Annotated in this window: 56 protein-coding genes (1 of these 56 cut by a window edge); 27 read left to right on the top strand and 29 right to left on the bottom strand. The window is 71.9% G+C overall.

The features are described 5' to 3' along the window. The 3 genes from AB0M82_RS26310 to AB0M82_RS26300 all read right to left on the bottom strand — a co-directional run. On the bottom strand, positions 1-33 hold the start of the coding sequence (locus AB0M82_RS26310; RefSeq protein ID WP_364726970.1) for a DUF4097 family beta strand repeat-containing protein. Its footprint begins 810 nt before the window's first position; the window shows 33 of its 843 coding nt (coding positions 1-33); the start codon lies at positions 31-33; its stop codon lies off the left edge, out of view. A gap of 66 nt (positions 34-99) precedes the next feature. After that, positions 100-591: a hypothetical protein gene (locus tag AB0M82_RS26305; protein ID WP_364726968.1), complete on the bottom strand. Its 492-nt coding sequence runs from the start codon at positions 589-591 to the stop codon at positions 100-102. Between the two features lie 205 nt (positions 592-796). Beyond that, a complete protein-coding gene (locus AB0M82_RS26300) occupies positions 797-1,480 on the bottom strand; it encodes a FadR/GntR family transcriptional regulator (protein ID WP_364726965.1) in 684 nt (227 codons plus the stop codon). A 49-nt stretch (positions 1,481-1,529) separates the two neighbouring features. Here AB0M82_RS26300 and AB0M82_RS26295 point away from each other — a divergent pair, with 49 nt between their 5' ends. Beyond that, positions 1,530-2,738, top strand: coding sequence for an MFS transporter (locus AB0M82_RS26295; protein WP_364726962.1), 1,209 nt, complete (start codon positions 1,530-1,532; stop codon positions 2,736-2,738). A 12-nt stretch (positions 2,739-2,750) separates the two neighbouring features. Here the strand turns inward: AB0M82_RS26295 and AB0M82_RS26290 are convergent, their stop codons facing one another. Both AB0M82_RS26290 and AB0M82_RS26285 read right to left on the bottom strand, forming a co-directional pair. Then, positions 2,751-4,145 (bottom strand): mycothione reductase, encoded by a 1,395-nt coding sequence (locus AB0M82_RS26290; RefSeq protein WP_364726959.1) that lies wholly within the window; start codon positions 4,143-4,145, stop codon positions 2,751-2,753. Between the two features lie 95 nt (positions 4,146-4,240). After that, positions 4,241-5,080 (bottom strand): M15 family metallopeptidase, encoded by an 840-nt coding sequence (locus AB0M82_RS26285; RefSeq protein ID WP_364726956.1) that lies wholly within the window; start codon positions 5,078-5,080, stop codon positions 4,241-4,243. A gap of 158 nt (positions 5,081-5,238) precedes the next feature. Between AB0M82_RS26285 and AB0M82_RS26280 the strand changes: the two genes are divergently transcribed. Both AB0M82_RS26280 and AB0M82_RS26275 read left to right on the top strand, forming a co-directional pair. Further along, positions 5,239-6,054 carry a serine protease gene (locus tag AB0M82_RS26280; protein WP_364726953.1) on the top strand — a complete coding sequence of 272 codons (816 nt, stop codon included), beginning with the start codon at positions 5,239-5,241 and terminating at the stop codon, positions 6,052-6,054. A gap of 17 nt (positions 6,055-6,071) precedes the next feature. Beyond that, positions 6,072-6,503 (top strand): GNAT family N-acetyltransferase, encoded by a 432-nt coding sequence (locus AB0M82_RS26275; protein ID WP_364726950.1) that lies wholly within the window; start codon positions 6,072-6,074, stop codon positions 6,501-6,503. Positions 6,504-6,605: 102 nt separating this feature from the next. Here the strand turns inward: AB0M82_RS26275 and AB0M82_RS26270 are convergent, their stop codons facing one another. From AB0M82_RS26270 to AB0M82_RS26260, 3 genes are all read right to left on the bottom strand, one after another. After that, a complete protein-coding gene (locus AB0M82_RS26270) occupies positions 6,606-7,781 on the bottom strand; it encodes an 8-amino-7-oxononanoate synthase (RefSeq protein ID WP_364726947.1) in 1,176 nt (391 codons plus the stop codon). A gap of 104 nt (positions 7,782-7,885) precedes the next feature. Then, positions 7,886-9,472, bottom strand: a complete 1,587-nt coding sequence (locus AB0M82_RS26265) for a DEAD/DEAH box helicase (RefSeq protein ID WP_364726944.1) — start codon at positions 9,470-9,472, stop codon at positions 7,886-7,888. Between the two features lie 325 nt (positions 9,473-9,797). Further along, a complete protein-coding gene (locus AB0M82_RS26260; RefSeq protein ID WP_364726941.1) occupies positions 9,798-10,778 on the bottom strand; it encodes an RIO1 family regulatory kinase/ATPase in 981 nt (326 codons plus the stop codon). A gap of 273 nt (positions 10,779-11,051) precedes the next feature. Between AB0M82_RS26260 and AB0M82_RS26255 the strand changes: the two genes are divergently transcribed. Beyond that, positions 11,052-12,581 carry an NAD(P)/FAD-dependent oxidoreductase gene (locus AB0M82_RS26255; RefSeq protein WP_364726938.1) on the top strand — a complete coding sequence of 510 codons (1,530 nt, stop codon included), beginning with the start codon at positions 11,052-11,054 and terminating at the stop codon, positions 12,579-12,581. 9 nt (positions 12,582-12,590) lie between these two features. Here the strand turns inward: AB0M82_RS26255 and AB0M82_RS26250 are convergent, their stop codons facing one another. Continuing rightward, positions 12,591-13,475, bottom strand: coding sequence for an MBL fold metallo-hydrolase (locus tag AB0M82_RS26250; RefSeq protein ID WP_364726935.1), 885 nt, complete (start codon positions 13,473-13,475; stop codon positions 12,591-12,593). An 82-nt stretch (positions 13,476-13,557) separates the two neighbouring features. On the opposite strand from AB0M82_RS26250, the gene AB0M82_RS26245 reads away from it, so the two are divergent. From AB0M82_RS26245 to AB0M82_RS26235, 3 genes are all read left to right on the top strand, one after another. Then, positions 13,558-14,403, top strand: coding sequence for a LysR substrate-binding domain-containing protein (locus tag AB0M82_RS26245; protein ID WP_364726934.1), 846 nt, complete (start codon positions 13,558-13,560; stop codon positions 14,401-14,403). 89 nt (positions 14,404-14,492) lie between these two features. After that, positions 14,493-15,200 (top strand): SAM-dependent methyltransferase, encoded by a 708-nt coding sequence (locus AB0M82_RS26240; protein WP_364726931.1) that lies wholly within the window; start codon positions 14,493-14,495, stop codon positions 15,198-15,200. A gap of 95 nt (positions 15,201-15,295) precedes the next feature. Then, the gene (locus AB0M82_RS26235; RefSeq protein WP_364726929.1) at positions 15,296-15,829 is read left to right on the top strand and encodes a TetR/AcrR family transcriptional regulator; all 534 of its coding nucleotides are present in this window, start codon (positions 15,296-15,298) and stop codon (positions 15,827-15,829) included. A gap of 16 nt (positions 15,830-15,845) precedes the next feature. On the opposite strand, the gene AB0M82_RS26230 is transcribed toward AB0M82_RS26235, so the two are convergent. After that, positions 15,846-16,400, bottom strand: coding sequence for a suppressor of fused domain protein (locus tag AB0M82_RS26230; RefSeq protein WP_364726926.1), 555 nt, complete (start codon positions 16,398-16,400; stop codon positions 15,846-15,848). Positions 16,401-16,484: 84 nt separating this feature from the next. Between AB0M82_RS26230 and AB0M82_RS26225 the strand changes: the two genes are divergently transcribed. Continuing rightward, positions 16,485-17,579, top strand: a complete 1,095-nt coding sequence (locus AB0M82_RS26225) for an FAD-dependent oxidoreductase (RefSeq protein ID WP_364726923.1) — start codon at positions 16,485-16,487, stop codon at positions 17,577-17,579. Here the strand turns inward: AB0M82_RS26225 and yaaA are convergent. After that, a complete protein-coding gene (gene yaaA, locus AB0M82_RS26220; protein WP_364726920.1) occupies positions 17,576-18,322 on the bottom strand; it encodes a peroxide stress protein YaaA in 747 nt (248 codons plus the stop codon). The two genes, AB0M82_RS26225 and yaaA, sit on opposite strands and share 4 nt — an antisense overlap. A gap of 156 nt (positions 18,323-18,478) precedes the next feature. Here yaaA and AB0M82_RS26215 point away from each other — a divergent pair, with 156 nt between their 5' ends. The 3 genes from AB0M82_RS26215 to AB0M82_RS26205 all read left to right on the top strand — a co-directional run bounded on the left by AB0M82_RS26215 (position 18,479) and on the right by AB0M82_RS26205 (position 20,280). After that, entirely contained in the window at positions 18,479-19,432 is a 954-nt protein-coding gene (locus tag AB0M82_RS26215) for a GNAT family N-acetyltransferase (protein WP_364726917.1), read from the top strand. A 55-nt stretch (positions 19,433-19,487) separates the two neighbouring features. Continuing rightward, positions 19,488-20,030, top strand: a complete 543-nt coding sequence (locus tag AB0M82_RS26210; RefSeq protein ID WP_364726914.1) for a Scr1 family TA system antitoxin-like transcriptional regulator — start codon at positions 19,488-19,490, stop codon at positions 20,028-20,030. Positions 20,031-20,112: 82 nt separating this feature from the next. After that, positions 20,113-20,280, top strand: a complete 168-nt coding sequence (locus tag AB0M82_RS26205) for a DUF397 domain-containing protein (RefSeq protein ID WP_364726911.1) — start codon at positions 20,113-20,115, stop codon at positions 20,278-20,280. On the opposite strand, the gene AB0M82_RS26200 is transcribed toward AB0M82_RS26205, so the two are convergent. Further along, entirely contained in the window at positions 20,261-21,163 is a 903-nt protein-coding gene (locus AB0M82_RS26200; protein ID WP_364726908.1) for a 2-hydroxyacid dehydrogenase, read from the bottom strand. The two genes, AB0M82_RS26205 and AB0M82_RS26200, sit on opposite strands and share 20 nt — an antisense overlap. A 382-nt stretch (positions 21,164-21,545) precedes the next feature. Beyond that, entirely contained in the window at positions 21,546-21,899 is a 354-nt protein-coding gene (locus tag AB0M82_RS26195; RefSeq protein ID WP_364726905.1) for a VOC family protein, read from the bottom strand. Between the two features lie 122 nt (positions 21,900-22,021). Between AB0M82_RS26195 and AB0M82_RS26190 the strand changes: the two genes are divergently transcribed. The 3 genes from AB0M82_RS26190 (at position 22,022) to AB0M82_RS26180 (ending at position 25,614) form a co-directional block, all read left to right on the top strand. Further along, positions 22,022-23,770: a proline--tRNA ligase gene (locus tag AB0M82_RS26190; protein WP_364726902.1), complete on the top strand. Its 1,749-nt coding sequence runs from the start codon at positions 22,022-22,024 to the stop codon at positions 23,768-23,770. Positions 23,771-23,776: 6 nt separating this feature from the next. Beyond that, the gene (locus AB0M82_RS26185) at positions 23,777-24,688 is read left to right on the top strand and encodes a hypothetical protein (protein ID WP_364726899.1); all 912 of its coding nucleotides are present in this window, start codon (positions 23,777-23,779) and stop codon (positions 24,686-24,688) included. A 221-nt stretch (positions 24,689-24,909) separates the two neighbouring features. Then, the gene (locus AB0M82_RS26180; RefSeq protein WP_364726896.1) at positions 24,910-25,614 is read left to right on the top strand and encodes a hypothetical protein; all 705 of its coding nucleotides are present in this window, start codon (positions 24,910-24,912) and stop codon (positions 25,612-25,614) included. Here AB0M82_RS26180 and AB0M82_RS26175 read toward each other — a convergent pair. After that, positions 25,592-27,715: a DUF2156 domain-containing protein gene (locus tag AB0M82_RS26175; protein WP_364726893.1), complete on the bottom strand. Its 2,124-nt coding sequence runs from the start codon at positions 27,713-27,715 to the stop codon at positions 25,592-25,594. The genes AB0M82_RS26180 and AB0M82_RS26175 overlap by 23 nt on opposite strands. A 118-nt stretch (positions 27,716-27,833) precedes the next feature. Then, on the bottom strand, positions 27,834-28,511 hold the full coding sequence (locus tag AB0M82_RS26170; RefSeq protein WP_364726890.1) for a haloacid dehalogenase-like hydrolase: 678 nt from the start codon (positions 28,509-28,511) through the stop codon (positions 27,834-27,836). A 122-nt stretch (positions 28,512-28,633) separates the two neighbouring features. Here AB0M82_RS26170 and AB0M82_RS26165 point away from each other — a divergent pair, with 122 nt between their 5' ends. Then, positions 28,634-29,638: an ABC transporter permease gene (locus tag AB0M82_RS26165; protein ID WP_364726887.1), complete on the top strand. Its 1,005-nt coding sequence runs from the start codon at positions 28,634-28,636 to the stop codon at positions 29,636-29,638. Here AB0M82_RS26165 and AB0M82_RS26160 read toward each other — a convergent pair. Both AB0M82_RS26160 and AB0M82_RS26155 read right to left on the bottom strand, forming a co-directional pair. Further along, the gene (locus tag AB0M82_RS26160; RefSeq protein ID WP_364726885.1) at positions 29,576-29,986 is read right to left on the bottom strand and encodes a secondary thiamine-phosphate synthase enzyme YjbQ; all 411 of its coding nucleotides are present in this window, start codon (positions 29,984-29,986) and stop codon (positions 29,576-29,578) included. The two genes, AB0M82_RS26165 and AB0M82_RS26160, sit on opposite strands and share 63 nt — an antisense overlap. 10 nt (positions 29,987-29,996) lie before the next feature. Next, positions 29,997-31,220: an MFS transporter gene (locus AB0M82_RS26155; RefSeq protein ID WP_364726882.1), complete on the bottom strand. Its 1,224-nt coding sequence runs from the start codon at positions 31,218-31,220 to the stop codon at positions 29,997-29,999. A gap of 98 nt (positions 31,221-31,318) precedes the next feature. Here AB0M82_RS26155 and AB0M82_RS26150 point away from each other — a divergent pair, with 98 nt between their 5' ends. Continuing rightward, positions 31,319-31,987, top strand: a complete 669-nt coding sequence (locus AB0M82_RS26150) for a TetR/AcrR family transcriptional regulator (protein WP_364726879.1) — start codon at positions 31,319-31,321, stop codon at positions 31,985-31,987. Here the strand turns inward: AB0M82_RS26150 and AB0M82_RS26145 are convergent. From AB0M82_RS26145 to AB0M82_RS26125, 5 genes are all read right to left on the bottom strand, one after another. Next, positions 31,972-32,616 (bottom strand): response regulator transcription factor, encoded by a 645-nt coding sequence (locus AB0M82_RS26145; RefSeq protein ID WP_364726876.1) that lies wholly within the window; start codon positions 32,614-32,616, stop codon positions 31,972-31,974. The two genes, AB0M82_RS26150 and AB0M82_RS26145, sit on opposite strands and share 16 nt — an antisense overlap. Before the next feature lie 10 nt (positions 32,617-32,626). After that, positions 32,627-33,940, bottom strand: coding sequence for a sensor domain-containing protein (locus tag AB0M82_RS26140; protein ID WP_364726873.1), 1,314 nt, complete (start codon positions 33,938-33,940; stop codon positions 32,627-32,629). A 195-nt stretch (positions 33,941-34,135) separates the two neighbouring features. Next, positions 34,136-34,336, bottom strand: coding sequence for a hypothetical protein (locus AB0M82_RS26135; RefSeq protein WP_086680004.1), 201 nt, complete (start codon positions 34,334-34,336; stop codon positions 34,136-34,138). Positions 34,337-34,343: 7 nt separating this feature from the next. Further along, positions 34,344-35,453: an acyl-CoA desaturase gene (locus tag AB0M82_RS26130; RefSeq protein ID WP_364726871.1), complete on the bottom strand. Its 1,110-nt coding sequence runs from the start codon at positions 35,451-35,453 to the stop codon at positions 34,344-34,346. 10 nt (positions 35,454-35,463) lie between these two features. After that, positions 35,464-36,531 carry an FAD-binding oxidoreductase gene (locus AB0M82_RS26125; protein ID WP_364726868.1) on the bottom strand — a complete coding sequence of 356 codons (1,068 nt, stop codon included), beginning with the start codon at positions 36,529-36,531 and terminating at the stop codon, positions 35,464-35,466. Positions 36,532-36,723: 192 nt separating this feature from the next. Between AB0M82_RS26125 and AB0M82_RS26120 the strand changes: the two genes are divergently transcribed. The 5 genes from AB0M82_RS26120 to AB0M82_RS26100 all read left to right on the top strand — a co-directional run bounded on the left by AB0M82_RS26120 (position 36,724) and on the right by AB0M82_RS26100 (position 41,072). After that, on the top strand, positions 36,724-37,341 hold the full coding sequence (locus tag AB0M82_RS26120) for a TetR family transcriptional regulator (RefSeq protein WP_364726865.1): 618 nt from the start codon (positions 36,724-36,726) through the stop codon (positions 37,339-37,341). A 123-nt stretch (positions 37,342-37,464) separates the two neighbouring features. After that, complete coding sequence (locus tag AB0M82_RS26115; protein ID WP_364726862.1) at positions 37,465-38,577, top strand: Re/Si-specific NAD(P)(+) transhydrogenase subunit alpha; 1,113 nt, start codon at positions 37,465-37,467, stop codon at positions 38,575-38,577. Between the two features lie 73 nt (positions 38,578-38,650). After that, positions 38,651-38,962, top strand: a complete 312-nt coding sequence (locus AB0M82_RS26110; RefSeq protein WP_020644581.1) for an NAD(P) transhydrogenase subunit alpha — start codon at positions 38,651-38,653, stop codon at positions 38,960-38,962. Continuing rightward, complete coding sequence (locus tag AB0M82_RS26105; RefSeq protein ID WP_364726859.1) at positions 38,959-40,344, top strand: NAD(P)(+) transhydrogenase (Re/Si-specific) subunit beta; 1,386 nt, start codon at positions 38,959-38,961, stop codon at positions 40,342-40,344. The genes AB0M82_RS26110 and AB0M82_RS26105 overlap by 4 nt, the downstream gene beginning before the upstream one ends. Continuing rightward, positions 40,341-41,072: a lipoate--protein ligase family protein gene (locus AB0M82_RS26100; RefSeq protein WP_364726857.1), complete on the top strand. Its 732-nt coding sequence runs from the start codon at positions 40,341-40,343 to the stop codon at positions 41,070-41,072. The genes AB0M82_RS26105 and AB0M82_RS26100 overlap by 4 nt, the downstream gene beginning before the upstream one ends. 123 nt (positions 41,073-41,195) lie before the next feature. Here the strand turns inward: AB0M82_RS26100 and AB0M82_RS26095 are convergent, their stop codons facing one another. After that, entirely contained in the window at positions 41,196-41,684 is a 489-nt protein-coding gene (locus AB0M82_RS26095) for an Lsr2 family protein (RefSeq protein WP_364726854.1), read from the bottom strand. A 140-nt stretch (positions 41,685-41,824) separates the two neighbouring features. On the opposite strand from AB0M82_RS26095, the gene AB0M82_RS26090 reads away from it, so the two are divergent. Next, a complete protein-coding gene (locus AB0M82_RS26090; protein WP_364726852.1) occupies positions 41,825-43,219 on the top strand; it encodes an NAD(P)/FAD-dependent oxidoreductase in 1,395 nt (464 codons plus the stop codon). Positions 43,220-43,235: 16 nt separating this feature from the next. Here the strand turns inward: AB0M82_RS26090 and AB0M82_RS26085 are convergent, their stop codons facing one another. Beyond that, positions 43,236-45,059: a hypothetical protein gene (locus tag AB0M82_RS26085; protein ID WP_364727084.1), complete on the bottom strand. Its 1,824-nt coding sequence runs from the start codon at positions 45,057-45,059 to the stop codon at positions 43,236-43,238. 272 nt (positions 45,060-45,331) lie between these two features. Here AB0M82_RS26085 and AB0M82_RS26080 point away from each other — a divergent pair, with 272 nt between their 5' ends. Together AB0M82_RS26080 and AB0M82_RS26075 are read left to right on the top strand one after the other, a co-directional pair. After that, complete coding sequence (locus tag AB0M82_RS26080) at positions 45,332-45,835, top strand: DUF3145 domain-containing protein (RefSeq protein WP_364726849.1); 504 nt, start codon at positions 45,332-45,334, stop codon at positions 45,833-45,835. A 219-nt stretch (positions 45,836-46,054) separates the two neighbouring features. Further along, the gene (locus tag AB0M82_RS26075; RefSeq protein ID WP_364726846.1) at positions 46,055-46,651 is read left to right on the top strand and encodes a hypothetical protein; all 597 of its coding nucleotides are present in this window, start codon (positions 46,055-46,057) and stop codon (positions 46,649-46,651) included. Between the two features lie 52 nt (positions 46,652-46,703). Here AB0M82_RS26075 and AB0M82_RS26070 read toward each other — a convergent pair whose 3' ends face one another. The 5 genes from AB0M82_RS26070 to AB0M82_RS26050 all read right to left on the bottom strand — a co-directional run bounded on the left by AB0M82_RS26070 (position 46,704) and on the right by AB0M82_RS26050 (position 51,627). Further along, positions 46,704-47,951, bottom strand: coding sequence for a beta-ketoacyl-[acyl-carrier-protein] synthase family protein (locus tag AB0M82_RS26070; RefSeq protein WP_364726843.1), 1,248 nt, complete (start codon positions 47,949-47,951; stop codon positions 46,704-46,706). Positions 47,952-47,979: 28 nt separating this feature from the next. Beyond that, a complete protein-coding gene (locus tag AB0M82_RS26065; RefSeq protein WP_004559006.1) occupies positions 47,980-48,225 on the bottom strand; it encodes an acyl carrier protein in 246 nt (81 codons plus the stop codon). A gap of 75 nt (positions 48,226-48,300) precedes the next feature. Continuing rightward, positions 48,301-49,284 carry a beta-ketoacyl-ACP synthase III gene (locus tag AB0M82_RS26060; protein WP_364726840.1) on the bottom strand — a complete coding sequence of 328 codons (984 nt, stop codon included), beginning with the start codon at positions 49,282-49,284 and terminating at the stop codon, positions 48,301-48,303. Beyond that, positions 49,281-50,204, bottom strand: a complete 924-nt coding sequence (locus tag AB0M82_RS26055) for an ACP S-malonyltransferase (RefSeq protein WP_364726837.1) — start codon at positions 50,202-50,204, stop codon at positions 49,281-49,283. Before AB0M82_RS26055 ends, AB0M82_RS26060 begins: the two co-directional genes overlap by 4 nt. A gap of 208 nt (positions 50,205-50,412) precedes the next feature. Further along, positions 50,413-51,627, bottom strand: coding sequence for a helix-turn-helix domain-containing protein (locus AB0M82_RS26050; protein WP_364726834.1), 1,215 nt, complete (start codon positions 51,625-51,627; stop codon positions 50,413-50,415). A 116-nt stretch (positions 51,628-51,743) separates the two neighbouring features. Here AB0M82_RS26050 and AB0M82_RS26045 point away from each other — a divergent pair, with 116 nt between their 5' ends. The 3 genes from AB0M82_RS26045 to AB0M82_RS26035 all read left to right on the top strand — a co-directional run bounded on the left by AB0M82_RS26045 (position 51,744) and on the right by AB0M82_RS26035 (position 54,917). Further along, the gene (locus tag AB0M82_RS26045) at positions 51,744-52,652 is read left to right on the top strand and encodes an ATP-binding cassette domain-containing protein (protein WP_364726832.1); all 909 of its coding nucleotides are present in this window, start codon (positions 51,744-51,746) and stop codon (positions 52,650-52,652) included. Then, positions 52,649-53,869 (top strand): ABC transporter permease, encoded by a 1,221-nt coding sequence (locus AB0M82_RS26040; protein WP_364726829.1) that lies wholly within the window; start codon positions 52,649-52,651, stop codon positions 53,867-53,869. The genes AB0M82_RS26045 and AB0M82_RS26040 overlap by 4 nt, the downstream gene beginning before the upstream one ends. A gap of 280 nt (positions 53,870-54,149) precedes the next feature. Then, complete coding sequence (locus tag AB0M82_RS26035; RefSeq protein WP_364726826.1) at positions 54,150-54,917, top strand: hypothetical protein; 768 nt, start codon at positions 54,150-54,152, stop codon at positions 54,915-54,917. Positions 54,918-55,078 lie beyond the last annotated feature (161 nt).

The following is a 55,078-nucleotide window of genomic DNA, read 5'->3' as shown; positions in this document are numbered from 1 at the left end:
GGTGATCGGCTCGGGGGTGGGGAAAACAGGCATGGCTGCGCCCTCCTGGGGTGCTCGGATGGTGTCTCCGCAGGTCGGAGACGTGCAGGGAAAAGCGGGTTACTGAACCCAGCCGGTGTACTTCTCGCCGAAGGCCGAACGGCGCTGGGTGGGGCGGCTGCGCTCGGTGCCCAGGGCGCTGCTCGCGGCCCGGACGAGCCAGGCGTTGATGGAGATCCGGTCCCGGCCGGCGGCTTCTTCGACGCGCTGCTTCAGCTGTTCGGGCAGCCGCAGGTTGATGCGGGAGACGGCGCCGTCGTCGGCCTCGGGCGGCGGCGCGGCCGCCACCGGGGGTTCCGGCTCGGGTGTCGACGGCAGCGCGACCGCGAATTCGGCTTCGCGGCGGCGCAGGCGCACCTCGACGGAGCCGGGCGCGAGGTCGCGGGTGATTTCGTCGGCCGCGGCCGACAGGGCGTCGAGGAGGGTCAGCCGGATCGCCGACTCGAGCGGCGCGGTGAGCCGCTCGGCGAGGGCGACGGCTTCCTCGCCCGCCGCCTCGGCGGCGACCGCGAGCTCCCGCCGGAGTTCGTCCACGAAGGGCGTCAGGTCCATGGCACAACTATGGCGCCATCGTGGCACCACGACAACCCTGAATTGGCACCCTTAGGGGACACCAATGGTGCCATTTCCAGTAAACCCACTGGTCAGTCCCGGTGCCGGGCAAACGCCCCAATGTGGCGTTCGGTGCGTCCAGCGCACCGAACGCCACATTGGGTGCGCTGGACGCAACCAACGCCACATTGGGGCGGATGGGCGGTCAGGCGCGTTCGGTGCGCTCCAGCAGCTCGTCCAGGAAGCCGCAGGCCTCGGCGGCGGCGCGCTCCGGGTCCTGCTCGGCGATGGCGTCGGCGAGACCTTCATGGCCGATCTCGGGCACATAGCCGGCGCCCGGCGTGATGGTGGACGTCGCCGCGACGCTGGCCGTGATGACCTCGGTCAGGCCTCGGTAGAGCTCGGTGAGCAGCCGGTTGTGTCCGGCGCGGACCACGGCGTAATGGAACTCCGCGTCCGTGCGCGCGAAGTCCTGCCAGCGTCGCTCGCGCAGTTCGACCTCGCGGCGGGCGAGCAGCGACCACAGTTCGGCGACCTCTTCCCGCGTTCGCTCGACGGCGGCGAGCCGGGCGCCTTCGACCTCGAGCGTGCGCCGGACCTGCAGGACCTCGCGCAGCTCCGAGCCGCAGAGCCGGCGGATCGCGCCGGACACCTCGCTGGTGGCGCGCACGTAGGTGCCGTCGCCCTGCCGGACCTCCAGCAACCCGGTGTGCGCGAGCGCGCGCACGGCTTCGCGGACGGTGTTGCGCCCGACGCCGAGCTGTTCACCGAGCTCGATCTCGGTGGGGATGCGCTCACCGATCGGCCATTCGCCCTGCGTGACCGCGGTCCGCAGCTGCTCGATGACCTGGTCGACGAGGCCTGCCCGCCGGGTGGTGGCCAGAGGCACAGGAGTTGTCCCTTCATCCAATCATCCTACGTATGCGATAGTAGCGGGCATGAGCGTGAAATCCGAACTCGACGGCGCCGCGGCGATCCGGACGCCGGGTGTCGTCGCCGCCGGTGCGCTGCTCGCGGTCGCCGTCGTGCTCACCGCCCTCAACCTGCGCCCCGCCATCACCGGCGTCGGCCCCATGCTCGCCGAAATGCGCCAGGACCTGGGCGCGTCCGTGGTCTGGGCGGGCGTGCTCACGACGTTGCCGACGCTGTGCTTCGCCGGCGCCGGGCTGGCCGCGCCGCTGCTCGCCCGCCGGGCCGGCATCGGCGTCGCCATCGCGGTCGCGCTGGGCGCGCTCGCGGCCGGGCTCGTGCTGCGCGTGCTCGACGGCCCGGTCGTGGTGCTCGGCGGGACGCTCGTCGCCACCGCCGGGATCGCCCTGATCAACGTGCTCGTCCCGGTGGTCATCAAGGGCTCGTTCCCGGCCCGCATCGGCCTGCTGACCGGCGTCTACACCGCGGCTCTGCAGGGCGGCGGCGCACTCGGGTCGGCGGTGACCCCGCAACTCGGCGACGCCTTCGGCGGCTGGCGGCCGGCGCTGGGCGGCTGGGCGGTGCTGGCCGTCGTCGCGCTGGTCACGTGGATCCTCGCCGCCCGCGGCACCGGCCGGGCGCCGCGTCACGCCGACGCCGCCGAGGCCGGCCGTTCGCTGCTGCGCAACCGGCTGGCCTGGATCGTCACGGCCTTCTTCGGCCTGCAGGCGTTCTACGCCTACGCGGCGATGGGCTGGTTCCCGCAGGTGCTGATGGACGCCGGCGTGTCCCGCGACGACGCCGGGCTGCTGTTCGGCCTGGTCTCGCTGATCGCCGTGCCGATCAGCCTCGTCGTCGCGCCGATGGCGGCCCGGCGGCGCGGGCAGGGCCCGTGGACCGCGACGCTCGGCCTGATCGGTGTCGCCGGGACGGCCGGGCTGATGCTCGCCCCGGCGTGGTCGCCGCTGCTCTGGAGCATCCTCGTCGGCCTCGGGATGAGCGTGTTCTCACTGGCGCTGACCGTGATCGCGCTGCGCGCGCGGACCGGCGCGGACACCGCCCGGCTGTCCGGGATGGCACAGGGCTTCGGCTACCTCTTCGCCGCGCTCGGCCCGTTCCTGTTCGGCTTCCTGCACGACGTCGCGGGCGGCTGGACCGTGCCGCTGGCGATGCTGCTCGGCCTGCTCGGAGTCCAGTTGGTGTTCGGCGTGCTCGCCGGCCGCCACCGCTTCGTCTGATCCCGCTCCGGGTCAATCCAGGGGCAGGTTGAGCAGGGCGTTCTCGATCAGCTCCGGCATCGCCGGGTGGATCCAGTACTGCCCGTGCGCCATCGCCCGCGCGTCCAGGCCGAAGCTCATCGCCTGGATGAGCGGCTGGATCACCGACGACGCCTGCGGCCCGATGATGTGCGCGCCGAGCAGCTGCCCGGTCGCCGGGTCGGCCAGGAGCTTCGCGAAGCCCGTGGTGTCCTCCATCGCCCAGCCGTAGGCGATGCCGGCGTAGTCCTGCTTCGAGACCACATAGGACACGCCCTGTTCGCGCGCGGCCTGCTCGGTGAGCCCGATCGACGCGACCTGCGGGTGGGTGAACACCGCGTGCGGCACGAACCGGTGGTCGGCGGTGATCCGCTCGTCCGGGTGCAGGAGGTTGTGCTGCACCACCCGGGCTTCGTGGTTCGCGACGTGCTTCAGCTCGTGCGGCGACGAGAGGTCGCCGAGCGCGTAGATGCCCTCGACCGCGGTCTCCTGGTGGTCGTCGACGACGACGTGCCCACTGTCCATTGTGGTCACCCCGGTTGCGGCGACGTCCAGCAGATCGGAGTTCGGCTTCCGGCCGGTGGCGATCAGCAGCAGGTCGCCTTCGACGGTTTCGGCGCCCTGCGGTCCTTCGAGGTCCAGCGCGACGCCGCCGGCGGTCCGGCGCGCCCGCACGGTCTTGCGGTCCAGCCGGACGTCGAAGCGCTCCGAAGCCAGCTCGGTGAAGCGCGCGCTGACGTCCTCGTCCTCCGAGCGCAGCAGCCGCCCGGACCGGTTGACCAGGGTGACCTGGACGCCGAGCGACGCGAAGACGTGCGCGAACTCGGCCGCGATGTACCCGCCGCCGAGGATGACGATGCGCCCGGGCAGCTCGTCGAGCCGCATCACCGTGTCGGACGTGTGGTAGCCGACGTCGTCCAGCCCCGGGATCTCCGGGATGACCGGGCGCCCGCCGGCGGCCAGCACGAACCGGTCGGCGGTCAGCACCTCGTCGGGGCGCTCGCCGGGGAAGCTGACGCGCAGCTCCTTGTGCCCGGTGAAGCGGCCGGTGCCCTCGTAGACGTCGACGTTCGCGTTGTCCGCGTGGCTGCGGCGGTACTCCGCGCCGCCGGCGGCGATCGGGTCGATCCGGCCGAAGATCCGGTCGCGGATGTCGCGCCAGCGCACGCCCTTCAGTTCTTCGTCGACGCCGTACTTCGCGCTGTGCGAAGGCGTGTAGGCGACGTCGGCGGTGTACACGAACATCTTCGTCGGGATGCAGCCCACGTTCAGGCAGGTGCCGCCGAAGGTGCCCTTCTCCACGATCGCCGTCTTCCGGTCGGCGAACCCGGGGCCGAGGATCGAGTTCCCCGATCCCGTCCCGACGATCACCAGGTCGTAGTGGGGCACTGCATCCTCCGCGGGGTCGGTCCGGTCGGTCCACCCTAGCCAACCGTCTCCGTGAGACGGGTGTTCCCGGCTGTGCTGAACGTCGTATTACGTGCTCAGTGGCCGGTCGCGGTGAAGTGCATCCGGTCGGTCGGACTGCGCCAGGAACCACCCCAGCTCCACCCGATCGCCGCGAACGCGCGCACGGTCGCGTCGCCGGCCAGGACCATGCCCGGCCGCACGTGTGCCCGGTCGACGTAGGCCGAGGCCAGCTCGGGCAGCACGAGATCGCCCTGGGTGTAGGGGTTGCAGAACGGGTTGACGTCGACGGCGAGCCCGTACGCGTGCGCCGACCAGGTCGTCTGCCCGCGTGCCGGGCGGCAGACGAACGCGCTGGTCGAGTTGCCGTCGCCGGTCGGCGGCGCGGTCAGTTCGCCCGCGCTGGTCACGCGCATCTCCTCCAGCGGGAAGCGCGCCGCGAAGAGCCGGCCGAACACCTGGGTGATCCCGGCTGCGCCGGCCGCGTTCACCAGCATTTCGCCGGTGTGCGCGTGGCCGTCGAACCCCCAGAACGCCATCGTGAGGTAGCGGAGGTCGCCGGCCTTGACCGGGCAGGCGGGCTGCCAGGTGCTGCGCGCGAGGACGTCGGCGGGCACCGCGCTGATCGTCGCGGCGTACCTCCCGCCGGCCGGTGGCGGGAGGAGGTCCTTTGTCGGAAGTGTCCGGTTCACCAGTTCGGGTGGGGTGGGTTCGATCTCGCCGAAGCCGTCGGCACGGCGGGGGAGGGGACGAGCACCCACCTGCCAGGCGACGGCGGGCGCGCTCGGCGTGGTCGTGCCGCGGACCGGTGCCGTGGTCGCCGTCGGCGGCGGAGGCGCAGGTCGCGGTGCCGGCGTGCACGCGGTCAGTGCGAAGGCCAGCGCCGCCCCGAGCACCGCCGTCGCTCGCCGTCGCATCCGGCCAGCTTGGCAGAAGCGCTCGGAGTCCACCCGTTTCAGTGACACCGTTTCGGGCCCACTCGGATTACGGTGTTCAGCGCCACTCCTTCACGCACCGGAGTCGTCCGGATGCCGATTGCTCATGTCTTGTGCTGGTCCTAAGAGGGGAACGACCCATGTCCGTGAAGTCCCGCCGATCCTTGCTGCTCGCGAGCGGTGCGCTCCTCGCGGCCGCCGCGGTGGTCGTCCCGGTCGTGGTGGGCACGGCGTCGGCCGACCCGGCGTCCGCCAACCAGCCGCGGATCGTGGGCGGTGGCAAGGCTTCCCTCGCGGCCCACCCGTACACGGCGTACCTGACCGACGCGGGTGGCAACCAGTTCTGCGGCGCGGTGATCGTCAGCTCCACGGCGGTCGCGACCGCGGCGCACTGCGCCAAGGCGGTGGCGAAGCAGGACGTCCGCGTGGTGGCCGGCCGGGAGGACAAGCGCACCGGCGACGGCCAGGTCCTGGGCGTCTCGAAGATCTGGATCAGCAAGGGGTACAGCGACCCGACCCAGGGGGACGACATCGCGGTGCTGACCGTCCGCGGCCAGTTCGGCTACCGGCCCGCGAAGCTGCCTGAACGCAGTGACACGGCTTCGTACCGCGAAGGCACCACCGCGACGGTGCTCGGCTGGGGCCGCCTCGCCGACGGCGGCGACCGGTCCGACTACCTGCGCGGCGCCCAGGTTCCGGTGGTCTCGGACAGAACCTGCCGGGCCGACTACACCGTCTACAACCAGCGGACCATGGTCTGCGCCGGGTACGAAGCGGGCGGCGTCGACGCCTGCCAGGGCGACTCCGGCGGCCCGCTCGTGGTGGGCGACACGCTGATCGGGATCGTGTCCTTCGGCGACGGCTGCGGCAAAGCGGGCAAGCCGGGGGTCTACACGCGAGTCTCTGCGTACACAGACGACATCAAGGCCCAGGCCAGGCCCCGCCTCTTCGGCTGAGCGTGCTAAGCAGGGGTATGCCGACCCTGCACGACGCGACCGGCCCCGAGCTGACCGCCGCCCAGCTGCACGACATCCTCCGCCTGCGCGTGGACGTGTTCGTGGTGGAGCAGAAAGCCGCGTACCCCGAGCTCGACGGCCGTGACCTGCTGCCGGAGACCCGGCACCTGTGGTTCGAGGGCGACGACGGCGTCACGGCGTACCTGCGGGTGCTGCTCGACCCCGGCGGCGTCCGCCGCATCGGCCGGGTGGTGACGGCCGCTCAGGCCCGCGGCCGTGGCCTGGCGGCGAAGCTCATGGACGCGGCCCTGACAATCCCGGGCGAGTACGTCCTCGACGCCCAGACGTACGTCCAGGGCTTCTACGCGCGCTACGGATTCGTCGCGGAAGGCGCCGAGTACACCGACGACGACGGAATCCCGCACATCCGCATGCGCCGCCCAGCCTGATGCCCGGCCAATCACGCGAGTCCCGCGTTCAATCACGCGAGATCGGCCCTCAATCACGCGAGTCCCGTCCCCAATCACGCGAGCCGACCCTCCGGGGGCGGCTCAGGTGGTGGCACCCCGTGGTGCCGTCGCGGTGATCACCTTCACCGCACGGTCCACATCGGACTCCGTGAGGTCGGCCCGCGCCGTGAGGCGCAGCCGGGAGATGCCGTCCGGTACCGACGGCGGCCGGAAGCAGCCGACGCGGATGCCCTGCTCCGCGCACGCCGCCGCCCACGCGACGGCCGATTCCGCGGACGGCGCCTGAACCGAGATCACGGCGGCGTCGGGGAGGCTCGCCTTCAACCCGGCCGCCTTCAACGACATCGCCAGGTTGCCCGCGTTCTCCACCACCTTCCCCGCCAGCCCCGGCTCCTCCTTGAGCGCGTGCAACGCGGCGAGCGCGGCGGCGACACTGGCGGGCGCGAGCGCGGTGTCGAAGATGAAGCTGCGAGCCGTGTCGATGAGGTGCTTGATCACGCGACGCGGCCCCACCACCGCGCCGCCCTGGGCGCCGAGCGACTTCGACAGCGTCAACGTCGTGACGACGTCGGGCGCGCCCGAGAGCCCGGCCGCGTGGACCGCGCCGCGGCCGCCCTCGCCGAGGACGCCGAAGCCGTGGGCGTCGTCGACCAGCAGCGCGGCCCCGTGCTCGCGGCAGATCCCGGCGAGCTCGCCGAGCGGGGCGAGGTCGCCGTCGACCGAGAACACCGAGTCGGTCACGACCAGTGCCCGCGGCTTGCGCCGGGTCGCCAGGGCGTTCTTGATCGCCGACGGCGTCGAGTGCGCGACCGCGGCGACGTCGGCCCGCGACAGCCGGCAGCCCTCGATCAGAGACGCGTGGATGTACTTGTCGGTGACGATCGCGGCCTCGGCCCCCGACAGCGCCGTCACCGCGCCGAGGTTGGCCATGAACCCGGACGAGAACACGAGCGCCGCCTGCGCGCCGCAGAACCGGGCGAGCTCCAGTTCCAGTTCGGTGTGCAGTTCGGTCGACCCGGTGACCAGCCGGGAGCCGGTCGAGCCCGCGCCCCAGCGCAGCGTGGCGGCCGCGGCGGCCCCGGCGACGCGCTTGTCGCGGGCCAGCCCGAGGTAGTCGTTCCCGGCCAGATCCAGCTCATCCGACCGGGCGGGACGCGGCCGCAGCTGCCGCACGAGCCCCGCGTTCGCGCGCTTCTCCGCCTCGGTGTCGAGCCAGTCGAAGACCTGGTCGGGCGGGGGTGTCGGCGGCGTAGTCACGTCCCGCAGTCTCCCATCAGGACGCCGCGCGGCCCTGCGGCGGGCCCGGAAACGCCGGAAGCCCCGGACCGGCGGGTGCCGGTCCGGGGCTTCCGGAGCAGAAATCAGCTGTCGTAGCCGCGACGCGGGCCACGGCTGGGGCGGCCGTAGCCACCGCTGCCGCCCGCGCGGGGCTGACGGGCGCGGCCGCCGAAGCCGCCGGGACGGCCTTCGCGCGAGCCCTGGCCGCCGTAGCTGCCACGGTCGCCACCGTGCTCACGGTCGCCACCGTGGCTGCGCTCGCCACCACGGCTGTAGCCGCCGCCACGCTCGCCACCACGGCTCGAGCCGCCGAAGCCACGGTCGCCGCGGAAGCCACCGCCGCCGCGACGCGGGCTCTCGCGCCGCCGCTCGATGACCGGCTCGCCGCTGGGCTCGCGGGCGCCGGTGATGCGGGACAGCTCGGCGTCGCCCGGGCGGACCGTCGTCGACTCGGCGCGCACGCCGGCGCGGTCGGTCAGCCGGCGGACCATCCGGCGCTGGTCGTTGGTGACCACCGTGACGACGACGCCGGACGCCCCGGCGCGCGCCGTGCGGCCCGCGCGGTGCAGGTAGTCCTTGTGGTCGGCCGCCGGGTCGACGTGCAGCACCAGCGAGATGTCGTCGACGTGGATGCCGCGCGCGGCGACGTCCGTGGCGACCAGCACCGGGGTGTGGCCTTCCTTGAAGTCGGCGAGGACGCGGTTGCGCTGTCCCTGCGTCTTCCCACCGTGCAGCGCCGCCGCGTTCACGCCCTGCTCGCGCAGCCGCTCGGCGAGGCGGTCGACGTGGTGCTTGGTGCGCACGAACATGATCGTGCGGCCCTCGCGGGCGCCGATCTGCGTGATGACGTCCTGCTTGTCCTGGTGCGAGACCTGGAGCACGTGGTGGTCCATGGTCGTCACGCTCGCGGTCGACGGCGCGACCGAGTGCGTGACCGGGTCGGTCAGGTACTGGCGGACCAGCCGGTTGACGTCACCGTCGAGCGTCGCGGAGAACAGCAGCCGCTGTCCGCCCGGCGGGGTGAGGTCGAGGATCTCGCGGACCTGCGGCATGAAGCCCATGTCCGCCATCTGGTCGGCCTCGTCGAGGGCGATGAAGTTGCAGTCGCCCAGGTGTGCGGTGCCCTGCCGGACGTGGTCCGACAGCCGCCCCGGGGTGGCGATCAGCAGGTCGACGCCGCGGGACAGCGCGTCCGCCTGCCGGGTGAAGGCCATGCCGCCGACGGCGGTGCGGCACCACAGGCCGAGCGACTTGGCCAGCGGGGTCAGCGAGTCGGCGACCTGCATGGCCAGCTCGCGGGTCGGGACCAGGATCAGCGCGCGGGGGCGCTTCGGGCGGGCCTTGCCGTCGGCGAGCCGGGCCAGCATGGCCAGGCCGAAGGCGAGGGTCTTGCCGGAGCCGGTCTGGGCGCGGCCCAGCACGTCCCGGCCCGCCAGCGCGTCCGGGATGGTCGCGGACTGGATCGGGAAGGGGCTGTTGATGCCCGCCTCGGCCAGCGCGCGGAGCAGCGGCTCCGGCAGGCCCAGCTGGGCGAACGTCTTGGTGGCCACAAGCTCGACCGCGTCGTCGCGCAGCATGTCGCCGCCGGCCGGGCGGGTGCGCGGCTTGCGGTCGGGACGGCCCGCGTGAGCGGACGTCGAGGAAGGGCCGGAGTTGAACGTGACGGTCACAAATGCCTCTCGGACGTGGTTCGTCGCAAGGGAGGCCCGGGCTGCCCGCGCGCAGGCAGGGCAAGATGGTGTGCGATGGGCGTTCACAGGGACGGACCCCGGCACACCGTGTCATCGCTTGCCGACACTGCGCGCCGCTTGGTTTACGGATCACCGCGAGCCATTCGGTGGCTCTGGAGGCGACGGACACCAACTCATCCACGCCGCCTGTTGCGGTCTGTACATACTGTACCTGAGGTGGGGCCGGGACTACTCATTGAGGTCACCTGTTGTGGGCGGCGTCGCAGATGTGTTCCACGCCATAGCCGCGACGCCGCCCACGCGATCACCCGATCCCGGCCGCGGAAACGAGCTGCGCGAGCAGCTCACCGGTGTTCGTGACGTGCTCGCCGAGGCCGCGGGCATGGAACCAGCCGGCGAGGTTGCGCACGTCCCGCGCCAGGAATTCGACGCCGCCGGGGTTGGCGATGACGTCGACCACCTGCGGCAGGTCGATCACCATCAGCCTGCCCCGGTGCACCAGCAGGTTGTACGCCGAGAGGTCGCCGTGCGCGAGTCCCTCGGAGGCGAGCAGCTCGAGCGCCGCGACGGCCTGGAACCACAGGTCGGCCAGCTCGTCCGGCTCCGGGCGCACCTGGGCGAGGCGGGGCGCGGCCGTCCCGTCGTCCTCGCCGAGGAACTCGAGCAGCAGCTCGGTCCCGTTCCGCTGCACCGGGTACGGCACGGGCGCGCCGAGCGTCCACAAGCGACTCAACGCGGCGAACTCCGCGACCGTCCACTGTTCGGCGATGAGGTTGCGGCCGAACGCGCTGCGCTGCCCCATCGCCCGCGTCTCGCGGGACCGGCGCATCCGTCGCCCTTCGAGGTAGCCGGCGTCGCGGTGGAACAGCTTGTGTTCGTCGCTGCGGTAGCGCTTCGCGGCGAGCACCGTGCCCGGGGTGCCGGGTAGGCCGCGCCGCAGCAGGTGGACGTCGGCCTCCTTGCCGGTCTTGAGGACGCCGAGGTCGGTGTCGACGGCGGCGAGTTCGGTGACGACCCAGTCCGGCCGGGGCAGCGGGCCGTGCTCGGCGTCGTCCCAGGTCGACCAGCGGTCGGCGCCGTCGGGCAGCGCGTTTTCGGTGTAGGCGTCGTCGCGGAGCTTCGCGAGGCGGACGCGTTCGCCTTCGGTCAGCCGGCCGCGGCGGGTGGGTTCGGGTTCGTCCTCGAACCGCCCGCGACGCCGGGAAGGTCCCTCGCCGCTCCGCGCGCGGCGGCGGGAGGGGCGTTCGTCGGACAGGTCGAAGTCTTCGAAGTCGTGCTGGCGCACTGGTGGGTTTCTCCTTGGTCAGGGATGCCCCACCGGGCGCGTGGTCAGCCTCGGGGGGCGGGTGGGTGAGGGCGTGAAAGGGCCCGGACAGTCATCAACACAGGCACCTCCCTGCCTTCCATGCACCCGGCTCCCTGCCGGACGCGCTCAGCTTGCCGGACCGATCCGGGGCGGCGCAAGCGAATTGCGCGAACGGTCCGTTCGTGCGCTTTCCTTGAATTCCGCCCGCCGCCCCGGTCACGATGGACGGGCAGGCTCAGCGAGGAGGGGCGGATGGATTACCACGACGTCGTGATCGTCGGCGGCGGGCACAACGGGCTGGTGGCGGCCGCGTACCTGGCGCGGGCGGGCCGGTCGGTGCTCGTGCTGGAACGGCGCGGCGAGACCGGTGGCGCCGCGGTGTCCTTCCGCGCGTTCGACGGCGTGGACGTCCGGCTTTCGCGCTACTCCTACCTGGTCAGCCTGCTGCCGAAGAAGATCGTCGCCGACCTCGGCCTCGACGTGGAGCTGCGGCGGCGCCGGATGTCGTCCTACACCCCGTCCGGCGCCTCGGGCCTTCTTGTCGACACGGGTAACGGCGGCCGGACCGCGGCGTCGTTCCGCGCGGTCACCGGGTCCACATCGGACTTCGCGGCGTGGCGGCGGTTCTACGAGCTGACCGGGCGCGTCGCCGAACGCGCCTTCGGCACGCTCACCGAGCCGCTGCTGTCCGAAGTGGACTTCCGCGCCCGGATCGGTGACGGCGAGGCGTGGCCGCTGCTGTTCGAGCGGCCGATCGGCGAGACGCTCACCGCGTGGTTCGGCGACGACACCGTGCGTGGCGTCGTGCTCACCGACGCGCTGATCGGCACGTTCGCCCCGGCGGACGCCGAGGACCTGCGGCAGAACCGGTGCCTGCTCTACCACGTGATCGGCAACGGCACCGGCGACTGGGACGTGCCGGTCGGCGGCATGGGCGCGGTCACCGGCTCGCTCGTGGCGGTGGCGTCCGCGGCGGGCGCGCGCCTGGTGACCGGCGCGGAGGTGCTCTCGGTCGACCCGGACGGCGAGGTGCGCTACCGGCGTGACGACACCGAGAACGTCGTGCGGGGTGGACACGTCCTGGCCAACGTCGCCCCGGCGACGCTGGCTCGGCTGCTGGGCGAGGAACCGGCGGACCGCCCGGAGGGCGCGCAGCTGAAGGTGAACATGGTGCTGTCGCGGCTGCCGAGGCTCCGGGATCCGGACGTCGGCCCGGCGGAGGCGTTCGGGGGCACGTTCCACGTCAACGAAACCTTCACCCAGCTGGAAACTGCCTACCGCGAGGCGGCGGCGGGGAAGATCCCCACGCTGCCGCCGTGCGAGATCTACTGTCATTCGCTGACCGACCCGTCGGTCCTCGGCCCGGCCGAACGCGCGGCCGGGGCACAGACCCTCACCCTGTTCGGCCTTCACATGCCGGCGCGGCTCTTCGCAGGGCGCAACGACGCAGCACGCGAAGAGGCGTTGCGCGCGACGCTGGCTTCGCTGAACAGCGTGCTGGCCGAGCCGATCGAGGACTGCCTGCTGACCGGGCCGGACGGGAAACCCTGCGTGGAGGCGAAGACCCCGCTCGACCTGGAGGCCGAACTGGGCCTCCCGGCCGGGCACATCTTCCATCGGGACCTGTCCTGGCCGTTCGCGGAAGACCCGGCGCAGGCAGGGCGGTGGGGCGTCGAGACGGCGCACGAACGCGTGCTGCTGTGCGGCGCGGGAGCGGCGAGGGGAGGTGGTGTCAGCGGCATCCCCGGCCACAACGCGGCGATGGCCGTGCTGGGTGGCTGAGGCCGTCGTTCAGGCGTGTTCGGCGCACAGGCAGCCGATGCCCGGCTCGATCCACTCCCGGCCGGCCCACTCGGGATGGCGTTCGACGAGCAGCGTCCGCACCTCGGCGAGGATTTCCTCCTGTCCCATGGCGGAATTCCGCCGTCGCCAGGTTTCGTCGCGCAACTCGCGAAGGTAGCCGCGGACGTCGTCGAGCACGGAAACGTCGCCGACGTCGCCGTGCCCCGGGACCACCACCCGCGGCCCGGTCGCGGCCAGCCGGTCCAGCACGGCGAGCCAGCCCACGCCGGTGACGTCCGTGTCGTGCGGCGGGAACCACGGGAAGATCGCGAACTGCCCGGTTTCGGCCAGGTCGCCGGTGAACAGCACACCGGCGTCCGGCACCTCGACGACCTGGTCGCCCTTCGTGTGGCCGCGGCCGGTGGGGCGCAGCCGGACGGTCCGGCCGCCGAGGTCGAGGGTGTACGCGTCGTCGTAGATGACGTCGGGGGTGGGCACCCGGACGCCGTCGAGGCGCCGGGCGACCACTTCGCCCAGGCCGCGGAACATCTCCAGGTAGCCCGGGCCCTTCGTGGCCAGGTCGTCGGCCTGGCCGCGGTTGACCAGGTACGTGGCTTCGCCGGCGAACACCTGCGCGCCGAACGCGTGCTCGGGGTGGAAGTGTGTCGTCGTCAGGTAGAGGCGGCGGCCCTTGGCCACCTCGGTCGCGAAGGCCAGAACCTGCGACGCGTTGGCGGTGCCGATGCCCGTGTCGACGACCAGGACGGCTTCCCGGCCGCCGACGACGCCGATGTTGGGCACCAGGTCCACGCCGTTGTTCGGGATCACCAGCAGGTCCGGGGCGATCTCCTGGGCGAGGGCGACGCGCACGGCGGGATCGGTCAGCTCGGTCATGCCCCGATTCCACCGCCGGGGCACCGGATGCGTCCAAGACCGGTTCGGTGGCGCCGATACCCGGCGAATATCGTCGCCGGTCATGGAGCTACGCACGCTGCGATACTTCGTGGCCGTCGCCGAGGAACTCCACTTCGGCCGGGCCGCCGCGCGGCTGCACATGAGCCAGCCGCCGCTGAGCCGGGCGATCAAGCAGCTGGAGACCGGCGTCGGCGCCGTCCTGCTGGTCCGCTCCGCCGCGGGCGTCGCGCTCACCCCGGCCGGAGCGGCGTTGCTGGACGAGGCGCGTGCCCTGCTCGACCAGGCCGACCGGGTGCGCGTCCGCGTGGCCGCGGCGGCCGGCGCGGCCACGCTCACCGTCGGCATCCTGGGTGACGGCGCCGACCCGGGCGCGACGCGGCTCGCCGACGCGTACCGGCGGCGGCACCCGGGCGTCGAGGTCCGCGTCCGCGACGCCGACCTGACCGATCCGACGTGCGGGCTGCGCGCCGGGCTGGTCGACGTCGCGCTGACCAGGGGGCCGTTCGACGAAACCGGCCTGACCGTGCGCGAACTGCGTGCCGACCCGGTGGGCGCGGTGCTGCGCGCCGACGACCCGCTGGCCCGCCGCGACCGCCTGGAGCTGGCCGACCTGGCCGGCCGGCGCTGGTTCCGGTTCCCGGAGGGCACCGACCCGCGCTGGCAGGGGTACTGGCACGGCGGCGAACCCCGCGAAGGGCCGGTGGTGCGCGCCGTTCAGGAGTGCCTGCAAGCCGTGCTCTGGAACGGCACGGTCGGGCTGACCCCGCTCGGGCACCGGCCGCCCGGCGAGCTGACCGTCGTGCCGCTCACCGACATGGCGCCGAACCCCGTGGTCGTCGCGTGGAAGGACGCCACCCCGCTGGTCCGCTCGTTCGCCGAGATCGCGACGGCCGCCTATCGCGGCTGAGCGCTCAGACCACCGGCGGCACCGGGGGTCAGCTCGGCGATGGCGCGGGCGGGGTGAAAAACGAACGTTCATTCACTATTGCTGGTCGCATGCGCACCGCCAGCCGGACCGCCGAGCACGTCGCCCTCTTCCGCGCCCTGGAGACCCGGCGCCGCGACCGGCTCTTCGCCGACGACCACGCCATCAGGTTCCAGTCCGCTCGCTACCGCTGGCTCGTGCGGGCCGCCACAGTCCCACCCGTCGGCCACGGCATCGCTTGGCTCATCGACCACCGCTATCCCGGTGGTCCCCGCACGTCCGCCGTCGCCCGCACCCGGCTGATCGACGATCTCCTCGCCGAGGCCGAGCCGGAACAAGTCCTCCTGCTCGGCGCCGGCTACGACAGCCGCGCGCACCGCATCCCCGGCATTCCGCCCACCTACGAGGTCGACCACCCGGCCACCCAGCGAGCCAAGCGGCAGCACATCGCCGACCGCCCGCACGTCCACTACGTCCCCGTCGATCTCAACTCCGAAAGCCTCGCCGTGGCCCTCGACGGCTTCCCCGTCAAGCGCACGGCGGTCATCTGGGAAGGCGTCACCAACTACCTCACCGAGTGGGCCGTCGACGCGACCCTCCGCGATCTGACCACGATCGTCGCGCGCGGCAGCACGATCATCTTCACCTACGTGGACCGTGCGGCCTCGGCGCCGACACCACGTGGCACCAGGAGGTCGAGAAGGCCGGCGAGCCGTGGACCTTCGGCCTCCACCCCGCCGAAGTCCCCGGTTACCTGGCCGAACGCGGCCTGGACCTGAAGGGCGACTTGTCCGCGAAGGAAGCAGCCGCCCGCTACGGCCGGAACGAGCCCGCCGCCGACTTCTACCGGATCGCGTGGGCGGTGATCCGGTAGATGCCCAAGGTCACCGAGGAGCACCTGACGAACCGTCGACGGCAGATCCTCGACGCCGCGGCAGGCTGCTTCGCCCGCGATGGGTTCCATCGCACGTCGATGCAGGACATCGTCAAGGAGTCCGGTCTGTCCGCCGGGCTGATCTACCGGTACTTCACCGGCAAGGACGAAATGATCCTCGCGATCGTCGGCGAGTGGCACGCGACCCGCTCGGCCGACCTCGGCACCGCGAGTGATCCCCTCGCCGCCTACCTCGGCCTCCTGCGGGCCATCGCGGGCCCGGAAGCGGTGCGGCAGCGGAACCTCGGGATGCAGGCGTGGGCCGAGACCGTGCGCGAGCCGCGGATCCGCTCACTCGCGCGTCAGGGCGTGGACGACCAGATCGAGGCGTTCCGGGACGCCGCGCCGGAAGCCTCGGTCCGCGTGCTCATCGCCATCTACCAGGGCCTGCTGCTGCAAGCCTCGTGGGACGACAGCCTGGACGTCGAGGAGTTCGTGGCCGCTGTCCGCGAACTCGTGCGGCACCGCCCGTGATCTGCCCGCCGCTCGTCTAGACCACCGGCGGGCGGCGGACGTCGTAGAGGTCCCAGTCCAGTTGCCAGAACGCGTCGATGCCGTGCTCGCGGATGTACTTCCGCTCGGTGTCGTGCACCGGATAGCAGCCGGCGATGCTGACCGGCGCGCCGCCGACGTCGATCAGCGTGTACTGGTGCGCGTCGAGGCCCGCCGGTGCCGACACGGCGAAGGCCGTCATGGCGGACTCCGGGGCGATCGGCCTGCCGAAGTCGATGGTGTCGCCGTAGACGAACGGGCAGGTGCCCCGCAGCTGCTCGGCGAGGTAGCCGATGGCCAGCGCCCAGACCGGGTCGTCGGACCGGACGCTGATCCACAGCTCCGGTTTCACGCCGTGCCAGTCGCGGTGGTCGGCGAGCGAGAGGCCGTACGTCGCGCCGGTCAGGTAGCGCGGCTCCGGCTCGTCGCGGTAGACGAACGCGATGACGTCGTCGAGCCCGTCGTGGGTCGACGGGATCGGCTGCAGCCGGGGCTCGGCGCCCCCGGTCAGGGTGTCGAGATGGGCGACATACCGCTCGGCACGGCTCGGCATGGCGCGCAGCATACGACCGACCGGCCCAGCGCACTGAGCAATCCCGGTGGTCCGGGCGCGGCACCTTCGGGCAGGGTGGAAAGCATGCGAGTGCTCGTGATCGGCAGCGGAATCGGCGGCGCGGCGACGGCCTGGCACCTGGCGCGCCGGGGCGCGGAAGTGGTCGTGGCGGACGCGGCGCGGCCCGGGTCGGCCACCGAGGCCGGCGCCGGGATCGTCAGCCCGTGGACGTCGCGACGGCAGGACGCGCTGTACCCGCTCGCCGCGGCCGCCGGCCGCTACTACCGGGAGTTCACGGCGGAACTGGCCGAACTCGGCGAGGAATCGTCGTTCGAGGTGGTCGGCGGGATGATCGTCTCGGCCGAAGACGCCGAACTGGCCGAGGCGCACGAGCGGCTGGCCGCGCGGGCGGCGGACGCGCCGGAGGCCGGCGAGGTCCGGCGGCTCGACCCCGCGCAGGCCCGCGAGCTGTTCCCGGCGCTGGCGCCCGGGCTGGGCGCGGTGCACCTGGCCGGCGCCGGCCGCGTCGACGGGCACCTGCTGCGCCGGGCCCTGCTGGCCGCCGCCGAGCGCCAGGGCGCGAAGTTCGTCGAAGGCGAGGTCGCGTTCCGGGCCGACGGCACCGTGGCGAGCGAGGCGGGGCCCCTCGAAGCGGACAGTGTCGTGGTCGCGGCCGGCGCGTGGAGCCGGGAACTGCTGGCCCCGCTGGGCATCGACCTGCCGGTGACGCCGCACCGCGGCCAGATCAGCCACTTCGTTCTGCCGGACACCGGGACAGCCGCGGCCACGGCGGCGTGGCCGGTCGTGCTGCCGCGCAGCAGTCACTACCTGCTCGCCTTCGGCGGCGGCCGGGTCGTCGCGGGCGCGACGCGCGAAGCGGAATCCGGCTTCGACTACCGCGTCACGGCCGCCGGGCAGCGCGAGGTGCTGGACAACGCGCTCGCCGTCGCGCCCGGCCTCGCGGACGCGACCCTCGTGGAGACCCGGGTCGGCTTCCGCCCCGGCACGCCCGACGATCTCCCGGTGCTGGGCCTGCTCCGGCCGGGCCTGGCGGTGTCGACCGGCTTCGGCGCGGGCGGGCTGACGAACGCGCCGTTCGCGGGGAAGCTGGTAGCGGCGTTGGCGCTGGGCGAGGACCCGGGCTTCGACCTGGGCCCGTTCGCGCCCGGCCGGTTCTAGCCGTCGGTGACGAGTTCCAGCTCGTGGTCGCCGGTGCGCTCGACGACCAGGCCGGCCTTGGTGATCACCTTGACCAGCTGCTCCACAGTGGACGGTTCGGCACGCGTGGCCGCCAGCACGTGCGCCAGGCGGCCCTTGTACGCCTTGTTGAAGTGGCTGACCGTCACGCGCTCGCCGCGGGCGTTCTCGGTGACCACCCGGACCGTCACCGCGTCCGGACGCAGCTTCGCGAACGCCGAGTAGGTGCCCGAACGCAGGTCGACGACCAGGCCGTCGACCTGCCGCAGCACCGGTTCGAGGACCGGCTTCCACAGCCCGCGGACGGTGCCGAGCGCGGGCAGCGAGTTCCCGCCCGAAAGCCGGTACGCCGGGATCGGGTCGGTCGCCGAGACCACGCCGAACAGCGACGACGTCACCGCCAGCCGCCGGTGTGCCTTCGCCAGGCCGGCCTTCGTGAAGCTCTTCACGTCGAGCGCGTCGTAGAGGACGCCGGTGTAGCGGCGCAGCGCGGGCATCGTCGGCGACGTCCACAGCCCGGCGTTGCGCGTGACTTCCCCGGCCTGGCGTTCGGTGATACCGAGGGCCGCGATGCTGGCCGGCACGTCGGCGGCCAGCTCGGCGAGCGCGTCGGCGAGCTTCGCGCGCGTCGGGTTCAGCTCGGGGAACGACAACGCGTCGAGGTCGAGCGGCCCGCCGCGGCCGCCGTCGGCCTTGGTCTCGGAAGGGGGGAGGAGCACCAGCACGTCGTGAGCGTACTGCGCCGATCGTTACCGACCCGGCCGGCAGCCACGGCGGAACGGGTGCCGGTGAGCGGGTCGGCTCCGGACCGTGTCCGCCTGCTTTCGGCCGGATCGGTAATCGGGATGCGCGGACGGCGCCGTCCGGCCTAGCCTCCCGGCATGCATCCGACCTGGCGCCCGTTGACCCTCGACGACGTCCCCGCCCTCACCCGCCTGTACGAGGCGGCCGAAGAAGTCGACCGGACCGGTGACCACTTCAGCGACGAAGACCTCCGCGACGAGCTGGAAGGTCCCAACATCGACCTGGCCCGCGCCACCGTCGGCGCCTGGGTGGGCGACCGGCTGGTGGGGTACGGCCTGATCCGCCGCCGGGACGCGGCCGATCCGGTGCACATGCTCCGGCTCCAGTCGGTCGTGCACCCGGAGCACCGGGTCGACGCCGTCGGCGCGCACTTGATCGAATGGTTCTCGCGCACGAGCCGCGAGGTCAGTGAGCGCGCCTTCCCGGGTGCGCCGCTGGAACTGCACCACGGCCTGCACCAGAACGAGCGCTGGATCGCCGGGGTCCTCGCCGGCGCCGGGTACACGCACGGCCGGACGATGGTGAACATGCGCGTCGGCCTCGCCGACCTGCCCCCGCAGCCGTCGTTGCCGGACGGGTTCGAGGCCGTGCCGTTCGACTTCAAGTACGACCTCGCCGCGCTCGACGCCCGCAACGACACCTTCGCCGACCACTGGGGCAGCACCCTCTACGAGCCGGCCGCCTGGCGTCACCTCGTCACCGGCTCGAAGGACTTCCGGCCGGACCTCTCGTTCCTCGTCCTCGACGGCGACAAGGTCCTCGCGTTCGTGCTGAGCAATTTTTACGCGTCCGAAGCCGCGGCGACGGGCATCCGGGAGCACTACGCCACCTGGGTGGGAACCCGGGCGGCGCTGCGCGGCCGCGGCGTCGCGTCGGGCTTGCTCGGCCACACGCTGCTGGCGGCGAAGGCCGCGGGATTCGACCGGTCGGCCCTCAACGTCGACGTCGACAATGCGCACCGCGCCCTGGGTGTTTACGAGCGGTGCGGTTATCGCGTCGACGACGAATGGCACGTGTACGTGCTGTCCTGAATTTGGGACGCCCCACCGCCGATCGGGGAATGGACGGCATTCGTACCAGCACGTCATGAGGCCGACTTCCGCTTTCCCCGGTTCGAGGGAACTGGCCGCTTCGCTGCGCGAATTGCGCTTGGTGCGGGGTAAGGGTCTTCGTGAGCTGGCGCGCATGCTGGGAATTTTGCCGCAGCTGCTGTCGGCCTGGGAGAAGGGGAAACGAGTCCCGGCCCCGGAGGACATCGCCCGGGTGCTGGGCGGCCTCCGTGTGGACGACGCCACCTACGACCGCATGATGCGCCTGGCCAGGCGCGCCAGGGACGACAACTGGCTGGATTCCAACCCGTCGGACCTTCCGCCCGCGCTGAGTGGCATCGTCGAGTACGAGCGCACCGCCACCCGCATCACTATGTGGTCGCTCGCAATCATTCCCGGGCTCCTGCAATCCGCGGATTACGCCCGGGCGCTTTTGAGCGCTGGCGGAATCAGTGTGGAGCAGGCAGACCTCCGTCTGGTTACGAGGCTTGCCAGGCAACGCATTCTCACCAAGTCGAACCCGGTGAAGCTCACCGCAATCATCAGCGAGGTGGCGATTCGCGACGAGTTCGGCAGCTAAGCTGCTTATGGACAAGGCATTGACCGAGGAAGCCACCCGGGCCTTGCTTCGGGAGGTCGCACGATAACGCGGAGGCCGTCGCATGAGCGCAACTTGGCGCAAGTCGAGCTACAGCGGGGTCCAGTCCGAGTGTGTCGAGGTGAAGCTCGATCAGGCCGTGGGAATCCGGGACACCAAGGCTCGGGCGCAGGGCCGGCTGACCGTTTCCCGGACCGCGTGGGCCGCCGCCGTCACCGCTCTACGAGGTTGAGCAGCTCCTCGCCCTGCACGTACCTCCGCAGCTGCTCCGCCGCCAGCTTCTTCGCGCGCGGGTAGAACGACGCCGACCCGCCGGCGATGTGCGGGGTGATGACCACGCCCGGCACCGTCCACAGTGGATGGCCGGCGGGCAGGGGCTCCGGGTCCACGACGTCGAGACCGGCGCGCAGCCGCCCGGTGCGGGTCTCGGCCAGCAACGCGTCCGTGTCGATCGCCGTGCCGCGGCCGACGTTCACCACCAGGGCGTCGTCCGGAAGAGCGGCCAGCTCGTCCGCGCCGATCAGGCCGCGCGTGTCCGGCGTGTCCGGCAGGACCAGCACCACGATGTCGGCCTGGGGCAGCAGGTCGCGCAGCTCGGCGACGCCGTGGACGTCCTCGTCCGGGCGCGCCCGGCTCGCCACCCGCGTCACCGGCGCCTCCGCCGCGAGGAGCTGACGCTCGACGGCCTGCCCGATCGAGCCGTAGCCGACCAGCAGCACACGGCTGTCGGCCAGGGAGCGCGTGTGCTCGCGCGTCCACTCGCCTCGCGTCTGCTGCGCGAACCAGCGAGGCAGGTCCCGCTGCGCCGCGTGGATCAGCGCGAGGGTGTGTTCGGCGACGCTCAGGTCGTGCAGACCCCGCCCGTTCGCCAGCCGGACACCCGCCGGCAGCAGCGGTACGAGCGCCTCCACCCCGGCCGACAGCGACTGCACCACGCGCAGCGACGGCAGCTCCTTGATCAGCTTCGCCCCTCCGGGCCCGCGGTCGTAGGGCAGCACGTAGAACTCGACGCCGCCGAGATCGGCCGGCGGGGGCTCGACGCCGTCGTAGTACGCGGCGTCGAGCCCTTCCGGCACGTCGATGTCGGTCCACGGCAGCAGTACGCGAGCGCTCATGCCGCCTTTCTACCCGCGACCGCGTGTAGTAGCCCCGCGGGTCGACGACCAGGTGCGTCGAGCCGGCCGAGTCGCGGACGTCGAAGCGCGCTCCCGCGCCGAGCCGGACCGTCGCCGCGGTGGAGGTGATCTCGTTCGCCGTGACGTTCACCGCCGAGGGGACCCGCTGTAGGGCAGGTCGTGCGACCGGGCGACGAGTTCGGCCGCCGCCGTGTTCGCGCGGCAGGGGACCGTCGGCGTCGCCCTGGCAGGTTGTCGCGGCCGGCGGGTCGCCGAGACGGCCAGGGTGCTGCCGGTGACGCTCCGCCGAAGGCGCCGCCGAACCGGCTCGGCCCCGCGAGCCCGGCCGGAACCGGACCGGATTCCCCTGCCGCCACCCCGCTCAGCCCTCCCCTTCCGCTACGCAGAACTCGTTCCCCTCCGGATCCGTCAGCACCGTCCAGGCCAACCCCGGCATCTCGTGCTCCGCCACCTCCTTCGCGCCCAGTTCCACCAACCGCTTCACCTCCGCCCCACGATCGTCGCCGCCGAAGTCGATGTGAACCCGGTTCTTGCCCGCCCGTGGCTCCGCTACCCGCTGCAGCCCCAGCGAGAGCCCGCCTGGCGGCGGGGCGAGGATCAGGAACTCGCCCTCGTAGTCCTGCGCCACCGTCGTGCCCAGCGCCGCCGTCCAAAACCGCGCCAGGCCGCGGGGATCCGCGCAGTCGATCGTGATCATCCCCATCTGGATCGCCATCCCCGCAAGCTAGCGGCGACCACCGACAAAAACGGCCGCCGAGTAACCCGTTGGAGTCACGGCCGGGTCGTTGACTACCCTGAGCGGGACTTTCACACCCGCCCGGAGCAGGGAGACCCGCAGTGATCACCAGGACTTCGTCGTTGTTCCTTCGCACGTTGCGTGAGGACCCGGCGGACGCCGAGGTGCCGAGCCACCGGCTCCTGGTGCGCGCCGGCTACGTCCGCCGGGTCGCCCCGGGCGGGTACTCCTGGCTGCCGCTGGGCCTGCGGGTGCTGCGCCGCATCGAGGCCGTCGTGCGCGAAGAGATGAACGCCATCGGCGCGCAGGAGATCCAGTTCCCCGCGCTGCTGCCGAGGGAGCCCTACGAGGCCACCGGCCGCTGGACCGAATACGGCGACGGCCTCTTCCGCCTGAAGGACCGCAAGGGCGCCGACTACCTGCTCGGCCCGACGCACGAGGAGCTGTTCGCGCTCACCGTGAAGGGTGAGTACAGCTCGTACCGCGACTACCCGGTCACGCTGTACCAGATCCAGACGAAGTACCGCGACGAAGCGCGCCCCCGCGCCGGCATCCTGCGCGGCCGCGAGTTCGTCATGAAGGACTCCTACTCGTTCGACCTCGACGACGAGGGCCTGGAGCGCTCCTACCAGGCGCACCGCGCCGCGTACACAAAGCTGTTCGACCGCCTCGGCCTGGAGTACGTCGTGGTCAAGGCGACGTCGGGGGCCATGGGCGGCTCGGCGTCGGAGGAGTTCCTCGCCGTCGCCGAGACGGGTGAGGACACCTACGTCCGCAGCACCGAGTCGGGTTACGCGGCGAACGTCGAAGCCGTCGTCACGCCCGCGCCGGCCGCGCAGCCGATCGAGGGCCGCCCCGAGGCGCAGGTGCACCACACGCCCGGCACGCCGACCATCGAGACGCTGGTCGACTTCCTCAACAACGCGGGCCTGGGCCGCACGTTCACCGCAGCGGACACGCTGAAGAACGTCATGCTCAAGACGCGTCAGCCCGGCGCGAAGGAGTGGGAGCTGGTCTGCGTCGCGCTCCCCGGTGACCGCGAAGTGGACATGAAGCGCCTCGAAGCGTCGCTGGAGCCCGCCGAGGTCGAGCTGCTCGGCGAGGCCGACTTCGCGAAGAACCCGTTCCTGGTCAAGGGCTACATCGGCCCGAAGGCGCTGCAGGACAACGGCGTGCGCTACCTCGCCGACCCCCGGATCGTCCCCGGCACCGCCTGGGTCACCGGCGCCGACAAGGTCGACCACCACGTCGTCGACCTGCTGGCCGGCCGCGACTTCACCCCGGACGGCACGATCGAGGCCGCCGAGGTCCGCGAGGGCGACACGTCGCCGGACGGGCACGGCACGCTGATCGCCGCGCGCGGCATCGAGATCGGGCACATCTTCCAGCTCGGCCGCAAGTACACCGACGCGTTCGAGGTCGACGCGCTCGGCCCCGACTCGAAGCCGATCCGGATCACGATGGGCTCGTACGGCGTCGGCGTCTCGCGGCTGGTCGGCGTGCTCGCCGAGCAGAACCACGACGACCTCGGCCTGATCTGGCCGCGCGTGATCTCGCCGTTCGACGTGCACATCGTCATCGCGGGCAAGGACGAGACGGTCGCGGCCGGCGCCGAGAAGATCGCCGCCGACCTCGACGCGGCCGGCCTCGAGGTCATCCTCGACGACCGCAAGGCGACGCCGGGCGTCAAGTTCGCCGACGCCGAGCTGGTCGGCGTGCCGACCATCCTGGTGGTCGGGCGCGGCCTGGCCAACGGCGTCGTCGAGGTCAAGGACCGGCGCTCCGGCGAGCGCGAGGAGATCGCGGTCGACGCGATCGTCGAGCACCTGGTCAAGCTCGTCCGGTCCTGACGGGGGATGGGGCTGTTCTCCCGCCGCCGTGAGGACACGACGGCGGGGTACGAGGACAACGCGGCGCTTCGCGGGTTCGGCGGTTACGAGCCCGCGGACGCGCCGCGCTCCGAGCCGCAGCGGATCCGCCCGGCCGCGAAGAAGCCGAAGTGGCGGCGCTCGTCGCGGGCCCCGTGGGTCGGGCTCGCCCTCATCGCGCTGATCGCCGGCGTGCTGAACGCGCTGGGCGTCGGCAAGCCGCACCGCGCCTCGTCGTCGACGACGCCGCCGCTCTCGCCGGTGGTGGTGACGCCGTCTCCCCGGGTGGCGGCGCCCGCCGCCGTCGCGGGCTGGCAGCCGGTCGTGGGCAACGACGGTTCCTACGCCTACGACGTCCCGCCGAACTGGGAACCCGCGCCGGGCACATTGCACGGCTGGGGAAAGACCGGTGCGATCCCCGGGATCACGCTGATCACCAGCGCGTTCCTGGGCAGGCACTTCTGCGGCGACAGCGACCTCGGCGGCGCGGGCGTCACGACCGAACCGGTGGCCGACCTCGACGCGGCGGCACGCAAGGCGGCGACCGACGTCGGGGTGAGCGCGTTCAGCCCGGACAACGGGCCGCTCGCCCAGGTGACTCCGGACGCGGGCACGGACGCGCAGCTCACGAAGGCCGACGGCACGAAGGCGCCGGCCCGGATCGTGGTCGCGGAAGTGGTTCCGACGAAGACGGACGGGTGCGCGGCGAAGCACGCGCTGGTGGCGGTGATGGCGTTCGCGGGCGACCCGGGTGCGTCGGGCGTGGTGGTGGCGTACGCGGACAGCGACCGGTCCGGGCCTTCGGTGCGGGAGGACCTGGTGCGGATCCTGCGGAGCTACCGGTTCGTCCCGGCGGGGGACCGGAGCACGACCACACCACCGCCGACCACCTATCGCTAGCGCTGCGATCGGGTCCGTGGCGGCGCCATCAGTGTCCGGCTGGGCTTCATGCGCCCCAATGTGGCGTTCGGTGCGTCCAGCGCACCCAATGTGGCGTTCGGTGCGTTGGACGCAACCAACGCCACATTGGGGCGCTTGAGCCGGGGGCACCGCTGACGGAGTGATGCCGAAGCCGCGGATCACCTACCGCGTGGCGCCGGAATTCGGCAGGCTGTGCCTCCATGAGCGGTGATGCGGACAGACGGCTCGGGCGGATCCGGGCCGGAGCGTTCGGGGTGCTGGCCGTCGCGGGGTTTCTCCTCCTCTTCGGACCGTTGCTGGCGAAAGCGTGGATCTGGCTTGTCGAGCCGCGGGACCCGGACTGGTGGGGCGCCTCCGGGCAGTGGGTGGGGGGCATCGGCACGATCGGCGCGGTCGTGGTGGCGCTGTGGATCGCCATCCGGGACAACCGCCGGGTGGAGGAGGACCGTCGCCGCCAGGCCCAGCGGGAACGCCAGGAGCAGGCCGCGAAGGTCACCGCGTGGATCGAACGCGCCGAACCCGGCACCGTGCTCGAAGACGGGAGCCCGGTCGACGGCTACATGATCGTGTCCAACGCGAACGCCGAGGCGATCAACCACGTCGTCGTTTCGTTCGACCTCGTGCGGCACCTGCCGATGACCGGGTCCACGCTGCACCGCGGGCCGGACGTGGAGGACGACGAGTACCTCTACGCCATCCTCCCGCCCGGGAAGTGGCGGATGCCGATCCGCGAAGGATGGCGGCGCCCGGACATGACTCCGGGCGTGATGCTCGCTTTCACCGACTCACGGAACGGCCACTGGCTCCGGCTGACCGACGGCAGGCTGATCGAGAAGGACCGGAACGTCGTCAGCAGGCGGAGAATCCACTTCCCGCAGCGGATCAGCGTGCCCGAGAGCTACTGACCAGCTTCGCCAGCTCGCGCAGCCGGACGTCGGGGAGGTAGGCGCGGCTCAGCGCGAGCCCGATCCGCGGGAGGTCGGCTTCGTCGCGGTAGGCCAGGTACAGCGGGACGTGCCGGGGCTGGAACTTCGCCTTGAACGCGTGCAGCGAACGGAAACCGTAGTATGGCTCCATGACGCGCCCCAGCGACTCCAGCACCCGGTCCACCGCGCGGCCCGGGCCGCCGTCGTCGCTCCGGGCCAGCGGCGCGCCCGACAGGGAGACGAACCGGGCGCCTTCCTCACGGAACGCCAGGCAGGCCGACGCGATCAGGAACTCCATCACCGGGCGGAAACCGTGGGCGCTGCGGCGCATGACGTCCAGTGTCCAGCCGCCGACCTTGCCCGCGCCCGTGTACACCGGCAACCACGACGTAACGCCGTGGACCGTGCCCTCCGCGTCGACCGCCAGGCCGACCCGCGTCGCCGGGTCCATCGCCTCGTCGAGGCCGCCGAGGGTGAAGCCCATCTCCGGCATGGCCTTGTCGGCCATCCACTCCTCCGACAGCGCCCGGACCTGGGCGAGGATGGGTTCCGGCTGATCGGCCAGGCGGACCAGCCGGAAGCCGATCTCCTGCTTGGCGGCCTTGTTCAGCGCCGACCGGACGTCCTGCCACACCTTGCCACGGAACTCGAGGCCGTCCAGGTCGAGCACGTTGTCCTCGGCCACCTGGACGTGCTGCCAGCCTTGCTCGCGCGTCGCCGCGACGGTCGCTTCCGTCGCCGAGAACACGCACGGCACCAGGCCGGAGTTCTCGCACATCGCGGTGAATTCGGTGACCGTGGCCGCCGTGGTGCCGTCCGGGGCGATCGGGTCGCCGAGCGCGACCGCCACCCCGGCGTGCCGGCGGTAGGCGAGGTACGAACGGCCGTCCTCGCGGACGAAGTAGGTGTTGCGCGGCCACGTCGTCATCCACGACAGCGTGCTGCCGCCGTGCCGCCCGAGCAGCGTGCGGGCCAGCGCCGCCCCCGGACCCTGCGCGTGGCGCCGCAGCCGGCGTCGCGAAGGCACGCGGAAGGCGTGCCGCGCGGCGACCAGCACGATCAGCTCGACCGTCCACAGGAGATTGTCCACGAAGAACAGCGGCAGGCCCGCGACGTCGTAGTCGCCGCCGAAGACGTCGGCCAGCCCGAGGAGCGTGGCGGTGACGAGTCCTTGCAGCGTCACGAAAGCCGCCATGGCGACGGCCCAGCGCCACGCGACGCGGCTGCCCTTGCGGAGCCCGTTGAGCATCGGCACCACCAGCAGGACCAGGATCGCCAGCTCGAGTCCCGACAGCGAAACCCCTTCGTCCGAACCGAACGGGCCGTCGCCGGGCACCAGGAACATGACGACCTCGGCGATGGTGAGCAGCAGCAGGCCGGCTACGGTCAGCAGCCGCCACTCCCGCACGTTCGGCCCGGCGTCGGCGACCCGCCGCGCGCCGACGAGCCGTTTCCCGACCGGGATCGCCAGCAGCAGCGCGAAGAAGTGCACGAGGTCGGCCAGCGTGCCGACGTAGACGATGGCGACCCCGGCGTACACGCAGAGCCCGGCCCGCAGGCGCAGCGCCCACGGCGGCCGCAGCGTCGCGCTGGCGACCGCGACCGCGGCGAGCGCGCCGCCGGAGAACCCGACGTCGAGACTGCCCGCGACCCGTTCCGCCCACAGCCAGCCGGAGTTGCGGCACAGCGCGAGGAACTGGGTCGCGACGAGCACCGACGCGAACTGGCCGCCGATGGTCACGGCCATCGCGCGCCGCGTCCCCAGCTGCCACTCGGCGAAGCCGGCGAAGAGCGCGAAGCTGCCGACCATCGGCAGGTAGTACCAGGGGATGACGGCGAAGAACGGTCCGGTGAGCATGGTCCACCACCGGCCGTCCTCCAGCGACGGCAGCCCGTAGGCGACGAACGGGAAGGCGGCGCGGTCTTCGGCGGCGTTCCAGAGCGCCCCGGTCGCGACGGCGAGCACGAGCATGGCGAGCGTGACACTGCTGGTGAAGGGCAGCCGCTCTCTGAGCACCGTGACCGTGGCCCGGATGCGTCCCCCTGCGGCGGGCTCGACCGCCGACGCTGCTTCAGTCATGCCCAAAAGCATGGCGGGGTCCCGCCGTGGTGGCCATCGGGCTAAGGGACGAGATTTCCCTTAGGGGTATCCTCCCTTCGGTTGAGGGGTGTCCCCTCCCCGGGACGACGTGGGACACTCAGCCGAGGACCACGCGCCGGACGGCGTCGGTGTCGGCCAGGTCCGGCAGCACGGTGTGCGCGCCCGCCGCCCGGAGTTCTTCGGCGGTGAAGCGGCCGGTCGCGACCGCGATCGCCACCGCGCCGTGGTCCAGCGCGGCCCGGACGTCGTTCGGAGTGTCGCCGATGACGACGACCGCGTCGTTGTCGAACCGCGTGCCGTGCTTGGCCGCGGCCAGTGCCACCGCGTGCGGCACCAGGTCCGGGCGGTGTACCGAAAGCGTGCCGTAGCCGCCGATCTCCAGGTCGAGGTGCTCGAGCAGGCCGAACGCGGCGAGCTTGTGCCGCGAGATCTCCGGCAGGTTTCCGGTGACGAGCGTCTGGACGACTCCGCCGTGCCCGGCGAACGCGGTCAGCGCCTCGATCGCGCCCGGCAGCGCGCGGGCTTCGGCCGCGAAGCGGTGCATCGCGCGTTCCGACTCCGCCACCAGTGCCTTGAACAGCGCCTGGATCGTCTCCTCGTCGGCGTCGAAGCCGTTCGCGGTGAGCAGTTCGGTCGTCGTCGCGAGCTCGGTGCGGCCGCCGAACACCGGGTACACGCGCAGGTTCGCCCCGGTCGCGGCGGTGAACGCGGTCGCGTACCAGGCCGCGCCCAGCTCGGCGAAGTCCACGAGCGTGTGGTCGATGTCCCAGAGCACCAGCCGCGTTCTTCGTCACGAGCACGAGGTTACCGGCGGAATTATTCAACACGCGTTGACTTCTGGGAAGCCGGGTCGTACCTTGACGTAATTCAACAAGCGAAGAATAACTGGAGGCTGTCATGACCAGTCCTGTCCGGCGCCCCGCCGGGGTGATCGCCCTGGTCGCCGCCGTGGCCGGCGCGCTGGTGGCGGTGGTGCTGGGATTCCTTACCTTCGGCGCCCAGGCCACTGTCGCGCCGGACCACGTCCCGGTCGCCGTCGCCGCGCCACCGGACATCGCTCAGCGCATCGCCGGACACGGTGGCGGCCAGCTCGACTGGACGGTCGCCACCCCGGCCGACGCGCGGAAGCTGCTGGAAGACAAGAAGGTCTACGGCGTGCTCGAACTCGCGCCGGGACCGGTCGCGACCGTGGTGACATCCGGGGCGGTCAACCCGGCCGGCACCCAGATCGCGCAGCAGGCGCTGACGGGCGCCGCGAGCGCACTCGCCGGCCCGCCGAAACAGGAGGTGCTGCACCCGGTGACCGTCGCCGGCCGGACCGCGCCACTGGCCGCGAGCGCGCTGGCCTGGATCGGCGCGCTCGTCGCCGGTCTCGCGCTGACGCAGCTGGCCAAGCGCACCGGCCGCACGGTCGGCGCCGGGGCGCGGTTTCTGCAGGTCGCCGGGGCCGGCGTGCTGGTCACGGCGGTGGTGGCCGGGTTCTTCGCGCTGTGGGACTCGTCGTTGCCCCTGAACGCGGACGTCCTCGGCTTCGTGTTCCTCGCCGCGACAGCCTTCGCGGCGCTGCAGGCGGGGTTGCTGCGCCTGCTCGGCCTGCGCGCGATGGCCGTCCTCGGCCCGCTGTACCTGGTCGCGCCCGCGGTCGCCGGGCAGGTGCCAGAGCTGCTGAACCCGGCCTACCGCGCGCTGCTGTGGTCGTGGACGCCGTTCCGCTTCTCCGCCGAAGGCCTGCGCAGCCTGCTCCAAGGCGCGCCCGGCGCACCCGACGTCACGACCGGGCTCTGGGTCCTCGGCGCCCTGCTGGCCGCGGGCCTGCTGGTGACGCTGTGGCCGGGGCGGTCAGCCCGTCAGGAAGCTGAACCGCACCTTGCGGACCGGGTTGTCGAGGTTGGTGTCCACTAGGCAGACCGACTGCCAGGTGCCCAGCGCGAGCACGCCGCCGAGCACCGGGATCGTCGCGTAGGGCGGCACCAGCGCCGGGAGCACGTGGTCACGGCCGTGCCCCGGGCTCCCGTGCCGGTGCCGCCAGCGGCCGTCGCGGGGGAGCAGCTGGTCGAGCGCGGCCAGCAGGTCGTCGTCGCTGCCCGCGCCGGTCTCGAGGATCGCCAGCCCGGCGGTGGCGTGCGGGACCCAGACGTGCAGCAGCCCGTCGGCCGCGTCGGCGTCGCGCAGGAAGGCCTCGGCTTCGTGGGTGAGGTCGTGGACGACGGCTTCGGAGCCGGTGCGGACCTCGATCTCGGTGGAGTACATGCGCCCCAGCCTAGGGAGCGACAGGCACCTTCGCGGGTTGCCGGGTCAGCGTGCCGAGGCGGGTGAACGCGAAGACGGCCAACCCCGCGAGCAGCACCGCGCCCGCGGCGTACGGGACCGTGGGGGCGATCTCGTACAGGCCGGTCCCCAGCAGCGGGCCGCCCATGAACGCGAGGGCGCTGCTCGACCCCATCAGCCCGGCGACGGCGCCCTGCTCGTCTCGCGTCGCCAGGAGGGTCGGCGCGGACATGAACCCTGGCGTGGCGAAGCCCATCCCGGCGCCGAGCGTGGCCACCGCGGCGCCGAGCAGCGGCCCGGTCGAGGCGACGGTCACCGCGAGCATGCCGCCGGTCATGACGACCGCGCCCACCCGGACGAGCCGCAGTGGCGTCCAGCCGAGCCGCGGGACGGCCACCACCTGGACGAGGATGATCGTTCCCGCGCCGGCCAGCATGACGAGGCTCGTCGTCGGGCCGGTCTCCGTCGCGGCGAGGTTCAGCCTGTCCTGCACCAGGAAGCCGATCGTCATGAGGACGATCGCGAGCGCGAGGTACAGGCCGAAGCCGATGGTCAGGAACGGCCACAGGCGCCGGTCGAACGGGCTGACCTTCACCGTGGCGGGAGGCGCCTGGCGCTTCGGCGGTTTCGGCAGCGCGAGCGCGATCACGACGGTGATCACGGCCAGGAGCACCGGCGCCGCGTAGACCGGGACGAGCAGGTCGCCGGTCAGGCTCAGGACGCCGCCGAGCGCCGGGCCGACGGCCAGCGCGAGCCCCTGGGCCGCACCGAACATCGACATCCCGCGCACGCGTTCGGCCGGGCCCGAAGTCATGTCGGCGATGTAGGACTGCGCGGTCACCGGCGTCGCCGCCCAGGACAGGCCGAACACCAGGCCGCGGGTGAGCAGGACCGCCGCGAACAGCACGGGTACGGCGAGGGACCCGCCGAGCCCGGCCTGGGCGACGAAGGCGAACCCGAGCAGGCCGGCCATGGCGCCGGCCAGCGAGATCAGCAGAACCGGCCGGTGCCCCCAGCGCGTGGTCCGGCGGCCCCAGAACGGGCTGGCCAGCACGACGCCCGCGCCGCCGACCGCCCAGACGGCACCCAGCGCGAACTCGCTGAACCCGAACTCGCGGGCGAGCGGCGGGAGGATCGGGTTGAGCAGCTGCTGGCCGGCCATCAGGCCGAAGACCGCGAGGCACACCACCAGGGTCGGCCGTCTTTCCGTGGTCATGAGCGTTCCCCAGTTCTGTCCGTCGAGTTTTCGAACATGTTCCGAAAGTAGCACCGGCGCGCGGCGCGTGTCGAACGCGTGGCGGGCATGATGGGGGAATGCCACGACCCGCCGGGCCGTCCGGCCGCATCGGACGGCCGCCCTCGACGTCCCGTCCGCAGATCCTCGAAGCGGCGCGGGCCATCCTCGACCGCGACGGCTGGGAGAAGCTGACGGTCCGCCGGCTGGCCGCGGAGCTCGGCGTCGGCGCGACGACGCTGTACCACCACGTCCGCGACAAGGACGACCTGCTGGTCCAGCTGCTCGAGTACTACGCCGAACGGCTGCCCCGGCCGGAGCTGCCGGCGGACCCGCGGGAGCGGATCGTCGCCGCGGCCACCGTCATGCACGACTCGCTGGCCGCCTGGCCGCAGGCGGTCGAAGTCCTGACGGCCGACGACCTCCTCGGCGAGTCGGCGCTGTGGATGGTGGAGGCCGTCGTCGGCGGCGCGATCGCCTGCGGCCGCACCCCCGACCAGGCCGTCGAGCTGTACCGGAACGTCTGGTACTACACGGTGGGCGAAATCCTGGTCCGGGCCCGCGCCGGGCGACGCGCGGCGGAGGACCGCCCCCGCTACCGCGACACGGTCTTCGAAGGCTTGGACGCGTCCCGGTTCCCCAGCCTGGCCGCGATCGGCGACCGCTGGCCGGAGCTGACCGCCCGCGACACCTACGTCCGGGGGCTACGCGCCTTCGTCGACGGGCTGCTCGCTCAGGAATCGAGGTAGCGCAGCACGGCGAGCACCCGGCGGTTGTCCCCTTCGGACGGTGGCAGGCCGAGCTTGCCGAAGATCGACGTCACGTACTTCTCCACGGAACCGGCCGAGAGGAACAGTTTCGCCGCGATCGCGGAGTTCGACCGGCCTTCCGCCATCAGGCCCAGCACCTCGCGTTCCCGCGGTGTGAGCCCGCCGAGCGCGTCGGTCTGGCGCGTCGCCGAGAAGAGCTGGCTGACGACTTCGGGGTCGAGCACCGTTTCGCCGTCCGCGACCCGGCGCAGCGCGTCGAGGAAGTCCGACACCTCGGCGACGCGGTCCTTCAGCAGGTAGCCGACGCCGCCCGCGCGGTCGGCCAGCAGCTGGGCCGCGTACTTCGTCTCGACGTATTGGGAGAACAGCAGGATCGCGCACCCCGGCAGCTCGGCGCGCAGCGCGATCGCCGCTCGCAGGCCTTCGTCGGTGTGCGTCGGCGGCATCCGGATGTCCACTATGGACACGTCCGGGGTGTGGCTCCCGACGGCGGCTCGCAGCGCGTCGGCGTCCTTCACCGCGGCGACGACCTCGTGGCCGCGGAAGGTCAAGAGCTCGACGAGACCCTGGCGCAGGATGGTCGAGTCCTCCGCGATGACGATCCGCATGCCGCGAACCCTAGCGGGGCAGCGGCACCCGCGCGGTCACTTCGGTCGGACCACCCGGCGGGCTCGTGACGGTCAGCTCACCGTCGACCGTCCGCAGCCGTTCGGCGACCCCGGCCAGCCCGCCGCCCGGCACGATCCGGGCACCGCCCGGGCCGCGGTCGCGCACTCGCAGCCGCAAGACTTCGTGGTCATCGGTCACTTCGACCGACGTCGCCGCGCGTCCGTGCTTGGCGGCGTTCGTGAGCAGCTCGGCGGCGCTGAAGTAGAGGATCGTCTCCAGCGACGGCGGCGGGCGGCGCGGCAGGTCCACGGTGACCCGCGCGTCGATCCCGGACGTCGCGACGAGCGTGGAGAGGGCGACGTCGAGGCCCGCGTCCAGGGCCGCCGGGTGGATGCCGCGGGCGAGGTCCCGCAGTTCGGTCAGCGCCTGTTTCGCGTTGGTGTGAGCGGCGGTGACCAGCTGCTTCACCTGGACCAGGTCGAGGTCGTCGGCGTTCAGCTCGTCCTTGGCCAGGCCCAGTTTCATCGCCAGCGCGACGAGCTGGGCCTGGGCGCCGTCGTGGAGGTCGCGCTCGATGCGCCGCAGCCGCAGGGCGGCGTCCTCGACCGCCGTCGCGCGGCTCGCTTCCAGGTCGCGGACCCGCTCGGACAGCACGCGCTCGCCGAGCAGCCCGACGACGAGCAGCCGGTCGAGCGCGACGAAGGCGTGGGTCACCCACGGCAGCCCCACGAGCACCAGCAACCCCGACGCGGACCAGGCCAGCGCACCCGCCCAGTTGCCGGTGTGGATTTCGAAAACCGGCAGCTGCTGTTCGCCCATCGGGAACCAGAAGAAGGCGAAGGGGGTGGCGGCGAGGCCGTAGAGCGTCGCGACGGTGATCGCGAACAGCCCGGCGATGGTGAGCGGAAGCCGCAGCAGCAGGTAGCCGGCCACGCGCCAGCCCGCCGGATCGCCGACGCGGGCCTTGACCCAGCTCCACAGCCCGGGCTTCAGTTCGGGACGGCGCGGCGCGGGCACGCTCACCCCGAGCAGGGCCCTGGCGAGGCGACGGTGGGCGGCGCCGAGACCGCGGACGTAGAGGATCGCGCCGGCGAGCACCAGGAACCCGAGCAGCACCGGCGTCAGCCACAGACCGGCCGCGAGCAACACGAGGAAGCTGAGCAGGGAGAAGACGGTGAGCGGGCCGGAGAGCCACAACCAGGCGTACTCGGCCCAGAAGTCCCGTGCGGCGAGAGGGCCGAACACGCGGCGCAGCAGGTGGGGGCGAGGCAGGTCAAGGCTGGTCACGGTGCCAGTCTCACCCGGTTCGGCGAAGGTGCCCATCCGGTTTTCCCCCGGGACGACCCCGGGAAAGTGCCCGGACGGCTGGGCGGGGCCCGGCAAGTCTTGCCGAGTGGTGAGGCCGCCCGCGGGGGCGCCCCCCGTTTTCCACGCTACCGCGGGGCACCGACATTTCCGGCGCCGAAAGTCGTGAAGGCCACCTCGAAGGGGCTCAAGGTGGCCTTCACGGACTTGGGCTCAGGGAGTGTCCGGGTCGTCCTCCCGGGCCTTCTGCGCGGCTTCGCGCATCTCGATGACGTCGGTGAGCCAGTCACCGGTTTCGCGGGCGATGTCGCGGATCGCCCCGGTGATGATGCTCGCGATGTTGCCGACGTGCGTCGCGGCCGATTCGGTGATCACCTGCAGGGTGTCCTTCTCCCGTTCGAACTGACCCACCATGTCACCCTCACGCTGCTCGGAGCTGCCGGTCGGGTTCCACCGTAACCGGCGACGGCCCGGTCCGCGGCAGCGCGAGCTTGACGATCTTCTTCGCCACCGACCAAAGCTGCTTGTGCAGCGGCCCGGTGTGGTACGGCAGGCCGTACTTCTCGCAGATCGCGCGCACCTCGCCGGCGATTTCCGGGTACCGGCGCGCCGGGATGTCCGGGAACAGGTGGTGCTCGATCTGGTGCGAGAGGTTGCCGCTCATGATGTGGAACAGCGGGCCGCCGGAGATGTTCGCCGAGCCGAGGATCTGCCGGAGGTACCACTGGCCGCGTGTCTCCGAAGCCGTCTCCTCTTCGGTGAAGCTCTCGACGTCGGCGGGGAAGTGGCCGCAGAAGATGATCGAGAACGACCACAGGTTGCGGACCAGGTTCGCGGTCGCGTTGCCGGCGAAGGTCAGCGGCGCCAGCGGGCCGGTCAGCAGCGGGAACAGCACGTAGTCCTTGCCGACCTGCTGGGACGCCTTCTTCACCATCTTGCGGACGACGTCGGTGGTGTCCGACCACTTCCGCTCGCCCTTGAGGATCCGGTCGAATTCGAGGTCGTGCAGCATCACGCCCCACTGGAACATGAACGCCAGCGCCAGCGCGTACACCGGGTTGCCCAGGTAGTACGGGTGCCACTTCTGGGCCGGGTCCAGACGCAGGACGCCGTAACCGATGTCGCGGTCCTTGTCGAGGATGTTGGTGTAGGTGTGGTGCAGGTAGTTGTGGGAATGCCGCCAGTTCTCCGCCGGCGCGACGTTGTCCCACTCGAACCGCTGCGAACTCAGCGCCGGGTCGCGCGTCCAGTCGTACTGGCCGTGCATGACGTTGTGGCCGATCTCCATGTTGTCGAGGATCTTGGCGACCGACAGCGCGCCGACGCCGGCGAGCCACGCGGGCGGGAAGAACCCGGCGAACAGCAGCGCCCGCCCGGCGACCTCCAGGCCGCGCTGCTTCTTGATGATGTCGTGGATGTAGTCGACGTCTTCCTGGCCAAGGTCGTCGACGATCCGCTGGCGCAGCGCGTCGAGCTCCTGGCCGAACTCCTCGACCTGGTCCGGGGTGAGGCGGTCCTGCAGGCCCGTCATGGTGAACTCCTTAAGCGTCGATCTCGACGTCCCCGACCGGGACGGAGATGCAGAGCTGGATTTCTTCGTCTTCTTCGCCGGAGATCTCGCCCGTCTTGGCGTTGCGGACGCGCCCGGCGGTCTTGAGCTGGGTGCAGGAGAAGCAGATGCCCATCCGGCAGCCGTGCTCCGGCGAGAGCCCGGCTTCCTCGGCCTGCTCCAGCAACGGCTTCCCGGAGTTGGCGCACTCGCGCCCGCTGCGCTTGAAGCGCACCTGGCCTTCGGCGTTCTCCGTGTCGAAGGTCAACGCCGGCGGCGTGAACTCTTCGGTGTGCACCCGTTCACCCAACTGCTCGCGCACGGAGTCCATCAGCGGCTTCGGGCCGCAGACGAACGTCTCCGCGTCGCGGTACCACGGCGCGACCCGCTCCAGGTGCTCCGGCGAGAAGAAACCGCGTAGATCGCCACCCTTCGAATGGGTGTAGGCGTGCACCACCCGCAGCCCGGGGTGCCGGGCGGCGAGCTCGGCCAGTTCGGTGCGGTAGAGCGCGTCGGCCGGGCCGTTCGAGTAGTGCAGGAACACCATCTCGCCGGGGTGGCCCTCGGCGACCAGGGTGCGCGCCATGGCGAGCACCGGGGTGACCCCGCTGCCGCCGCTGATCAGCAGCACGCGGTCCGGCCGGGTGGCGGGCAGCGTGAACGTACCGTCCGGAGTGGACAGACCGACCAGCGACCCGGCGCGGATCGCGCGGTTCAGGTGCCCGGAGACCAGGCCCTGCTCCTTGACCGTGAACTCCAGTTCGCCGTCGTACTGCGAACCGCACGGCGAGTAGCAGCGCGTCCGCCGGACACCGTCGATCTCCACCTGCAGGCGGACGTACTGGCCGGCGGTGAAGCCGGGCCACGCGCGGCTGGGCTTCACGGTGAGGGTGACGCTGTCCGGCGTCTGCTTGCGCACCACCGTGACCAGCCCGCGGATCTCGCGGCGGACCAGCATCGGGTCGACGAGCTCCAGGTAGCGGTCCATCCCGTGCGGTGTCAGCAGTGCCTCGGCCAGCGAGGCGAGGCCGCGCACCCGCCGGGGGATGAGCGCCGTCATCGGTCCTCCTCGGTTACAGTGAACGACCGTACACTGAATAGTGCACTGCAGGAGTGGAGCACCTGTCAACTTGGAACGCGGAGGATGTGACGTGAACAACGCAGTGGACGCTGTGTCGAGCGGGGCTCCGCCCCGAGCCCGGCAGGGGGCAGGCCCCCTGCACCCCCAAAAGAAGTCCGTACGCTGGAACCCGTGTCAGAGGAACCAGTGAGCCGTCAGGAGCGCAAGCTGCGCACGCGTCAGGCGCTGCTGGACACCGCCCTGGACCTGCTGGCCGACCGCCCGTTCGCGAGCCTTTCCCTGCGCGAGGTCGCGAAAGGCGCCGGCCTGGTGCCGACGGCGTTCTACCGGCACTTCGCCTCGATGGAGGAACTGGGCGTCGCGCTCGTCGAAGAAGCGACGCGCACGCTGCGCGGCATGATGCGCTCCGCCCGCGCCGATCCGGACACCTACCAGGGGATGGTCAGCGCCTCGGTGGCCACGGTCCAGCAATTCGTCCGGGCGAACGAGGACCATTTCCGGTTCCTGACGCGCGAGCGCTACGGCGGCGGCCCGCTCGCCCGGGCCATCGCCGCCGAACTGCGGATGTTCTCCGGCGACCTCGCGATCGACCTCGCCCGGTTCGCGCCACTGCGCGCGTGGAGCACCGAAGACCTGCACATGCTGGCCGACTTGATCGTTTCCGTGATGCTCACGACGATTGTCGAACTGCTCGAAGCCCGCCCAGGTGAGGACCCGAAAATCACCGGAATGGCGGAAAAACGGCTCCGGCTGGTACTCCTCGCGGTGCCGCACTGGAAAACCAGCTGAACAATTCCTGCCTGACGCTCGTATCTTCTGGCACATCCCCGAGACTTTCGACCCAAGTCACTGGGGACTGTCGGTCCGGCGTGGTACAACCCTCGGATCGTGCCTCGCCGATGAGGAGGTCGTGTGGCGGACAGCGAACAGGTTCAGCAGCTCACCGTGGGTGTGGTGGCCGAGTCGCGCCCCGGGGAGCGCCGGGTGGCCATGGTGCCCAAACTGGTCGGGCGGCTCACGCAGCGCGGGCTGCGCGTCGTCGTCGAACCGGGCGCCGGGGCCAGTGCGCACCTGAGTGACGACGCGTACACCCAGGCGGGCGCCGAACTCGGCGACGCGTGGGAAGCGCCGATCGTCGTGAAGGTGGCGCCACCCGCGCCGGAAGAGGTCGCGAAACTGAGCCGGGGCACCGTGCTCGTCGGCTTCCTCGACCCCCGCGGCAATCCAGAGGGGCTCGCGAAGCTCGAAGAAGCGGGCCTCCGGGCGTTCGCGATGGAGGCGATCCCGCGCATCTCCCGGGCCCAGGCCATGGACGCGCTGTCGTCGCAGGCAAGCATCGGCGGCTACCGCGCGGTGCTGCTCGCGGCCCAGAAACTCCCGCGGTTCTTTCCGATGCTCACCACGGCGGCGGGCACCGTGCCGCCGGCCAAGGTGCTGGTGCTCGGCGCCGGCGTCGCGGGCCTGCAGGCGCTGGCCACCGCCAAACGGCTCGGCGCGCAGACCACCGGCTACGACGTGCGGCCCGAGGTCGGCGAGCAGGTCAAGTCCCTGGGCGCGCAGTTCCTGGACCTCGGCATCGAGGCGGTGGGCGAAGGCGGGTACGCCCGCGAGCTGACCGCGGAGGAGCGCGCGGAGCAGCAGCGGCGGCTCACCGAGGCCATCACGAGGTTCGACGTCGTGATCACCGCGGCGCTGGTGCCGGGCCGCAAGGCGCCGACCCTGGTCACCGCGGACGCCGTCAAGGGCATGCCGGCCGGGTCGGTCGTCGTCGACCTCGCCGGCGAGAGCGGCGGCAACTGCGAGCTGACCAAGCCGGGCGAGGACGTCGTGGAGTACGACGTCACCATCTCGTCCCCGCTCAACCTGCCCGCCGAAATGCCTTCGCACGCCAGCGAGCTGTACGCGCGCAACGTCACCGAGCTGCTGGAGCTGCTGGTGACGAAGGAAGGCGCGCTGGAGCTGAACTTCGAAGACGAAATCGTCGCCGGTGCCTGCGTGGCCGGGCGCGAAGGGAGCGCGTCGTGAACGAGCCTGCGAGTGAACCGTTCAACACCGCGCCTTTGGCGAATGGCGCACCGAGCGTCAGCGGGGTGGGCGCGTGAGCCCGCTTGTCCAGAACCTGGCGGTGCTCGTGCTCGCCGGGTTCGTCGGCTTCGCCGTCATCTCCAAGGTCCCCAACACCCTGCACACCCCGCTGATGTCCGGCACCAACGCCATCCACGGCATCGTGCTGCTCGGCGGGCTGGTCGTGCTCGGCCTCGGCGTCGACGGCGTGTTCAACAAGATCCTGCTGGTGATCGCGATCGCCTTCGGCACGATCAACGTCGTCGGCGGCTTCCTCGTCACCGACCGGATGCTGTCGATGTTCAAGGCCAAGAAACCCGCTCCCGGTGAGGAGGACGAGAAGTGACCGACTTCGTCGCGATCCTCTACATCGTCGCGTTCGCCCTCTTCATCTACGGCCTGATGGGCCTCACCGGCCCGCGCACCGCGGTCCGCGGCAACTGGATCGCCGCGGTCGGCATGGGCATCGCGGTGATCGCGACCCTGCTCACCCCGGGCATGGGCAACTGGCTGCTGATCATCCTCGGCGTCGCGATCGGCGTGCTGGTCGGCGTGCCGTCCGCGCGCAAGGTCAAGATGACCGCGATGCCGCAGATGGTGGCGTTGTTCAACGGCGTCGGCGGCGGCGCCGTCGCGCTCATCGCGTGGGTGGAGTTCAACTCCACCGACGGCTACGCGCACGAACCGGCGTACATCGCGATCGCGTCGCTGTTAGCGGCGATCATCGGGTCGATCTCCTTCTGGGGCTCGAACATCGCGTTCGGCAAGCTCCAGGAGCTGATCAGCGGCCGCCCGGTCACGATGGGCAAGCTGCAGCAGCCGGTCAACGCGCTGCTCCTGCTGATCGCCCTTGCGTGCGCGGTGATCATCGTCGCCGGCGGCGACTCCGGGTGGCTGATCGTCGGGCTGCTCGTCGCGGCCGGCATCCTCGGGCTCACCGTGGTGCTGCCGATCGGCGGCGCGGACATGCCGGTGGTGATCTCGCTGCTCAACGCGTTCACCGGGCTCTCGGCCGCGGCCATGGGCCTCGCGCTGGACAACACGGCGCTGATCGTGGCCGGCATGATCGTCGGCGCGTCCGGCTCGATCCTGACCAACCTGATGGCCAAGGCGATGAACCGGTCCATCCCGGCGATCGTCGCGGGCGGCTTCGGCGGCGGTCCGGCGATCGCGTCCGGCGGGCCGAAGGAGGCGCGTCCGGTGCGCTCGACGAGCGCCGCCGACACCGCGATCCAGATGGCGTACGCCAGCAAGGTCGTCGTGGTGCCCGGCTACGGCATGGCCGTGGCGCAGGCGCAGCACACCGTCCGGGAGATGGCGAAGCTGCTGGAGAAGAAGGGGATCACGGTCGCCTACGCGATCCACCCGGTGGCCGGCCGGATGCCCGGGCACATGAACGTGCTGCTCGCCGAGGCCGACGTGCCCTACGAGCAGCTCAAGGAGATGGACGAGATCAACTCCGAGTTCGCCCAGACCGACGTCGCGCTGGTGATCGGCGCGAATGACGTCACCAACCCGGCCGCGCAGACCGACCCGAGCTCGCCGATCTACGGGATGCCGATCCTCAAGGTCAACGAGAGCCGGTCCGTGATCGTCTTGAAACGCGGGATGAGCTCCGGCTTCGCCGGCATCGACAACGACCTGTTCTACGATCCGAAGACCAGCATGCTCTTCGGGGACGCCAAGTCGTCGGTGGGCGACATCGTGGAGGAACTCAAAGCGCTATGACGAGCGGGTCGGATGTGCGTGCGGCGTTCACCGACCCGGCCGAAAACCTCGCGTTCGACGAAGCGCTCCTCCGGGTCGCGCCGGAGTCACCGGTGCTGTGGCTCTGGCGCAACCCGGTCTGCGTCGTGGTCGGACGAGGGCAGCGCCTCGCCCGCGAGGTGCGCGTCGAGGAGTGCGCCCACGACGGCGTCCCGGTGCTTCGGCGGGCCAGCGGCGGCGGCACCGTGTTCCACGACCCGGGCAATCTCAACGTCACCCTTGTGTTGCCGGGGCCGGCCGACCGGCCCCTGGAGGCGCTCGGCCAGGTGATGAGCGCCGCGGTCGACCAGCTCGGGCTGGTGCCGAGGATCGGGGATCGCGGGCTGTTCGTCGGCGACGCGAAGTTGTGCGGCTTCGCCGTGTTCCGCACGAAGACCGGATTGCTGGCCCACTCGACGCTGCTGGTCGAGACGTCCGCCGGGCTCGTCGGCCGCTACCTGACGAGCGCGCCGCCGGACCCGCGGCCGCTCGACTCCCACCGCAGCCCGGTGGCGTCGCTGGCCGAGCACGGCCTGCGGCCCGGCTTCCCCGCGGTCGAGGCGGCGGTGCGGGCGGCGGCGTCGCACCTCCTCGGGACGCTCGTGCCGCGCCCGCCGTCGGCCGCCGAACTGGCGCGGCAGCGGACGTTGCTGCACACCCGCTACCGCTACCCCGCCTGGCACGCGGACGGCGCCCAGCGCGCGGCCTGACTCAGAGACGGCGCAAAGCAGGCCGCCATCACAGCCACATGTAAAGCCCCCGTGAGGCGATGCATCTTTCATAGCGAAAGCTCTGACGTCCTGATGGCGGCCTTCGGTCGGTCTACTGTGGACCTACTCGGCCGCGGAGAACGTGACCGTGGGCACCTTGCGCGTGGACGCCCGGGTGGTCTTCTTCGGCTCCGCCGTCTTCCGGACAGGGGTGGCCTTCGCGGGCTCGGCCTTCGCCTTGGTGGTCTTCGCCGCGGCGGGCTTGGCCGCGGTTTTCGCCGTCGTGGTCTTCGTCGTGGCTGCCTTGGGCGCCGCCTTGGCAGGGGCAGCTTTGGTGGTGGCCGCGCGGCGCCCGGCGACCGGCTTCGCCGTCTTCGGTGCCGCCTTCGCCCGGGGCTTCTTCGCGCCCGGGACGAGCCGCGGCCGCTGCTTGCGGCCGCCGGTGCGGCGTCCGGCGTCGGCGTACCGCCGCAGCAGTTCGCGCAACGCCTCGGCGTTGGCGAAGGAAAGGTCGATGTCGTAGTCGATGCCGTCCAGCGCGAATCCGACGGTCTCCGCGGCGGGCTCCCCCGTCAGATCATCCAGCAACCGCACAGCCGTGTTTCTGGCCACGACAGACCTCCAGTGCTCGAACGTGTGGTTTTCGCGGCACCGGGTCCGGCGACACCCCGGTGCCGCCGATAACTTGCAGCTTCGGTGACGAGGATAGCCGCTGGCTTGCGTGATCCAGCGTAGTGGTGTGCGCTGAACCCATGGCTGGACAGAGTTTTGACGTAGTGGTGGTCGGTGCGGGTCCGGTGGGGGAGGTGGCCGCCGAACGAGCGGCTCGCGGAGGCCTCAAGGTCGCCCTCGTCGAGCACGAACGCTTCGGCGGCGAGTGCTCTTACTGGGCTTGTATCCCAAGCAAGGCGTTGCTGCGGCCGGGAAATCTCCTCGCCGCGGCGAAGCGGATGCCCGGAGTTTCGGTCGACGACCGGCTCGACCCCGCCCAGGTGTTCGCCCGCCGTGACTGGTTCACCGGCAAGGGCGACGACTCGGGGCAGGTCGACTGGGCGCGCGGCGCCGGCATCGAACCGGTCCGCGGGCACGGCGTGATCACCGGTGAGCGGGAAGTGACCGTCGACGGCGACCGCGTACTGACCGCGCGGCACGCGGTGATCGTCTGCACCGGCAGCGTGCCGCGCCTGCCGTCGATCCCCGGGCTGGACACGATCCGGCCGTGGGGTTCGCGGGAAGCGACGTCGGCGTCGTCGGTGCCGGCCCGGCTCGGCGTCCTCGGCGGCGGCGTGGTCGGCGTCGAGATGGCGCAGGCGTGGGCGCGGCTCGGCTCGGAGGTCCACCTGGTGATCACGGGTGAGCGCCCGCTGCCGCGCAACGCGGCGTTCGCCGGCGACCTGGTGCTGGCGGGCCTGCGCGAGGACGGCGTGACCGTGCACACGGGGTCGGGGGTCGAGCGCGTCGCGGCGGGTCCGGCCGGCACCGAGCTGACGCTGAAGGGCGGCGAGGTCCTCGTCGTCGACGAGTTCCTGGTGGCGACCGGACGCCGGCCCGCCACCGCCGGGCTCGGCCTGGAGACCTTCGGCGTGGACGCCGGCGCCGCGCTGACCGTCGACGACACCGGACGCGTGTCCGCAGTGGACGGTGGCTGGCTGTTCGCGGCCGGCGACGTCACCGGGCGGGCCCCGCTGACCCACCAGGGCAAGTACGGCGCCCGCGCGGCGGGGGACACGGTGGCCGCGCTGGCCGCGGGCCAGGAGGTCTCGGCGACGCCGTGGAGCCGGTTCACCGCCACCGCCGACCATCACGCGGTGCCGCAGGTGGTGTTCACCGACCCGGAGGTCGCGGCGGTCGGCCTGGCGGACGCGCGGGAGGGCTCGGCCGACCGCGTCGTCGACATCGACATCGCGGTGGCGGGCTCGTCGCTGCACGCGGACGGCTACACCGGCAAGGCCCGGATCGTCGTCGACACCGAGCGGAACGTGCTGCTCGGGGTGACGTTCGTCGGGCAGGACGTCTCGGAGCTGGTGCACTCGGCGACGGTCGCGATCGTCGGCGAGGTGCCGCTGGACCGGCTGTGGCACGCGGTGCCGTCGTTCCCGACGATCAGCGAGGTGTGGCTGCGGCTGCTCGAGGCCTACGGGCTCTGAGGCACCGGGCCCTGGGTCACTGGGCGGGCAGGTCCAGTGCCGCCTTGACGGCCCGGGTGAGGCCGGGGTCGTCCGGAGTGGACGGTCCCGGCGCCCAGACCGCCTGCACGATCCGGACCGAGGTGCTCTCGAGCTTGGAGGCGTAGGCGGCGTTCTCGAACCGCGGCACGGTGGCGCCCCACTTGCCGGTCTCGGTGGCGAGGTCGACGATCCCGCCACCGCCCGGGGTGTCGGCGACGGCCTTGAAGGCGGCGGCCTGGGCGGCGTCGGGGAACGCGACGATGCCGATGGTGACGGCGCCGGGCCGGCCGTCGATGGTCGCGGCGTAGCTCGCCCGCCGCACGCCGGAGCAGCTGGTCCGCTGCAGGCTGGCTTGGGCGTCGCCGAAGGCGTGCGACGCGCAGCCCTGGTCCCCGCCGGCGACGCGCAGGGCGAACCGGAGGCTCTCGGCGGGAGCCGCCGCGCTCGAGGGCGGCGGCTGGGTCGCGGGAGTGGGCGGCCCGGTCGGCGCGGCGGCGGTGTCGTCCCCGGTGGTGGCGATGGCCACGGCGGCGGCGACGAGGGCGACGAGGAGCCCGATGGCCCCGAGCGGAAGCCACCGCACGGTCCGCGAACCCCGGGCGGCGGGACGAGGCGCGGGTGCCGGCGGCGGGGTGGGCCGGGGGACGGGGCTGGGGGTCGGGAAGGGCCGCGGCGAACCAGCGGCGGGCTCGGTCGGCTGCTCGGCTTCGGCGGGGTGGGTGGTGGCTCGCCGGGATTGGGTGAATTGAGTGGTGGCTTGCCCGGGTTCGGCCGGCCGAGCGGTCGTCCGGTCGGGTTCGGCGGGAAAGCTGAGGTTTTCGGTTCGCTCGGTGTCGGGAGCGGGAGTTTCGGTGCGCTCCGTGTCCGTTCCGGTGGGTCTCGGGAATGGGGTCGGGGTTCCGGCGCCGGGGAACCGCCGCAGTACCGCCGCGTCGGCGGGACGGTCCGGCTCCTCGGGAGACGGGAGAACCTCGGTGCGTTCGGATTCCGCGGCCGGCGCCTTCGCGTCGCTGTGCGGAGCCGCGGTTTCCGCGGCCGTCGGGAGATCCGGTTCCGCCGCGGTTTCGGTGGGCTGCGCGTCGGCGGCGGGCTCGGGACCCGCGACGTCGGCGGCTTCGGGCTTGGCTGGACTGGCCGTCGCTGAACTCGTGGCCGCCGTACCCGCACCCGGCGCCGCCGGAACGTCCCAAAGGGACTCTGGCGGCGAGTCGTCCGTGAAGCGGCTGAAGCCTTCCCGCAGCAGCACCTCGTCCGAGAACTCCGGTGCCTCCGGGGCCAGCCCCCGGATCAACGCCCGGACCTGGTCCACCGAGCGGGGGCGGCGGGCCGTCGCCAGGGAGACCGTCGCCGCCAGCATCGTCGTCGGGGTCGGGTGGAGGACCCGGACCGGCCCCGCCAGGTCGCCCGCCGGCTGGTCCACCGTCTCCACGTACGGTCCTACCGCGACGATCGTCCCCACCGGCGCCGTGCCCGGCACCAGCTCCGCGATCCGGCGCTCGCACGCCTGGGAGAGGTCGAGGGCCTCGGTCGCCGGGTTGACGGCGTCGTCGCCGGCGACCAGGGGCCAGCCGTCGGACTTCCACGCCGCGCCCAGCGGGGCTTCCAGCCGCAGCGCCGGGTCCGGCAGGTCGACACCGATGACGATGATCACCCCGTGCGGCAGCAGGACCACCGCCTCGATCGGGCGCTCGGTCACCGAGCCGACGCCGATCAGCGCGATCCCGCCGATGACGGTGCTGCCGCGGCCCAGGGACGCCAGCGCCGCCCGGACGTCGTCGGCCACCCGGGACTGCTGCCGCTCCAGGCGCACCAGACGCACCGAAACCCCTTCCTGCTCGTCGTTCCGGATCATCACGCTAGCGCGCCTGGCGGTATCTATCGTGCGACACGGGGACGGCGCGGCCGCGCGCCCTCCGAAAGTGGGGCTGTGGGTGACTTGTGGTGTTCGTGTGGCCAAACAGCACGGTTGGGGTGCAGAATGTGCTACAACGCATCGGAGGCGGTATTCGGGAGCCGCACTGAGGCCGCGCTGCAGCTCGGAGTAGGGCGTAGGGGAAGACGTCCCTCGTCGAGCAACAAGCGGAGGTAGCAGTGAGCACCCGTGGCAGCACCCGAGGTGTGGTGTACGTCCACTCGTCGCCGTCTGCGGTGTGTCCGCACGTCGAGTGGGCCATTTCGGGCACCCTGGGTGCCCGCGTTGACCTGAAGTGGACGGCGCAGCCGGCCAGTCCGGGTCAGCTTCGCGCCGAATGCGGCTGGCGCGCGCCCGCGGGCACCGGCGCCAAACTGGCGGCGGCGCTCAAGGCGTGGCCGATGATTCGGTTCGAGGTGACCGAAGAGCCCAGCGCGGGCGTCGACGGCGAACGGTTCTGTTTCGCGCCCGGCCTCGGCCTGTGGCACGGGCGGACCAGCGCCAACGGCGACATCGTGGTGGGCGAAGACCAGCTGCGCGCCCTCGTCAGCATGACTCGCGGGGGTGAGTCGCTCGCGCACAAGCTCGACGAACTCCTCGCCGCGAGCTGGGACGAGGCGCTCGAGCCCTACCGCCACGCCGGCGACGGCGCCCCGGTGACCTGGCTGCACCAGGTGGGCTGACCGCACAGGGGCCGGGACCCGGGCAGGCGCCCGGGGACCGGCCGTACGGGCCGCTGGCTGGACTCGGGGCAGGTGCCCCGGGTGAGCCTGCTGCGCCAAGCCTGCCGCTGGGCTGGAACCCGGGCGGGTGCGCCGTAACCCCGCCGGCTGACCAGCGCCCGGAGACCCGCCCGCACCAGGTCGGTCGACCGCGGAGCCGGGGCCGGTACGATTTCCGGCGTGACCGCCCCCGCCCCCAGCTCCCGCCAGCGCTGGCTGGTGCCCGTCGTGGTCGTGGTGCTTTCGGTGACCGTGGGCAGCGGCCTGCTCGCGCGCGAGATCTACCGCCGTCCCGACCGGCCCGACGCGGACACCTCCGCCTCGGCCGTGCCGTCCTCGGCCATCAGCGGCGAGCCGGCCGCGGCCGGCGCCGTCCGGATGACCGACGACGCGCGGGTGCACCCGCAGGCCGGCGCCGTCCGCAAGCTGCTGGAGACCTACTTCGACGCCATCAACACCAAGCAGTACCAGCTGTGGGTGTCGACGGTCAGCTCGAAGCGGGCGGGGCAGCAGCCGATCGACGAGTGGAATGACGGCGTCCGCACCACAAAGGACAGTGACGTGCTGGTCTACCGGATCGAGCGCGGGGCCGGGTCGTCGTTGCGCGTGCTGGTGGGGTTCCGCAGCGAGCAGGCCGTCGTCGACGCTCCGCTGTTCTTCCGGGAACCCTGCATCCAGTGGCGGCTCGTCCTGCCGATCATCGTCGACAAGGAAAAGGGCGCGCTGAAGATCGACACCGTCGACGGCGGGCCACTCCCCGAACACGAGAAGTGCTGAACGCGAGAAGGGGCCCGGCCGAAGCCGGGCCCCTTCTCGTGGGTCAGTGTGCTCAGACCGCCGTGAACAGCAGGGCGGTGTTGTGCCCGCCGAAGCCGAACGAGTTGCTGATCGCCGCGGTCAGCTCGACCTTGCGCGGCTCGCCCGCCACGACGTCCAGCTGTACCCGCGGGTCCAGGTCGGTCAGGTTCCGGGTGGCCGGCACGATGCCGTGGTACAGCGACAGGATCGTGATGATCCCCTCCACCGCGCCGGCGCCGCCGACGAGGTGACCGAGCGAGCCCTTCGGCGCCGTCACGACCGGGTGTTCCCCGACCGCCTTGCGGATCGCCGCCGCCTCGCCGATGTCACCGACCACAGTGGACGTCGCGTGGGCGTTCACGTGCCCGACGTCCGCGGCGGTCACCCCGGCCATCTTCATCGCCGCGCGCATCGCGGCGATCTGGCCGATGCCCTCGGGGTGGTTGCCGGTGATGTGGTAGGCGTCCGAGGTGATGCCGTGCCCGGCGAGCGTCGCGTAGACGCGTGCCCCGCGGGCCTTCGCCAGGTCCGCGCGCTCCAGGATGACCACGCCGGCGCCCTCGCCGAGGACGAAGCCGTCCCGGCTCGCGTCGAACGGGCGCGACGCGCTCGCCGGGTCGTCGTTGCGCGTGGACACCGTGCGGGCCTGGGCGAACCCGGCCAGCGTGATCGGGTGGATGCACGCTTCGGCGCCCCCCGCGATCACGACGTCGGCGCGCCCGGAGCGGATCATCTCCACTCCGCTCGCGATGCCCTCGGCACCCGAGGCGCAGGCCGAGGCCGGGGAGTGCACCCCGGCCCGCGCCTTCAGGTCGATGCCCACGTGCGCGGCCGGGCCGTTCGGCATCAGCATCGGCACGGTCAGCGGCGACACCTTGCGGAGACCCTGCTGGTGCAACAGGTCGTTCTGGGTGAGCAGGGTGACCGGGCCGCCGATGCCGGTGCCGATCGACACGCCGAGACGGTCGGGGTCGACATCGGTGTGCTCGTCGGTCGGCTCCGTGAACCCGGCGTCGGCCCACGCCTGCCGGGCGGCGATCAGCGCGACCTGCTCGCACCGGTCCAGCCGGCGGGCCTGGACCCGCGGCAGGACCTCGGTCGGGTCGACGGCGAGGACGCCGCCGATCTTGACCGGCAGCTGCAGCTCCTCGACCCAGTCGGCCTCGATCGCGCGGACCCCGCTCGCCCCGGCCAGCAGACCGTCCCAGGTGGACGTGACGTCCCCGCCGAGCGGTGTGGTGGCGCCGAGACCGGTGATCACGACGTCGATGTTGCTCATGGGAGTCTCCTCAAGGAGGGAAGCGGCCTTACTTGGAGTTGGCCGACACGTAGTTCACCGCGTCGCCCACGGTCTTCAGGTTGGCGAGCTCGTCGTCCGGGATCTTGACGCCGAACTTGTCCTCGGCCTGCACGGCGATCTCGACCATCGACAGCGAGTCGATGTCCAGGTCGTCCACGAACGACTTCTCGGCGGTGACGTCGTCCTGAGCCACACCGGCCACCTCTTCGACGATCTCGGCGAGGCCGGCGAGGATCTCAGCGTTGTCAGCCATGGGGTTTGTTCCCTTCTCGGTGTTTCTGGGTTCTGGGGCCCTCGGGCGAGTCGCCCGCGGGGAGCGTAACGGTGATCAGGGGCAGACGAACGCCTGCCCGGCGTAGGACAGGCCCGCGCCGAACCCGACCGCCAGCACCACGTCGCCGGGCTTCGCCGTCCCGGCCTTGCGCATGTGGTCCAGCGCCAGGGGGATGGACGCCGACGAGGTGTTGCCGGAGTACTTGATGTCGTCGGCGACGGCCATGTCGTCGCGGGCGCCGTTGGCCCGCAGCTTCTTCGCGATCGCCTCGACGATGCGCAGGTTCGCCTGGTGCGGGATCAGCACGTCCACATCGGACGCCTTGAGCCCGGCGACCTCGAGCGCGCGCAACGCGATCGGCGCGATCTGGGTCGTCGCCCACCGGAAGACCGACTGGCCCTCCTGGTAGATGTACTTCTCGTCGCGCATGTAGATCAGGTCGACCAGGTCGCCCGCGCTGCCCCAGGACACCGGGCCGATCAGCGGCTCGTCGGACGCGCCGACGACCGCGGCGCCCGCGCCGTCGGCGAAGATGATCGCGTTCGCGCGGTCGGTCGGGTCGACCGAGTCGGTGAGCTTCTCCGCGCCGATCACCAGGACCTTCTTCGCCGAGCCGGCCCGGACCAGGTCGGAGGCGACGCCGAGGCCGTAGCAGAACCCGGCGCACGCGGCGTTGAGGTCGAACGCGCCGGGGCTGGGGATGCCGATCCGCGCGGCGACCTGGGCGGCGGCGTTCGGGATCAGCGTCGGCATGGTGCAGTTCGGCAGGATCACCGTGTCCACTTCGGACGGATCGACACCGGCGTCGGCGAGCGCGGCGGTGCCGGCGGCCACGGCCAGGTCGGTCAGCAGCTCGTCCTTCTCGGCGAACCGCCGCTCGATGATCCCGACGCGGTCGCGGATCCACTGGTCGTCGGTGTCCATGATCTGCGAGAGGTCGTCGTTGGTGACGATCTTCTCCGGCTGCGCGCTGCCGATACCCAGCACACGGCTGCCGCGGGATCCCGGGGTGAGGCTCAGGGCGGGTCGGTCGGTCACGAGGCGTCCTCCTGGCGCAGCGCCGCCAGTTCGGCGGGCGTCTTAAGCGCGGTGGTAGTGGTGACGACGCCCTTGAGCTGCCGCTTGACCAGGCCGGTCAGGGTGCCCGCGGGCGCCAGTTCGACGGTGCGGGTGACACCGAGCGAGACCAGGCCGTCCATCGTCAGGTCCCAGCGGACCGAGCGGGTGACCTGCGAGACCAGCCGCTCCAGGTACTCCGCCCCGCTGGTGACGACGGCGCCGTCCGCGTTGGACAGCAGCGGGCGGACCGGGTCGGCCGGGGTCAGCTCGGCGGCGTGGGCGCGCAACGCCTCTTCGGCGGGCGCCATGTACTGCGTGTGGAACGCGCCGGCGACCTTGAGGGCGCGGATCTTCGTGCCTTCGAGGGGCTCGTCGATGATCTTCGCGATGGCGTCGGCGGCGCCGGAGGCGACGATCTGCCCCGCGCCGTTGCGGTTCGCCGCGGTCAGGCCCTGCTCGCCCAGCCACGCGACGACCTGCTCGGGGTCCCCGAGCATCACCGCGGCCATCGACGTCGGTTCCAGCGCGCACGCCTTCGCCATCTCGGCGCCCCGGACGGCGGCGAGCGCGACGGCTTCTTCGGGCTTCAGCACCCCGGCGATCGCGGCGGCGGCGAGTTCGCCGACGGAGTGCCCGGCGACGGGCGCGTCCGCGGGCACCGGCGCGGTGGCCTGGAGGTGCTCGAAGGTGAGCAGCGACAGCGCGACGATCAGCGGCTGCGCGATCGCGGTGTCCTGGATCTCGTCGGCGTCCGCCTCGGTGCCGAGGCGGAGCAGGTCGAGCCCGGCGCGGTCGGACCACTGGGCGACGCGCTCGCGCGCCCCGTCGAGGTCGAGCCAGGGCGTGAACATACCGGGGGCCTGGGCCCCCTGACCGGGAGCGAGGACTGCTGCTGTCACCCTTCAAGACAACACGTGCAAGGGTGTTTCCCGGGATGCTGACGCTGACAGTGTCTGCCCGGCGTCTTTGTCGGAAACCTCCAAAGATGCGGGCCAGAAGCTCACGCGTAACCCGGAAGCCTTGTCGGGTTCAATCACCTGACGCTGTTAAGTCCATCACGTGACGGGGGTCTCGGACAAGCCCCGGGCGGAGGTGGATGAGCCGGCGTCACCAGAGACCGCGGGACCGGGCCAGCCGGCCCACGGTCAGCGCGATCCGGAGCACGAGGGCGTCCCGTGGGTCGGTCGGCTGGCAGCCCGTCAGGTCCGCCGCCTTCCGGAGCCGGTAGCGGACTGTGTTCGGGTGCACGAACAGCGTCTTCGCGCACGTCTCCAGCACCCCGCCGCTCTCGAGGTACGCCTCCACCGTGCGTTGCAGGGTCGGGCCGGCCTCTTCCAGAGGGCGGGCGATCGTGTCCACCAGCAGGCGCTCCGCCTCCGCGTCCCCCGACAGCGCCCGCTCGGGCAGCAGGTCCGTCGACCGGACCGGCCGGGGCGCGGCCGGCCAGCCGACCACCGCGCGCAACCCCGAGAGCGCCTCGGTCGCGCTGTGATGGGCTTCGGCCAGCGTCGGCATCGTCGGGCCCGCGACCACCGGGCCCTCGGCGAACGCCACCGACATCCGGGCGAGGATCTCCCTCTCCTTCGCACCGCCGTCGGTCGGCCCGCCCACCACGACGACCAGCCGCGAGCCCTGCACCGACAGCAGCACCGGGCGGCCGACGCGGGCCGCGCGGCTGCGGACCTCGAACACCACCGTCGGCGGGTCCTCCGACGGCGGGTTGCCGACCAGCACGGTCGCCGCCGCCGTGGGGTCCCAGCCCAGCGCCGTGGCCCGCGACAGCACCGACTCCTCGGCGTCGCCGCGGACGATGCCGTCGACGACCAGCGCCTCCAGCCGGGCGTCCCACGCGCCGCGGGCCTCCGCCGCGGCGGCGTACGAGTTGGCCGCCGCGAACGCGATTTCCCGGCCGTAGCGCAGGATTCCCTCGATCAGCGCCGCCCGCTCCGCCTCGTTCGCGGCGAACTCGGGCAGCTGCTCCTCGAACACCTCGATGGCCAGCCGCACCATGCCGACCGCCTGGCGCAGGCTGACCCAGCGCGAAAGCTCGGCCGGCGCGTCGCGGAACGCCTCGGTCGTCAGCTTCAGGGCCTCCTTCGAGTCCCGCAGCCAGCCGACGAAACCCGCGGCCCCCGCCTGCGTGATCAGCAGCACGCTCGCGCGCTGGTCGGCGGGCAGCCGGGCGAACCACGACAGCCGCTGCTCCATCACCGCGATGCTCGCGCTCGCCAGGCTGCCGGACGCGCGCTCCAGCCGCCGGAGCGTCTTCACGGACAGTCCGTGGTGCTTCGGCACCTGGCGCGGGGCGGTCGTTCCATCCATGGCGAAGCGATCCTACGTGTCCGCGAAATTCGGGGCCCCCGACGGCAACGCCAGCCGGTGGGTAGTGCGTGTACGTACTGCCTAGGATCGGGGCCACACAGAATGGGGGAACCGGAATGACCGGTTTAGAGATCGACGGGATCTCCAAACGCTACGGCGACGTGGTCGCCCTGCGCGAAATGACGTTCGAAGTCCGGCCGGGCGAACTGTTCGGGTTCGTCGGCAGCAACGGCGCCGGCAAGACCACGACCATGCGGATCGCGCTCGGCGTGCTCTCCGCCGACGCCGGCGAAGTCCGCTACGCCGGTGAGCCGGTCACGCACGAAACGCGTCGCCACATCGGGTACATGCCGGAAGAACGCGGCCTCTACCCGAAGATGAAGGTCGCCGAGCAGCTGACCTACCTCGCCCGGCTGCACGGCATGTCCGCGGCCGACGCGCGGGCGTCGGCCGGGAAGTGGACCGAACGGCTCGGCGTCGCCACGCGCCGCGAAGACGAGGTCCAGAAGCTCAGCCTCGGCAACCAGCAACGCGTCCAGCTGGCCGCCGCGCTGGTGCACGAGCCGCGGATCCTCGTGCTCGACGAGCCGTTCTCCGGCCTCGACCCGGTCGCGGTCGACGTGATGAGCCAGGTGCTCAAGGAGAAGGCCGCCGAGGGCGTGCCGGTCGTGTTCTCCAGCCACCAGCTCGACCTGGTGGAGCGGCTCTGCGACCGGGTCGGGATCGTCCGGAGTGGACAGATGGTCGCCGTCGGCACGGTCGGCGAGCTGCGCTCCGGCGGCGCCGTGCGGCTGCGCGTCGACGCGCCTGAGGCCGCCGACGGCTGGGCCGGCGGCCTGCCCGGGGTGAAGGTGCTCGGCCGGACGGGCTCGGTGACCGAGCTCGAGCTCGGCGACGGCGCCGACGACCAAGCCGTCCTCAAGGCCGCGCTGGCCACCGGGCCGGTGCGTGAGTTCGCCCGCGAGCAGCCGTCGCTGACCGACCTGTTCCGGTCCGTCGTCACCAGCGAGGAGGTTGCCGCATGACCACCCCGGTTCCGGACGTCCGGATGAGCCCCACGGCGGCGGTCGGCCTGGTCGCGTCCCGCGAGATCAGCACCCGCGTGAAGTCGAAGGCCTACCGCGTGAGCACCGTGATCATGCTGCTGCTGATCGTGGTCGGCATCATGCTGATCAAGCTGATCTCGGGCGGAAACGGCCCCGACTCGACGGTCGGTTACACCTCGGCCACCGCCCCGCTTGCCGCGCCGCTGAAGGCCGGCGGCCAGACGGTCGGCGAGAAGATCGACACGGTGCAGGTCGCCGACGAGGCCGCCGGGCGCGCCAAGCTGGCCGACGGCTCGATCGACGCGCTGCTCACCGGCGATGGCAAGAGCGTGCACGTCCAGGTGAAGAAGGACCTCGACGGCAAAATCGCGAACGTCCTGCAGATCGTGTCCCAGCAGGTGGCGGTGACCGAGCAGGTCACCGCGCTGGGCGGGAACCCGGCCCGGTTCCAGGCGGCGATCGCGTCGGCGAAGTTCGTCGAGGACCCGCCGCTGGAGGAGCCGTACGACTACAACGGCCAGCAGCTCGTGCTGGGCATCGTCGCCGGGATCCTGATCTACATGTCGTTGCTGCTCAACGGCCAGAGCGTCGCGCAGGGCGTCGTCGAGGAAAAGACGTCCCGGGTCGTCGAACTGCTGCTCTCGACGATCAAGCCGTGGCAGCTGATGGCCGGGAAGGTGCTCGGCATCGGGTTGGTCGGGCTGATCCAGATGGTCGTGATCGGCGCCGGTGGTGTCATCACCGGCCTGGCCACGGGGGTGCTCACCATCTCCGTTTCCGCGGCCGTCGGCACGGTCGTCTGGCTGATCGTGTGGTACCTGCTCGGGTTCCTCATGTACTCGATCGTGTTCGCCGCGCTGGGGGCGCTGGTTTCGCGCCAGGAAGACGTCGCCGGCGCGACGATGCCGGCCCTGATGCTGGTGATGGTCGGATACATCGTCGGCATTTCCGTGCTGCCGTCGGATCCGGGCAACACGTTCGCCGAAGTGCTGTCGGTGATTCCGGTGTTCTCACCGACGCTGATGCCGATGCGGCTCGCGATGGGCGGTGTGCCCGTGTGGGAAGCGGTGGTGTCGGTGGTGCTGGTGGTGCTGATGATTCCGGCGCTGATCTGGTTCGCCGCCCGGATCTACCGGAACGCGGTCATGCGCACCGGGGCGAAGGTGAAACTCCGCGACGCCCTGCGTGCCGCCTGACGTTCTTCCGCTGTTCATTGGGCGCTGTTCATTCGGCGCCGTTTCATTCGGTTCCCGGGGTGCCCCGGCAATGTTCGAGGCCGCCCGGCGCTTGCGGTTTACGCTGCGCCGGACGGCCTCGTCTCCCCGGTCCCCACCGGTAGAACCAGTATGGCCACCGGTGATCTTCGCGCGCCAGTCGTCTCACTCGATCGTGGGGCCCACGAGTTGCCGCCTCCGGATACCTGATCAACGATCCGGTGCACGCGATTCGGGTGCGCAACCCGCGGAGGGAGTCGGTATGGGCCAGCAACTGCAGGACGGGCTCGGGCAGGCGTGGGCGATGGTGGCCACGTTCGTCCCGAAACTCGTCGGATTTCTGATCATCCTGCTGATCGGCTGGCTGATCGCGAAGGGCGTTTCGAAAGGGCTGGGGCTCGTCCTCGGGAAAGCCGGTTTCGGGAGACTCGTCGAGAAGACCGGCCTGAGCGGAAACATCGGCCAGCAGAGGGTCGACGCGGCCGGAATCCTCGTGAAACTCGTCTACTACTTCATTCTGCTGATCGCGCTGCAGCTGGCGTTCGGCGCGTTCGGGCCGGCCAACCCGGTGAGCCAGCTGCTCAACGAGATCATCGCGTTCCTGCCGCGGATCGTGGTGGCGCTGGTGCTCGTCGTGGTGGCCGCGGCCATCGCCAAGGTGGTGCGTGACGTCGTCGTGTCCGCGTTGGCCGGCCGCCAGGCGGCGCGCCCGCTTTCGCTGGCGGCTTACTGGCTGATCATGGCGTTCGGCATCATCGCGGCGCTCGGCCAGGTGAACATCGCGACGGCGATCACCGGCCCGCTGCTGATCGCGGTGCTCGCGACGATCGGCGGCGTGATCGTGGTCGGCCTCGGCGGCGGCCTGATCAAGCCGGCGCAGGAGCGCTGGCGCGGCTGGATGACGAACATGGAGCACCAGTGGGAGACGCCGGCGCAGCGCAGCGGCGAGATGAGGACGCCGCCCCGCGCGCCGGTCGGCCCGGACAACACCCCGACCCCGCCGGCGGGAACGCCTCGCCCGCAGGGCTGAGCCCGCGCGTGCCAAGCGCCCAATGTGGCGTTCGGTCAAGGCCGGGCAGTTAGCTGCGGCAGCGAGCTGTCAAGCTGCCCGATTGGCCCGGTTTCAGGTGCTCGCCCACGGCCGTGAATGGCCCATTGAGGGACATAGACAACCAGAACACGTCCATGCGG

This window comes from Amycolatopsis sp. NPDC051128 (genome assembly GCF_040682715.1).
Classification (GTDB): domain Bacteria; phylum Actinomycetota; class Actinomycetes; order Mycobacteriales; family Pseudonocardiaceae; genus Amycolatopsis.
The sequence above is the reverse complement of the archived record's forward strand: the minus strand, read 5'-3'. Positions and strand labels throughout refer to the sequence as shown.

Bases quoted from the DNA above. Each gene is read 5' to 3' on its own strand.
- AB0M82_RS26305 (WP_364726968.1), bottom strand. From the start codon at position 591: ATGGACCTGACGCCCTTCGTGGACGAACTCCGGCGGGAGCTCGCGGTC.
- AB0M82_RS26295 (WP_364726962.1), top strand. From the start codon at position 1,530: ATGAGCGTGAAATCCGAACTCGACGGCGCCGCGGCGATCCGGACGCCG.
- AB0M82_RS26285 (WP_364726956.1), bottom strand. From the start codon at position 5,080: ATGCGACGGCGAGCGACGGCGGTGCTCGGGGCGGCGCTGGCCTTCGCA.
- AB0M82_RS26280 (WP_364726953.1), top strand. From the start codon at position 5,239: ATGTCCGTGAAGTCCCGCCGATCCTTGCTGCTCGCGAGCGGTGCGCTC.
- AB0M82_RS26275 (WP_364726950.1), top strand. From the start codon at position 6,072: ATGCCGACCCTGCACGACGCGACCGGCCCCGAGCTGACCGCCGCCCAG.
- AB0M82_RS26255 (WP_364726938.1), top strand. From the start codon at position 11,052: ATGGATTACCACGACGTCGTGATCGTCGGCGGCGGGCACAACGGGCTG.
- AB0M82_RS26250 (WP_364726935.1), bottom strand. From the start codon at position 13,475: ATGACCGAGCTGACCGATCCCGCCGTGCGCGTCGCCCTCGCCCAGGAG.
- AB0M82_RS26245 (WP_364726934.1), top strand. From the start codon at position 13,558: ATGGAGCTACGCACGCTGCGATACTTCGTGGCCGTCGCCGAGGAACTC.
- AB0M82_RS26240 (WP_364726931.1), top strand. From the start codon at position 14,493: ATGCGCACCGCCAGCCGGACCGCCGAGCACGTCGCCCTCTTCCGCGCC.
- AB0M82_RS26235 (WP_364726929.1), top strand. From the start codon at position 15,296: ATGCCCAAGGTCACCGAGGAGCACCTGACGAACCGTCGACGGCAGATC.
- AB0M82_RS26230 (WP_364726926.1), bottom strand. From the start codon at position 16,400: ATGCCGAGCCGTGCCGAGCGGTATGTCGCCCATCTCGACACCCTGACC.
- AB0M82_RS26225 (WP_364726923.1), top strand. From the start codon at position 16,485: ATGCGAGTGCTCGTGATCGGCAGCGGAATCGGCGGCGCGGCGACGGCC.
- AB0M82_RS26215 (WP_364726917.1), top strand. From the start codon at position 18,479: ATGCATCCGACCTGGCGCCCGTTGACCCTCGACGACGTCCCCGCCCTC.
- AB0M82_RS26210 (WP_364726914.1), top strand. From the start codon at position 19,488: ATGAGGCCGACTTCCGCTTTCCCCGGTTCGAGGGAACTGGCCGCTTCG.
- AB0M82_RS26205 (WP_364726911.1), top strand. From the start codon at position 20,113: ATGAGCGCAACTTGGCGCAAGTCGAGCTACAGCGGGGTCCAGTCCGAG.
- AB0M82_RS26200 (WP_364726908.1), bottom strand. From the start codon at position 21,163: ATGAGCGCTCGCGTACTGCTGCCGTGGACCGACATCGACGTGCCGGAA.
- AB0M82_RS26195 (WP_364726905.1), bottom strand. From the start codon at position 21,899: ATGGCGATCCAGATGGGGATGATCACGATCGACTGCGCGGATCCCCGC.
- AB0M82_RS26185 (WP_364726899.1), top strand. From the start codon at position 23,777: ATGGGGCTGTTCTCCCGCCGCCGTGAGGACACGACGGCGGGGTACGAG.
- AB0M82_RS26180 (WP_364726896.1), top strand. From the start codon at position 24,910: ATGAGCGGTGATGCGGACAGACGGCTCGGGCGGATCCGGGCCGGAGCG.
- AB0M82_RS26175 (WP_364726893.1), bottom strand. From the start codon at position 27,715: ATGACTGAAGCAGCGTCGGCGGTCGAGCCCGCCGCAGGGGGACGCATC.
- AB0M82_RS26165 (WP_364726887.1), top strand. From the start codon at position 28,634: ATGACCAGTCCTGTCCGGCGCCCCGCCGGGGTGATCGCCCTGGTCGCC.
- AB0M82_RS26160 (WP_364726885.1), bottom strand. From the start codon at position 29,986: ATGTACTCCACCGAGATCGAGGTCCGCACCGGCTCCGAAGCCGTCGTC.
- AB0M82_RS26155 (WP_364726882.1), bottom strand. From the start codon at position 31,220: ATGACCACGGAAAGACGGCCGACCCTGGTGGTGTGCCTCGCGGTCTTC.
- AB0M82_RS26150 (WP_364726879.1), top strand. From the start codon at position 31,319: ATGCCACGACCCGCCGGGCCGTCCGGCCGCATCGGACGGCCGCCCTCG.
- AB0M82_RS26145 (WP_364726876.1), bottom strand. From the start codon at position 32,616: ATGCGGATCGTCATCGCGGAGGACTCGACCATCCTGCGCCAGGGTCTC.
- AB0M82_RS26140 (WP_364726873.1), bottom strand. From the start codon at position 33,940: ATGGGCACCTTCGCCGAACCGGGTGAGACTGGCACCGTGACCAGCCTT.
- AB0M82_RS26135 (WP_086680004.1), bottom strand. From the start codon at position 34,336: ATGGTGGGTCAGTTCGAACGGGAGAAGGACACCCTGCAGGTGATCACC.
- AB0M82_RS26130 (WP_364726871.1), bottom strand. From the start codon at position 35,453: ATGACGGGCCTGCAGGACCGCCTCACCCCGGACCAGGTCGAGGAGTTC.
- AB0M82_RS26125 (WP_364726868.1), bottom strand. From the start codon at position 36,531: ATGACGGCGCTCATCCCCCGGCGGGTGCGCGGCCTCGCCTCGCTGGCC.
- AB0M82_RS26100 (WP_364726857.1), top strand. From the start codon at position 40,341: ATGACGAGCGGGTCGGATGTGCGTGCGGCGTTCACCGACCCGGCCGAA.
- AB0M82_RS26090 (WP_364726852.1), top strand. From the start codon at position 41,825: ATGGCTGGACAGAGTTTTGACGTAGTGGTGGTCGGTGCGGGTCCGGTG.
- AB0M82_RS26070 (WP_364726843.1), bottom strand. From the start codon at position 47,951: ATGAGCAACATCGACGTCGTGATCACCGGTCTCGGCGCCACCACACCG.
- AB0M82_RS26065 (WP_004559006.1), bottom strand. From the start codon at position 48,225: ATGGCTGACAACGCTGAGATCCTCGCCGGCCTCGCCGAGATCGTCGAA.
- AB0M82_RS26050 (WP_364726834.1), bottom strand. From the start codon at position 51,627: ATGGATGGAACGACCGCCCCGCGCCAGGTGCCGAAGCACCACGGACTG.
- AB0M82_RS26045 (WP_364726832.1), top strand. From the start codon at position 51,744: ATGACCGGTTTAGAGATCGACGGGATCTCCAAACGCTACGGCGACGTG.
- AB0M82_RS26040 (WP_364726829.1), top strand. From the start codon at position 52,649: ATGACCACCCCGGTTCCGGACGTCCGGATGAGCCCCACGGCGGCGGTC.
- AB0M82_RS26035 (WP_364726826.1), top strand. From the start codon at position 54,150: ATGGGCCAGCAACTGCAGGACGGGCTCGGGCAGGCGTGGGCGATGGTG.